Source organism: Marinitoga sp. 1155 (assembly GCF_001021175.1).
In the GTDB taxonomy this organism is placed as follows: Bacteria; Thermotogota; Thermotogae; order Petrotogales; family Petrotogaceae; genus Marinitoga.
Window position 1 is genome coordinate 1 of sequence record NZ_AZAX01000013.1, and the last position, 57,671, is coordinate 57,671.

52 protein-coding genes (1 of these 52 running past the window's edge) are annotated in these 57,671 nt (G+C 28.5%); 40 read left to right on the top strand and 12 right to left on the bottom strand.

Going from position 1 to position 57,671, the window contains the following annotated elements; translation table 11 throughout:
* The 3 genes from X274_RS05450 to X274_RS05460 all read right to left on the bottom strand — a co-directional run.
* The coding region (locus tag X274_RS05450; RefSeq protein ID WP_047265808.1) for a hypothetical protein at positions 1-252 on the bottom strand (252 nt) is incomplete at its 3' end.
* 1 nt (position 253) lies between these two features.
* Positions 254-1,255, bottom strand: coding sequence for a bifunctional 5,10-methylenetetrahydrofolate dehydrogenase/5,10-methenyltetrahydrofolate cyclohydrolase (locus X274_RS05455; RefSeq protein WP_047265809.1), 1,002 nt, complete (start codon positions 1,253-1,255; stop codon positions 254-256).
* Positions 1,256-1,287: 32 nt separating this feature from the next.
* Positions 1,288-1,599, bottom strand: coding sequence for a DUF1292 domain-containing protein (locus tag X274_RS05460; RefSeq protein WP_047265810.1), 312 nt, complete (start codon positions 1,597-1,599; stop codon positions 1,288-1,290).
* Positions 1,600-1,738: 139 nt separating this feature from the next.
* Here X274_RS05460 and smc point away from each other — a divergent pair, with 139 nt between their 5' ends.
* From smc to X274_RS05510, 10 genes are all read left to right on the top strand, one after another.
* A complete protein-coding gene (smc, locus tag X274_RS05465; protein WP_047265811.1) occupies positions 1,739-5,284 on the top strand; it encodes a chromosome segregation protein SMC in 3,546 nt (1,181 codons plus the stop codon).
* A gap of 305 nt (positions 5,285-5,589) precedes the next feature.
* A complete protein-coding gene (locus tag X274_RS05470; protein WP_047265812.1) occupies positions 5,590-6,456 on the top strand; it encodes an FAD binding domain-containing protein in 867 nt (288 codons plus the stop codon).
* Positions 6,456-6,926: a (2Fe-2S)-binding protein gene (locus tag X274_RS05475; RefSeq protein ID WP_047265813.1), complete on the top strand. Its 471-nt coding sequence runs from the start codon at positions 6,456-6,458 to the stop codon at positions 6,924-6,926. Before X274_RS05470 ends, X274_RS05475 begins: the two co-directional genes overlap by 1 nt.
* Positions 6,926-9,277, top strand: a complete 2,352-nt coding sequence (locus X274_RS05480) for a xanthine dehydrogenase family protein molybdopterin-binding subunit (protein ID WP_047265814.1) — start codon at positions 6,926-6,928, stop codon at positions 9,275-9,277. Before X274_RS05475 ends, X274_RS05480 begins: the two co-directional genes overlap by 1 nt.
* A gap of 40 nt (positions 9,278-9,317) precedes the next feature.
* On the top strand, positions 9,318-10,619 hold the full coding sequence (locus X274_RS05485) for a uracil-xanthine permease family protein (protein ID WP_052913189.1): 1,302 nt from the start codon (positions 9,318-9,320) through the stop codon (positions 10,617-10,619).
* Between the two features lie 18 nt (positions 10,620-10,637).
* Positions 10,638-11,309 carry an oxamate carbamoyltransferase subunit AllH family protein gene (locus X274_RS05490; RefSeq protein WP_047265815.1) on the top strand — a complete coding sequence of 224 codons (672 nt, stop codon included), beginning with the start codon at positions 10,638-10,640 and terminating at the stop codon, positions 11,307-11,309.
* Between the two features lie 2 nt (positions 11,310-11,311).
* Positions 11,312-12,853: an acyl-CoA synthetase FdrA gene (fdrA, locus tag X274_RS05495; RefSeq protein WP_197072579.1), complete on the top strand. Its 1,542-nt coding sequence runs from the start codon at positions 11,312-11,314 to the stop codon at positions 12,851-12,853.
* Positions 12,850-14,253, top strand: a complete 1,404-nt coding sequence (locus X274_RS05500) for a DUF1116 domain-containing protein (RefSeq protein ID WP_047265816.1) — start codon at positions 12,850-12,852, stop codon at positions 14,251-14,253. Before fdrA ends, X274_RS05500 begins: the two co-directional genes overlap by 4 nt.
* A 12-nt stretch (positions 14,254-14,265) precedes the next feature.
* A complete protein-coding gene (locus X274_RS05505) occupies positions 14,266-15,057 on the top strand; it encodes a cyclase family protein (RefSeq protein WP_047265817.1) in 792 nt (263 codons plus the stop codon).
* A gap of 38 nt (positions 15,058-15,095) precedes the next feature.
* Positions 15,096-15,818: an N-acetyltransferase gene (locus X274_RS05510; protein ID WP_047265818.1), complete on the top strand. Its 723-nt coding sequence runs from the start codon at positions 15,096-15,098 to the stop codon at positions 15,816-15,818.
* Between the two features lie 108 nt (positions 15,819-15,926).
* Here the strand turns inward: X274_RS05510 and X274_RS05515 are convergent, their stop codons facing one another.
* A complete protein-coding gene (locus X274_RS05515; protein ID WP_047265819.1) occupies positions 15,927-16,646 on the bottom strand; it encodes a hypothetical protein in 720 nt (239 codons plus the stop codon).
* Positions 16,647-16,708: 62 nt separating this feature from the next.
* Here X274_RS05515 and X274_RS05520 point away from each other — a divergent pair, with 62 nt between their 5' ends.
* The gene (locus tag X274_RS05520) at positions 16,709-17,596 is read left to right on the top strand and encodes an RluA family pseudouridine synthase (RefSeq protein WP_047265820.1); all 888 of its coding nucleotides are present in this window, start codon (positions 16,709-16,711) and stop codon (positions 17,594-17,596) included.
* Positions 17,597-17,618: 22 nt separating this feature from the next.
* Positions 17,619-18,902: a DUF5693 family protein gene (locus X274_RS05525; RefSeq protein ID WP_047265821.1), complete on the top strand. Its 1,284-nt coding sequence runs from the start codon at positions 17,619-17,621 to the stop codon at positions 18,900-18,902.
* Positions 18,903-18,990: 88 nt separating this feature from the next.
* On the opposite strand, the gene X274_RS05530 is transcribed toward X274_RS05525, so the two are convergent.
* Positions 18,991-20,439, bottom strand: coding sequence for an aminoacyl-histidine dipeptidase (locus tag X274_RS05530; protein WP_047265822.1), 1,449 nt, complete (start codon positions 20,437-20,439; stop codon positions 18,991-18,993).
* 294 nt (positions 20,440-20,733) lie between these two features.
* Here X274_RS05530 and xth point away from each other — a divergent pair, with 294 nt between their 5' ends.
* Positions 20,734-21,498 carry an exodeoxyribonuclease III gene (xth, locus tag X274_RS05535; protein WP_047265823.1) on the top strand — a complete coding sequence of 255 codons (765 nt, stop codon included), beginning with the start codon at positions 20,734-20,736 and terminating at the stop codon, positions 21,496-21,498.
* A gap of 35 nt (positions 21,499-21,533) precedes the next feature.
* Here xth and X274_RS05540 read toward each other — a convergent pair whose 3' ends face one another.
* Together X274_RS05540 and X274_RS05545 are read right to left on the bottom strand one after the other, a co-directional pair.
* Complete coding sequence (locus X274_RS05540) at positions 21,534-23,405, bottom strand: DUF1858 domain-containing protein (protein WP_047265824.1); 1,872 nt, start codon at positions 23,403-23,405, stop codon at positions 21,534-21,536.
* A 285-nt stretch (positions 23,406-23,690) separates the two neighbouring features.
* Positions 23,691-25,064, bottom strand: coding sequence for a glycoside hydrolase family 13 protein (locus X274_RS05545; RefSeq protein ID WP_052913190.1), 1,374 nt, complete (start codon positions 25,062-25,064; stop codon positions 23,691-23,693).
* A gap of 117 nt (positions 25,065-25,181) precedes the next feature.
* On the opposite strand from X274_RS05545, the gene X274_RS11540 reads away from it, so the two are divergent.
* The 6 genes from X274_RS11540 (at position 25,182) to X274_RS05575 (ending at position 34,013) form a co-directional block, all read left to right on the top strand.
* Entirely contained in the window at positions 25,182-26,027 is an 846-nt protein-coding gene (locus X274_RS11540) for a GNAT family N-acetyltransferase (RefSeq protein WP_052913191.1), read from the top strand.
* 140 nt (positions 26,028-26,167) lie between these two features.
* Positions 26,168-28,441: a xanthine dehydrogenase family protein molybdopterin-binding subunit gene (locus X274_RS05555; protein WP_047265825.1), complete on the top strand. Its 2,274-nt coding sequence runs from the start codon at positions 26,168-26,170 to the stop codon at positions 28,439-28,441.
* A gap of 33 nt (positions 28,442-28,474) precedes the next feature.
* Positions 28,475-29,890 carry a PLP-dependent cysteine synthase family protein gene (locus X274_RS05560; protein WP_047265826.1) on the top strand — a complete coding sequence of 472 codons (1,416 nt, stop codon included), beginning with the start codon at positions 28,475-28,477 and terminating at the stop codon, positions 29,888-29,890.
* The gene (locus X274_RS05565; protein ID WP_047265827.1) at positions 29,887-31,242 is read left to right on the top strand and encodes an 8-oxoguanine deaminase; all 1,356 of its coding nucleotides are present in this window, start codon (positions 29,887-29,889) and stop codon (positions 31,240-31,242) included. Before X274_RS05560 ends, X274_RS05565 begins: the two co-directional genes overlap by 4 nt.
* Positions 31,243-31,296: 54 nt before the next feature.
* The gene (locus X274_RS05570; RefSeq protein WP_047265828.1) at positions 31,297-32,499 is read left to right on the top strand and encodes an amidohydrolase family protein; all 1,203 of its coding nucleotides are present in this window, start codon (positions 31,297-31,299) and stop codon (positions 32,497-32,499) included.
* A 110-nt stretch (positions 32,500-32,609) separates the two neighbouring features.
* Positions 32,610-34,013, top strand: coding sequence for a GGDEF domain-containing protein (locus tag X274_RS05575; RefSeq protein ID WP_047265829.1), 1,404 nt, complete (start codon positions 32,610-32,612; stop codon positions 34,011-34,013).
* A 16-nt stretch (positions 34,014-34,029) separates the two neighbouring features.
* Here X274_RS05575 and X274_RS05580 read toward each other — a convergent pair whose 3' ends face one another.
* Together X274_RS05580 and X274_RS05585 are read right to left on the bottom strand one after the other, a co-directional pair.
* A complete protein-coding gene (locus tag X274_RS05580; protein WP_047265830.1) occupies positions 34,030-36,171 on the bottom strand; it encodes a Tex family protein in 2,142 nt (713 codons plus the stop codon).
* A gap of 71 nt (positions 36,172-36,242) precedes the next feature.
* Complete coding sequence (locus X274_RS05585) at positions 36,243-37,529, bottom strand: trigger factor (protein ID WP_047265831.1); 1,287 nt, start codon at positions 37,527-37,529, stop codon at positions 36,243-36,245.
* A gap of 198 nt (positions 37,530-37,727) precedes the next feature.
* Between X274_RS05585 and X274_RS05590 the strand changes: the two genes are divergently transcribed.
* The 3 genes from X274_RS05590 to purB are packed head-to-tail and all read left to right on the top strand — an operon-like array spanning position 37,728 to position 41,358.
* Positions 37,728-39,380, top strand: a complete 1,653-nt coding sequence (locus tag X274_RS05590) for a GGDEF domain-containing protein (RefSeq protein WP_047265832.1) — start codon at positions 37,728-37,730, stop codon at positions 39,378-39,380.
* 11 nt (positions 39,381-39,391) lie between these two features.
* Positions 39,392-40,045, top strand: a complete 654-nt coding sequence (locus tag X274_RS05595) for an MBL fold metallo-hydrolase (protein ID WP_052913192.1) — start codon at positions 39,392-39,394, stop codon at positions 40,043-40,045.
* A 17-nt stretch (positions 40,046-40,062) separates the two neighbouring features.
* Complete coding sequence (gene purB, locus X274_RS05600) at positions 40,063-41,358, top strand: adenylosuccinate lyase (RefSeq protein ID WP_047265833.1); 1,296 nt, start codon at positions 40,063-40,065, stop codon at positions 41,356-41,358.
* Between the two features lie 164 nt (positions 41,359-41,522).
* On the opposite strand, the gene ispE is transcribed toward purB, so the two are convergent.
* From ispE to hslV, 3 genes are read right to left on the bottom strand one after another with little or no spacing between them, the layout of a single operon-like run.
* On the bottom strand, positions 41,523-42,284 hold the full coding sequence (gene ispE / locus X274_RS05605) for a 4-(cytidine 5'-diphospho)-2-C-methyl-D-erythritol kinase (protein WP_047265834.1): 762 nt from the start codon (positions 42,282-42,284) through the stop codon (positions 41,523-41,525).
* A complete protein-coding gene (locus tag X274_RS05610; protein WP_047265835.1) occupies positions 42,284-42,868 on the bottom strand; it encodes an NUDIX domain-containing protein in 585 nt (194 codons plus the stop codon). Before X274_RS05610 ends, ispE begins: the two co-directional genes overlap by 1 nt.
* Positions 42,865-43,398, bottom strand: a complete 534-nt coding sequence (gene hslV / locus X274_RS05615; RefSeq protein ID WP_047265836.1) for an ATP-dependent protease subunit HslV — start codon at positions 43,396-43,398, stop codon at positions 42,865-42,867. The genes X274_RS05610 and hslV overlap by 4 nt, the downstream gene beginning before the upstream one ends.
* A gap of 159 nt (positions 43,399-43,557) precedes the next feature.
* Here hslV and X274_RS05620 point away from each other — a divergent pair, with 159 nt between their 5' ends.
* The 18 genes from X274_RS05620 to X274_RS05705 form a co-directional block, all read left to right on the top strand.
* Positions 43,558-44,007: a hypothetical protein gene (locus tag X274_RS05620; RefSeq protein ID WP_047265837.1), complete on the top strand. Its 450-nt coding sequence runs from the start codon at positions 43,558-43,560 to the stop codon at positions 44,005-44,007.
* Between the two features lie 12 nt (positions 44,008-44,019).
* The gene (locus X274_RS05625) at positions 44,020-44,682 is read left to right on the top strand and encodes a response regulator transcription factor (protein ID WP_047265838.1); all 663 of its coding nucleotides are present in this window, start codon (positions 44,020-44,022) and stop codon (positions 44,680-44,682) included.
* Positions 44,657-45,988 carry a sensor histidine kinase gene (locus tag X274_RS05630; RefSeq protein ID WP_047265839.1) on the top strand — a complete coding sequence of 444 codons (1,332 nt, stop codon included), beginning with the start codon at positions 44,657-44,659 and terminating at the stop codon, positions 45,986-45,988. Before X274_RS05625 ends, X274_RS05630 begins: the two co-directional genes overlap by 26 nt.
* Positions 45,989-46,046: 58 nt before the next feature.
* Positions 46,047-46,922, top strand: a complete 876-nt coding sequence (locus X274_RS05635; RefSeq protein WP_047265840.1) for a YicC/YloC family endoribonuclease — start codon at positions 46,047-46,049, stop codon at positions 46,920-46,922.
* Between the two features lie 59 nt (positions 46,923-46,981).
* The gene (locus X274_RS05640) at positions 46,982-47,275 is read left to right on the top strand and encodes a DUF370 domain-containing protein (RefSeq protein WP_014297016.1); all 294 of its coding nucleotides are present in this window, start codon (positions 46,982-46,984) and stop codon (positions 47,273-47,275) included.
* Positions 47,272-47,895, top strand: a complete 624-nt coding sequence (gmk, locus tag X274_RS05645; protein ID WP_047265841.1) for a guanylate kinase — start codon at positions 47,272-47,274, stop codon at positions 47,893-47,895. The genes X274_RS05640 and gmk overlap by 4 nt, the downstream gene beginning before the upstream one ends.
* Before the next feature lie 2 nt (positions 47,896-47,897).
* Positions 47,898-48,140, top strand: a complete 243-nt coding sequence (locus X274_RS05650; protein WP_047265842.1) for a DNA-directed RNA polymerase subunit omega — start codon at positions 47,898-47,900, stop codon at positions 48,138-48,140.
* A 1-nt stretch (position 48,141) separates the two neighbouring features.
* Positions 48,142-48,690: a hypothetical protein gene (locus tag X274_RS05655; RefSeq protein ID WP_047265843.1), complete on the top strand. Its 549-nt coding sequence runs from the start codon at positions 48,142-48,144 to the stop codon at positions 48,688-48,690.
* On the top strand, positions 48,687-49,124 hold the full coding sequence (locus X274_RS05660) for a hypothetical protein (protein ID WP_047265844.1): 438 nt from the start codon (positions 48,687-48,689) through the stop codon (positions 49,122-49,124). The genes X274_RS05655 and X274_RS05660 overlap by 4 nt, the downstream gene beginning before the upstream one ends.
* Position 49,125: 1 nt before the next feature.
* Positions 49,126-50,400, top strand: a complete 1,275-nt coding sequence (locus X274_RS05665; protein WP_047265845.1) for a HEAT repeat domain-containing protein — start codon at positions 49,126-49,128, stop codon at positions 50,398-50,400.
* Entirely contained in the window at positions 50,387-51,001 is a 615-nt protein-coding gene (locus tag X274_RS05670; RefSeq protein ID WP_047265846.1) for a ComF family protein, read from the top strand. Before X274_RS05665 ends, X274_RS05670 begins: the two co-directional genes overlap by 14 nt.
* A 151-nt stretch (positions 51,002-51,152) precedes the next feature.
* Positions 51,153-51,950, top strand: coding sequence for a DUF4912 domain-containing protein (locus X274_RS05675; RefSeq protein ID WP_047265847.1), 798 nt, complete (start codon positions 51,153-51,155; stop codon positions 51,948-51,950).
* Positions 51,947-53,536 carry a glycoside hydrolase family 57 protein gene (locus X274_RS05680; RefSeq protein ID WP_047265848.1) on the top strand — a complete coding sequence of 530 codons (1,590 nt, stop codon included), beginning with the start codon at positions 51,947-51,949 and terminating at the stop codon, positions 53,534-53,536. Before X274_RS05675 ends, X274_RS05680 begins: the two co-directional genes overlap by 4 nt.
* A gap of 26 nt (positions 53,537-53,562) precedes the next feature.
* Positions 53,563-54,138 (top strand): 2-oxoacid:acceptor oxidoreductase family protein, encoded by a 576-nt coding sequence (locus X274_RS05685; RefSeq protein ID WP_047265849.1) that lies wholly within the window; start codon positions 53,563-53,565, stop codon positions 54,136-54,138.
* Positions 54,131-54,439 carry a 4Fe-4S binding protein gene (locus X274_RS05690; protein ID WP_047265850.1) on the top strand — a complete coding sequence of 103 codons (309 nt, stop codon included), beginning with the start codon at positions 54,131-54,133 and terminating at the stop codon, positions 54,437-54,439. The genes X274_RS05685 and X274_RS05690 overlap by 8 nt, the downstream gene beginning before the upstream one ends.
* A 15-nt stretch (positions 54,440-54,454) precedes the next feature.
* Positions 54,455-55,624, top strand: a complete 1,170-nt coding sequence (gene porA, locus X274_RS05695; RefSeq protein WP_047265851.1) for a pyruvate ferredoxin oxidoreductase — start codon at positions 54,455-54,457, stop codon at positions 55,622-55,624.
* Between the two features lie 16 nt (positions 55,625-55,640).
* Positions 55,641-56,615 carry a thiamine pyrophosphate-dependent enzyme gene (locus tag X274_RS05700; RefSeq protein ID WP_047265852.1) on the top strand — a complete coding sequence of 325 codons (975 nt, stop codon included), beginning with the start codon at positions 55,641-55,643 and terminating at the stop codon, positions 56,613-56,615.
* A 75-nt stretch (positions 56,616-56,690) separates the two neighbouring features.
* Positions 56,691-57,671, top strand: partial view of a peptidylprolyl isomerase gene (locus tag X274_RS05705; protein WP_047265853.1) — the 5' portion only. Its footprint extends 978 nt past the window's final position; 981 of the gene's 1,959 nt are visible here — the first part of the coding sequence; its start codon is at positions 56,691-56,693; its stop codon lies beyond the right edge, outside the window.

Below are 57,671 nucleotides of genomic sequence, written 5' to 3' on the forward strand. Positions count from 1 at the left end.
ACCATTTTTCATATAGAAATAATATCCTTCATAAAAAGCATTTTCTAACCCGCTTAAATTATATTTATTATCATTATAAGCATTTAATTCTCCTAAAAAATTAAAACCTTTAAAATCATGTGTAACTTTAAAAGCAAAACCTTGAAATGATTTTATATTGTTCATATTATTGTCCATTCGTAGCGAAAAATTAAAACCATAAGTTATTAAAGAAATTGCAGTAATTAATATAATAAGAATACTTTTCTTCAACTTAAATCCCCGCCTTTTGAATATTTTTTTCAAAATTCTTTAACTCTCTTAAATCATTTTCTGGCAATTTTCTGTTCACAAGATAAAAAAGGTTAGAAATTAGTCTGTGCAATGTCATATCATTTATTCTATTTCCTTTTTTTACTAAATTCCATTTTGGAGAAATTTTAAAAACTTTATCGAACACATCAGGATATTCAAAATTTCCTTCGAAAGCTATATCAAAAACAATAGAATTTTCTGGTATATATTTTGTTGGTATTATAAATTTTTCTGAAGGAACAGCAGAAATAATTATATCAGAAATAGAAACAAATTTCATAATATCCTCATAATCTGTATATTTTTGACAAACTCTAACACTTGCGTTTTCATTTAACATCATCAAAGCAAGAGACCTTCCAACAGCAAGAGAATCATTAATAACTACAATTTTTTTACCTTCTAATTTGAACGGATTTTCAAATAAATTATCTGGGTATATTCCGTTAATTTTAAAATAATTTTCATAAACCAAATAATTTCTTTTTAATACATATAATATTCCTTTCGCAGTAGGAGGTATAACCAATTTTCTTAAATTCTCATTGTCACTATAAAATTCATGTTGAACCAGATACCCCATATATTCGTGATTTAATCCCTCAACATCTTTTTCGATGGACACTAAATTCATAAAATAGGTATCTTTTATATTAAAGGGAGTGGGATACATGACAATAATACCGTGAGTATTATTGTCATTATTATAATACATAATTTTTTTCTCCAATTCTAATTTGCTCGAAACATTATCAAGAACAAAATTTATATTGTATTTTTTACAGATATTCTTAATTCCTTTTGCGTAAGAAATACTTCCAGCATCATCAGAAGTCAATATGCAGGTTAACTGAGGTATAATATTATTTTTTTTGTATAATTCGATATTTTTTTTAAAAATTGGCTCATCAAAAGTACGAATTAAATATGCGATATCGAATAATTTATTTTTGAAATCCATCACCCCCAAAACTTTTTTGAAAATTTTAATAATTACTCATCATCAAGCATAATAAAGTCTTCATTTTCATCAATATCAACGCTGTCCATGATTTTTTTCCATTCTTCTTCAACCTTTTCCAGTTCATCATCATCTTCAACAGCATCTAAAAACAACTCGCCATTATTTTCATTAACCTTAAAAGCTACAGTATCTCCCAGGATAATGTCTTCACTATCTTCTTCTCTAAAAGCTTCATAGCAGATCCAGTATTTTTTGCCTTCAATATTTAATTCTTCCACAAACATAAAATTATATTCATTGCCATCTTCTCCTGTAATTGTGAAAAATTCCAATCTATCCATATATATCCCTCCAAAGTTTAATATTTTCTATTATTTATAGATATACTTTCTGAACATTCTATTATTATTTTAAAATAAAAATATGAAATTCCAGTGTCTAAAATATGATATAATATAAAAGAATAAGGGGGTTTTAGTTTTGAATTTATTAGAAATGCGTATTAAGGGTTTTAAAAGTTTTGCAAAAAATACAATATTAAATCTAAATGCAAATATTGTTAGCGTAGTTGGACCAAATGGCTCTGGCAAATCCAACATAGTTGATGCTTTAAGATGGCTTCTTGGAGAACATTCTTCTAAACAGATAAGGATTTCGGAAAAATACGATGTTATATTTGGAGGATCAGAAAAATATCCACCATCAAAAAAAGCAGAGGTTTTTATAAAAATAAAAGATATAAAGGGAAAAATCAGAACAATAGGTAAAATACTAACAATAGACGGGAAAACTCAATATAAAATAGATAATAGAAATGCCAGATTAAAAGATATTTTTGATGTTATTGGTGGATCAGGTGTGGGAAAATCTTTTTATTCGATTATATCTCAAGATCAGGTTAGAGAATTAGTTTCAGCTTCTTCAGATCAATTAAGAACTATAATAGAGGATGCAGCTGGAATAAAAATATATCTGGATAAGAAAGAAATTGCATTGAAAATGTTAAATCAAACAAAAGAAAATTTAGAAAGACTAAATGATGTTTTATATGAAGTTGAAAAAAGAGTTAGATCGTTGTCCAACAGAGCTTCAAGAGCAAAAAAGCATGTAGAATATAATAATGAATTAAAGGTTATAGGAACAAAATACTATGGAGCGAAAAGTCTATCTATAGACAAAAAAATGAAAGATATAGAAGATAAAATAAAAAATAACAGGTTGAAAATAAAAGAGTATCTTTCTGAAAGCTTTGAAGTGGAGAGATTATATAAAGAGTTGAGAAAAGAAATTGAGGAAAAGGAAGAGCAATTATCAATATATGGAGAAAAGATCGAAAATTTCAGACAGAGATTAAAATCATATGAAGAAATGAAATTACATCTTGAGAAAGAGATTAATGATTTAAATTCTAAAATTGTTGAAAAGGATTGGGAAAGAAAAAGATTTGAAGAAGATTTGCAAAAAAACAAAAAAAGATATGGAGAAATAAATGATTTGCTTGGGAAATATGAAAGTGAGATTGAAACGTATATAAAAGAGATTAAAACAATAGAAGAAGAAAAAAGAAAAATAGAGAGTTCTATTTCAGAAGAAATGAATAAATTGACAGAGTTAAAAGAAAATATAAAAAAGACAAATAATGAATTAAAAAATCTTGAAAGTAAAAAAAATAAATTAATTAATGAACTGGCTGATAAAGAAGAGAGATTAAATTTTTTAAATGTAGAAAAAGATAATCTTGAAAAAACTATAGAAAAGCTCGAAAAAAATTTAAAAAGGATTGAAACAGAATTAAAAACAATAACAAAAAAAGAGGAAAAATTAAATGAAGAAATATATGAAAAAAACATAGTAGTGGAAGAATTACATACTAAATTAACTAATATATATAATTATTTGAAAAAGCTAAAACATGATAAAGATATAACAGAGAGAAAAATACAAAATCTGTCATTTCAAATTACAGAATATGAAGGATTTTCTTTTGCGATAAAAAAATTATTTGAAGCATTTCATAAAGAGGAAAATTTAATAGATGTTGTTTTAAATTTAATTGAAGTTCCTGAAGAACTTGAAACAGCAGTGATGATGGTTGCAGGGTATAGATTGCAAAATGTAGTTGTAAAAAATTCAAGATATGTATCAACATATATAAATTATTTAAAAGCGGAACAAGCTGGGAGGATCACATTTATTCCTCTTGATTTAATCAATCCAAGGATAAAAAAATATAAAGAATTAAGCAATGAGCCAGGATTTTATGGATATATTATAGATTTAATAAATTATAAAAAAGATTATGAAAAAGCAATACAATATATATTTGGTAATGCCGTTGTAGTCGATGTACTAAATACCGCTTTAAACATTAAAAACAATTATAAAAATATTTCTTTGACTATAGCCACTGTTGATGGAGAAATAATAAATACATCAGGAGCGATAACAGGTGGTAAATCAAAAGGAAACAATTCAACGTTATTATTGTCAAGAAAAAGAGAATTACAGGATTTAAAAGAAAATTTAAAAGAAATTGAAGAAGAGATAAAGGCAAAAGAAGAAGAATTAAAAAAAGTAGAATATGAATATAAAAAAGATTCCTTAGAATTAAAAAAGCTGGAGGATAAACTGAATGAAATAAAATATAATAGATTAAATGGAGCGAATTCATATAAAGAATTTAAAAACAATTACGAATCTGCTAGAAAAAGATATAATGAGATTATAAATAGAATAGATTCTTATGAAATACGACAAGAAGAAATAAAGGAAGAATTAGTTGATATTGATAATATGATTTTAGAAAACACAGAAAAAATAAGTTATTTAGAAACAAAAATATCTGAAATAGAGAAAACAAATCACACAACACATGAGGAACTGCGGTTAAAAATAGCTAAATTAGATGAATTGAATCTATATAAAAACTCAATAGAAACAAAAATATCCGAATATTCCTCTGAAAAAACAAAAATAAAAAATGAGATAAATACAATAAATAATACAATAGAAGAGATAAATAATCTATTAAACGAATTAAAAATACAGATAAACAGGAAAAAAAGCGATTTGGTGGAGTATGAAAAGGAAATAAAATCCATGAATAACGAAATAGAAAATGCATTTAAAATGTTGAAAATGAGTAGAGAGGGAAAAACTGAAAAATTTAGCGAACTTGAAAAATATGAACACAAAAAAAATGAATTAAAGGATAAGATTGATGAATTAAAAAATATATCCCATGATCTGGATTTGGAAATACAAAATTTAAAACATGAAAAAGACTTTTTAATAGAAAAGGCTAAAAATGTTGGTATAGAATTGTCTGATTTTATATATGAAGAATTATCTGAAATGGAAATATTAGCTCTTGAAAGAAGAATAGAAGACATAAAAAAAGCATTAAAACATATAGGTAGTGTTGATTTGGGAGTTTTAGATGAATATGAAATGGTAAAAAGTGAATTAGACGATAGACGAAAACAAAAAGAAGATATCTTACAATCAATAAAATCTCTAAAAGAAGGCATAGAAAAGATAGATAATGAAGCTGAAGAAAAATATTTAAATACATTCAATCTTGTTAATGAAAAATTTGGGCAATTTATAAAAGAATTGTTTGTTGGCGGAGATGGAGTGTTAAAAATGGTTGGAGAAGGTAAAGCATTTGAAAAAGGAGTTGAAATATCTGTAAAGAAACCCGGTAGAAATTTTCAAAAATTACAATTATTCTCTGGGGGAGAGAAAGCTTTAATAACTTCTGCATTTTTATTTGCTCTAATGAATGTTAATCCGAGTCCTTTTTATTTATTGGATGAAATAGATGCGCCTCTTGATGATATAAATGCAGGGAAACTTGCAAAGCTGATAAAAAATCATGCTCAAAAAACGCAATTTATAATAATAACGCACAATAAATTGATGATGGAAATAGGTGAGATTTTTCATGGAATAACAATGAGACATGGTGTTTCTCAAGTTGTTCCTGTTGATTTTAAATTTATAGAAAAGTTAGAAACCACATAAAAATTAATATAAAATTTATTTATCAGCCCTTGATTCAAATAAATCAAGGGCTTTTTATTTTGTGTGATAGATATAAAATAAAGATTATTTCACTATTTTAGAAATGGGTAATAGAAATTTTTTTAATATGTTATTACAACTGATTAACTCACATTATAAGTAGATATGTAAAATTATTTAAGCATATCTTTCTAATATATTACTTGTAATATTTTGATAATAAGTATATAATACTAAATATAAATACAACAAAAACAAAAAACTGAAAAAGTTTTTTATTTTATTTTTCTAAAGGGGGGAAAGAAATGATAACGTTTAGTTATGACTATGTGAAACCCAAAACACTAGACGAAGCCCTGGAAATACTAAATAAAGAAGATGCTTATCCTATCCTGGGTGGAACTGACTTAATTGTGAAAATGAGAGCAGGAAGAATTAAACCAAAATTAGTAGTTGATTTAAAGGGAATTGATGAACTATTTCATGTAGATTTTTCAAAAGATGCAGGATTAACTTTTGGTGCTGGACTAAAACTCAATGTATTAATTGAAGAATTCAGTTATATTAAAGAGTATTATCCAACATTGTATCAGGGAATCAGAGTTGTCGGAGGATATCAAACCCGCAATAGAGGAACTGTAGTTGGAAATATTTGTAATGCTTCTCCAGCCTCAGATACAGCCCCGGCTTTACTTACATATGATGCCGAATTGACATTAGTTTCATTAAACGGAGAAAGAAAAGTTAAGATAAAAGATTTCTTTACTGGACCTGGAAAGACAGTGTTAGAAAAGGGTGAAATAGTTAAATCTATACATATACCATATGAAGGTGAAAGTGTTGGAAGGTATTATAAAGTCTCAAGGATTAAAGCTGTTGATCTTTCTACAATAGGAATGGCGCTAACAATTATTGATCCAAAAGGGAAAAGAGATATTAGAGTTGCTTTAGCTTCAGTAGCTCCAACACCTGTAAGAATTTTTGAAGCTGAAGAATTTATAAAAGATAAAGAATTAACAATGAAAAACGTGGAAGAATTTGCTCAGATTGTTCAGGATAGTGTGAATCCTATTACAGACGCAAGAGGTACTGCAGAATATAGAAAAAGAATGGCTAAAATATTACCAATTAAATTATTAAGAGAATTGAATATGATAAAGGAGGGATTATAATGAAAATTGCTTTTACTGTAAATAATGAAAATATTGAAGTGGAAGTAAAACCAAATGAAACCCTCCTCGATGTTCTAAGAGAGAAATTGTATTTAACAGGTGCAAAAGAAGGCTGTGGAAATGGAGAATGTGGAGCATGTACTGTTATATATAATGGAAGACCTGTGAATTCATGTTTGGTTTTGGCTCCTGAGGCTGATGGTGCTGTTATCGAAACAGTTGAAGGATTGACAAAGGATAATAAACTACATCCAATTCAGGAAGCATTTATAGAAGCAAATGCATTTCAATGCGGTTATTGTACTCCAGGCTTTATAATGTCCACAAAAGCTATGCTGGAAAAAATACCAAATCCTACAAAAGAAGTTATTGTAGAAAGATTGGCAGGAAATTTATGTAGATGTACAGGGTATACTGTTATTTTAGATGCTGTTAAATTAGCTGCCCAGAAAATGGGAGGTGCAGAATAATGAAATATGAATATAAACCACCAATTAAATTTGAACATGTTGGAAAACCTATGAACAGAGTTGACGGATTCGAAAAAGTTACCGGAAATGCAAAATATGTAACTGATATGTTTTTTCCAAATATGCTTTATGCTGCAGTTAAAAGAAGCCCTATACCCCATGGAATTATTAAAAACATAGATACTTCAAAGGCTGAGTCCCTTCCTGGTGTAAGAGCTATAGTAACAGGAAAAGATGTTCCATATAGACAGGGTATATATTTAGTAGATAGACCTATTATAACGCCAGATAGGGTAAGGTATGTTGGAGAACCTGTTGCAGCCGTTGCTGCAGATTCATTGGAAATTGCAAGAAGAGCTGTTGAACTAATAGAAGTAGAATACGAAGAAATGCCAACTGTTCAAGATCCTAGAGAATCAATGAAAGGTGAGGTTTTAATTCATCCAGACCTTGCAAAGTATGAAAGATTACCGATTTATAATATTGAACCTGAAAAAAATGTTTTTCATCATCATAAAACAAGAAAAGGAGACGTTGAAAAAGGATTTAAAGAAGCAGATGTTATTGTTGAAGGTGATTATTATCTACCTCAAATGTATCATGCGCCACTTGAACCACATGCAGCAATTTCTTTCTGGGATTATAACGAAAAATTGACTGTATGGTCAAGTGCACAATCTCCATTTACATTAAGAAACTTAATTGCTGTTGCATTTAAAATCCCAAGACATAAAGTTAGAGTTATTGCTCCATATGTGGGTGGAGGATTTGGTGGAAAAGCTGGTATAAATATGGAAGGTATTGTAATTGCATTATCAGAAAAAGTAAAAGGAAGACATATAAAATTAGTATATACAAGAGAAGAAGATATCTCAGCTGTTGTTAGACAGGCTATGTATGCCCATGTAAAAACAGGAGTTACTAAAGAAGGAAAAATAGTTGCAATGGAAGCAACGTTAATTTTCGATGGTGGAGCATATGCGGAATATGGAACTAATGTTGTTAGAGCTGCAGGATATACATTGCCTGGTGGATACTATGTGCCAAATCTAAAAACGGACTCATATGGCGTATACACCAACCATTTCCTTGGTGGTGCTTTTAGAGGTTTTGGGCATGGTGAGCTGCACTGGGCAACAGAAAGAAATTTAGATGAAGTCGCTCAAAAGTTAGGAATGGATCCACTTGAATTAAGATTGAAGAACGTTCTAAAACCAGGGTTAACCAATTCTATGGGTCAAACTATACATCATGATACAGGTGATATTGAAGCTTGTTTTAAAAAAGCTGCAGAATTGATAGAATATGATAAAAAATCAAAACAACCTGAGAATCCAAGAAAGGTTAGAGGAAAAGGAATCGCTGGACTAGTTAAAGCACCAGCTATGCCAACAAATGCCGGTTCTGCTGTAATAATAAAATTCCATGAGGATGCTACAGTCACGTTACAAGCAAGTATTCAGGAAATTGGTCAAGGCTTCAATACTGCTGTTACTCAAATGGCTGCAGATGCTCTACACATCTCGCCAGACAAAATACATTTCGTAATGCCTGTTGATACAGATGTAAACCCATATGAATGGCAGACTGTTGCTTCAAGAGCATTATGGACAGTTGGAAATGCATTATATAGAGCTGCAGAAGATGCTTTAAATCAAATTAAAGATACAGCATCCAAAGTATTGGGTGTTGCTCCACATAATCTTGAAGTTGAAGACGATAGAGTTTATGTTAAATATAGACCTGAGAAATATATTTTATTAAAAGATATCGTTATGGGGTACACTTATCCAGATGGTCATGCAATTGGAGGTCCTGTAATAGGAAGAGGAAGTTTTGTCCCTGAAATGTTAACAAACCTTGATCTTGAAACAGGCCAGGGAAATGCAGCTGCTGAATGGACATTTGGTGCTCAAGCTGCTGAAGTAGAAATTGATTTAGATACTGGAGAACTTAAGATGCTCAAATTAGTTGGTGTTTTTGATGCTGGAACAATTATTAATCCTATTACTGCAGGAGGACAGGTTGTTGGTGGGATGATTCAAGGCATGGGTCCCGCATTATTTGAAGGGGTTAAATACAATGATAAAGGATATCCTTTAACTATATCATTTACCGATTATAAAATACCTACTATAGCAGATATACCAGAGGAAATAAAATATGACTTTGTTCAAACATTTGAAGAATCTTCTCCATTTGGGGCAAAAGGTGTTGGAGAACATCCTATGATTTCTGTTCCGCCAGCAATTGCTTCAGCAATATATGATGCACTTGGAGTAAATGTTAATGAATTACCATTAACAGCAGATAAAATCTTAAATGCTTTAGATAAAAAAAATAATAATTAATTTATATGTCTATCCAAATCTTTTTTAGGAGGGGAGAAACATGAGCGAAAGCGAATATTTGAATATCGTTCCACAGGAAGATAGAAGTAAAGGTATGGGAACTGGGGGATTAATATTACTTGGATTACAACATACCTTTACAATGTTTGGTGCAACAGTTTTGGTTCCTTATTTGACAGGAATTCCTGTTAACGTTGCTTTATTTACCGCTGGTCTTGGGACGTTATTATTTCATTGGATTACTAAATGGAAAGTACCAGTCTTTTTAGGTTCGAGTTTTGCATATATTGCACCAATAATAGCGGTTACAATGCACTATATGAAAGAAGCAGGTTTGCAATATGGAAATATTCAGGATGCAGTAAATGCAGGGGTAGATCTGAAACCATATCTAGCATATGCAACAGGAGGTATCTTTTTAGCTGGTTTGGTTAAATTTGGTTTTGGATGGCTTATAAAGCTCATAGGAATTAGACGATTTGAAAAGTTATTCCCGCCTGTAATATCTGGAACAATGATTATATTAATTGGTTTAATCTTGAGCCCTGTTGCAGTGAATATGGCAAGCGGTAATTGGTGGATAGCATTAGTATCGTTATTTACAGCTATTATAGTTAGATTATATACAAGAGGATTTAGTAGGTTAATTCCTGTTATTTGGGGGATTATCGTGGGCTATATTGTTGCAGCTATTACTGGAAATGTTCATTTTGCAGAAGTCGGAACAGCTGGATGGGTAGGATTCCCGAAAATTTATTTACCAAAATTTTCATGGTATGCTGCTGCTGCAATAGTTCCAGTAGCTATTGCTCCATCAGTAGAACACTTTGGTGATGTTTTTGCAATATCTGCAGTTGTAGGGAAAAAATTCTATGAAGATCCAGGAATGCATAGAACATTAATGGGCGATGGATTGGCAACATCATTGGGTGGATTCTTAGGTGGCCCTGCAAATACAACATATAGTGAAAACACTGGAGTTTTAGCATTCACAAAAGCTTTTAACCCATGGATTATGAGAATCGCTGCATTTTTTGCGATATTAATGGCTATGATACCAAAAGTTGGAGCAATTGTCAGATCAATCCCTGTTCCTGTAATGGGTGGAATAGAAATATTATTATTTGGTATGATTGCAAGTATTGGTGCAAAAACTTTAATTAATAATCAAGTAAAAGTTGAAGGAAAGAATTTAGTAACAATGTCATTAATGTTAGTTACTGGTTTAGGTGGAGCTGTATTTCAAGCTGGGAACTTTGCATTACAAGGGTTAGGACTTGCTGCTGTAGTTGGTATAGTTGTTAATGGTATATTATCTTTAACCGGTGCATCTGACGAATAATTCTTAGTGAGGTTTAAAATGGTCGAAATATCAAATACGACTTTTGCTAAAAAAGGATATGCTAAAAGTTTTTTCAAAACCAAACATTCAAATTATTTTTTGTTTGATGATGATGACATTTTTACCATTTCCACTTATGATAATAGGGTTGGGGCTTTGGGGATGGTCGCCCCTCCCCATTTTTTGAAATTTTCAACATTAAAAATTGAAAATAATTATTTGATATTTGATGATAAATTTATTTTGAAGGATTTTTCTATTTATAATCCTAAAATTAATAAAATTATTTTCTACGAAACATACAATAAAGTAAAAAATATACTGAAAAACAGATTAGATTATAGAATTTACAATAAGATTATTAATTCTTTAGAAAATAGTTCCTTTATTGATTTAATAGGTTTTGGACCAGGATTAACTCCGTTATTTGACGATATTCTATCTGGAATATTATTATTAAATTATTTTTACAACAAAAAGTTAGATTATAAAACTATATTAAAAATAGCAAAAACAAGAACAAATAATCTTTCTTATTTTCAAATGAAATACGCCACAAATGGTTATGCACCAAAACCTGTTAAATTATATTTAGAAAATATTAATAAGGCTGCATTGTTAAACATGGGGGATACTTCAGGATTAGGTTGGATGTTAGGTATATCATTTTTCATTGATTTGGAGGGATAAACGTGGTTTATAAAATGATTAAACCAAATGCATATTATGATTCCGTTACATTAATGCTTATAACAGAAGATATAAAGAAAAAAGATAACGTTGAAGAAGCTCTTGTTGGAATGGGTACAGAAACAAATAAGGAGTTTTTAAAAGAATTGGGAATGCTCGATTCAGAGTTAGAAAGTACCACTCCAAATGATTTATTGATTGTGGTCAAGGGTGAAAATATAAATATGGAAGAAATTGAAGCAGAGGTTGAAAAATTACTTAAAGCAGAAACTCAGGAAGATGAAGGTGAAAAGTTTTACCCATCACTTGAGAGTGCGGTAAAAAGATTAGATGGAGCAAATATGGCAGTTATTTCCATAGCTGGGGAATATGCTGGTCTAGAAACGAAAAAGGCTCTAGATATGGGATTAAATGTAATGTTGTTTAGTGATAATGTACCAATAGAAACAGAAATAGACCTGAAGAAATATGCACTTGAAAAAGGATTGCTGGTAATGGGGCCAGATTGTGGAACAGCAATAATAAATGGAGTACCCATGGCATTTTCAAATGTAGTAAAACGAGGAAAGATTGGTATTGTGGCAGCATCTGGAACTGGGGCTCAGGAAGTTTCATCCATAATATCAAATCTTGGTTGTGGAATATCTCAATTGATTGGTACAGGTGGAAGAGATGTAAAAAAAGATGTTGGTGGATTAATGTTTTTAGAAGGTATTAAAAGATTAATTGAAGATGATGAAACTGAAATAATTGTTCTTGTATCAAAACCACCTTATCCAGAAGTTGTCTCAAAAGCAGTGGAATTATTGAAAAAAACAAACAAAAAACATGTAGTTCATTTTGTCAATGGTATTGTAGAAGATTCTGAAATAACAGTAGGTCATACGCTTGAAGATGCTGCAATAAAAGCTGCTTTATTATGTCAGGGAAAGGAAATAGATAAAGACGAATATACATATTTTGACTTTTTAGAATCATTTGATTTTGATGTAAAGGTTAAAGAGGAAGTAGCTAAAATAAAAGAAGGTAAATATATAAGAGGATTATACTCTGGTGGAACTCTTGCCGATGAAACAATGGTATTATTAAGCAAAGAAATAGGCGGTATATATTCGCCTAAACCATTAAATCCTGAATATTTACTGGAAAATATTAATGAAAGTAAAGAGCATACAGTTGTGGACATGGGAGAAGATGAGTTTACAGTAGGAAGGCCGCATCCTATGATTGACTTTACAATGAGAAAATCAAGATTGATAAAAGAATATATTGATAAAGATACAGCTATTATTATGGTGGATGTTGTATTGGGTTGGGGATCACATATGGATCCAGCAGGTGAAATTGCAGAAGCTGTAAAAACTGCAAGGGAAACTTCAGATAAATATAGATGTGTAATTGCAAATATTTGTGGTACATATGAAGATCCACAAAAGTATTATGAACAAAAAAAGAAACTGGAAGATGCTGGGGTTATAGTCTTCCCAAGCAATGCAAGTGCAGTAAAATTTGCAGTTAATGTTTGGAAGGAGTTGGGAAGATGAGTTTATTTAAAGAAGAATTAAAAATAGTAAATATAGGATTAAAATCATTCTATGAAGATTTGAAAAAACAGGGAGCAAATGTTGTTCATGTTGATTGGAAACCACCTCTTGGTGGAGCGAAAGCAGTTGAAATATTAAATGAATTTTCAAAGTTAAACATTGATATTGAAAAAGCAAATGCAGAAGCAGTAGAAAGAATTATGAATTCTCAGCCTACATTGGTTGGAATGGGGATAGCAAAAGATGTTGTTCCAGGTATGAAAGATAATTTAATTTTACATGCAGGTCCTCCAATTACATGGGATCGAATGTGTGGCCCTTTAAAGGGAGCTATTATTGGTGGATTGATTTATGAAGGAAAAGCTAAAGATGAAAAAGAAGCTATTGAGTTGATTGAATCTGGTGAAATAGAATTTGATCCATGGCATCATCATGATGGTGTTGGACCTATGGCTGGAGTTGCGACAGCTTCTATGCCTGTATTTATCATAGAAAATAAAACATATGGTACGAAAGCTTATTGTACAATGAATGAAGGGTTGGGAAAGGTTTTAAGATATGGAGCCAATGGCCCTGATGTAATTGAAAAATTAAAATGGATGGAAGAAATATTATATCCTGTTTTGAAAGAAGCAATTGAGATAAAAGGTGAAATTAATCTAAAGAATCTAATCGCTCAGGCCGTTCAAATGGGAGATGAATGTCATAACAGAAATAGAGCAGCAACCTCATTATTTATAAGAGAAATAGCTCCTGCGATATTAGATACTCATTTTTCAAATAAAGAGAAAAAAGCAGTTATAGAATTTATCAATGCCAATGATCATTTCTTCTTAAATCTTTCAATGCCAGCAGCAAAATCAGCAACACTGGCAGCAGAAGGAATAAAGGGGAGTACTGTAGTTACAGTAATGGCAAGAAATGGAACGGATTTTGGTATTAGAGTAGCAGGATTACCAGGCAAATGGTTTGTTGGTACTGCTCAGGAAGTTGAAGGTTTATACTTCCCAGGATTTACAAAGGAAGATGCAAATCCTGATATTGGAGATAGTACAATTACAGAAACTGGTGGATTTGGCGGCTTTGCAATGGCTGGAGCCCCAGCAATAGTAAAATTTGTTGGTGGGACGGTTCAGGAAGCTATTGATACAACCTTAAAGATGTATGAAATAACAGATGCAGAAAATAATACATATAAAATACCATTCTTAAACTTCAGAGGAACTCCTACAGGGTTAGATATAAAGAAAGTTGTTGAGAAAGGTATATTACCAAGAATAAATACTGGTATAGCTCATAAAGATCCAGGCATAGGTCAAGTTGGGGCAGGATTGACCTATCCGCCTATGAACATATTTATAGATGCATTAGAAGCATTTGTAAAAGAATACTCAGACTAAGGGGGGATTATTGTGGCAGGTATTAAAGTGTATGATTTAACTCAAAAGATAGGCATTACAACACCACCATGGCCAGGTTACGAGCCAATGAAATTATGGTATTTCAAAAGGATGATGCTTCAAAAAGTTAATGGTCAAATAGTACAAACAAGTATGCATAATGGAACTCATCTTGATGGACAAAGACATTTTATGACAGGTGGAAGAGATATAGCTTCATTGCCATTAGACGGTTATTTATTCCATGAAGGTGTAATATTAGATATTTCCAAAGAAGTTGGAGATTTTGATATCTATACACCTGAAACATTATTAAAAGTAGCAAAAGAAAATGATCTTGAAATCAAAAAAGGTGATATTATAATTATTAACACAGGATATCACAAATATGCATGGGATCAACCAGAAGCAAATGAAAATAAATATTATTATTTCCATCCAGGACCTGATCAAAGATTTGCGGATTGGTTAAAAGAAATGGAAATTAAATGGGTTGGCGTAGACTGTGGTTCTGCTGACCATCCAATGAATACTATATTAAGAGAATACAGACCTGAATTTGCTGCTATGGCAGATAAGCATTTTAGAGAAAAATATGGAAAACCTCTTGATGAATATTTTGATGATAAAACTTATCAATTAATGCATATTGATTTATTCCCACATTTGATTTTACATGCAGAAAATCTTGGTGGAGAAATAGATAAAGTATTAAACAGAAGAATGTACATTGGTATATTCCCGTGGAGATTAGTTGATGGGGAATCAAGTATCGCTCGTGTAGCTGCATTTGAAATAGAATAATATAAAACGAATAAAAAAAGTAATGGAGGGGAAAGATTATGTGGAAAGAAATACCGGAAAAAGTATCACAGGAAAAAATAACATTTGACGTTAGGGAATTAGAACCATTATTATCAGGTCCATCATTAAAATTAGAACCATACAAACCAGAAATGGCTAAATTAAAAGACGGTAGTTATTTATATATCAGACCATTAGAAAAAGAAGAAGTTCCTAAATTATTGCCATTCATAAAGAAATTATTGGATGTTGATCATGATTTTTATGATATTGTTGGTGTAAGAGTTTATGGAGAATTATTAGGTTGGTATAGAAATAGATTAAAAGATCCATATTTTATGATAGGAACAATTAATGGGAAATTAGCAGGCTTTGCAAATGCAAGAGTTATGAATAATGGAATTCATATTAGTCTTCATTCAATGGCTTTTGTTAGAGGATTAAGAGTTGGAGCTATTATGTATTATGCCAAAGCAAAATATGCATTTGAAAAATTAGGTGCAAAAGAATGGTGGGCAACATATGAAAGTTATAATGGATTTAAGAGATGGGGACTCGGAATGGCACAACCATCATATCCATGGCCAGATGTACAACATGAACTTGGCGGAGCTAAAGTATATTATGTAACAAAGGAATATTGGGATCTTTCAATAAAAGAATACTTAGAACAATTGGTAAAAACAGAATTAGTAGAACCTACACCAGAAGTTGTTGAAGCAAATAAAGAATTGATAATTCCAGACAGTCCCGTCGTTTAAATAAAATGGCAGGCCATTGGCCTGCCTATTTTTTTATATTTATAAAATAAATTGCTCCAATTGTGTATTATAGGGCTTAATTTCATTATGGGATTAAGTTTTTTTAACTCATAACAATAATCTTTTTAATATTTCCCTATATTCTTCATTAATATAAATCTTACCTTTTTCTCCAAATAATATTCTTTCTTTTTTAGAAGGTGAATTACGTGATATGGCACTTGTAAAGGCAGAAACAGAACGTGTATCTTTTAACTGTAAATCTTTCATTATTTCATCTTTAGAACTTTTCCCTTTTTTTACCATATATTTCAAAAATTCTCTTGTAGAGTCAGTTAATGAATTTATCAACCCCTTTAACTCTTCTTCAGACCATTTTTCGTCTGTTATTTTAGATGTTCCTATTAACTCTTTAAAAACCCTAATTCTTTTAGCAATATCATTTGATAATATTCCAAAAAGATATTCTGTTGGTAAATTTCCATAATCCAATAATTCAATTAACTCTATTAAAAGAGGTTCAGTTTTTAATATACCTTTATTTAATTCCAGTATATCAAAATTTATTTTTTCATTACCGTAAATCAAAATTTTCTTTTCAAAATCAACTGAGATACGTAAACGGTTAAATAATGATATAATAAATAAGGAAAGGAATTTATTATCAATTTCTTCGGGAAATGTTTCGGATTTTAAGAAATCCAGTATTTCATAAAAATCACTTTTTGAATTCAATTTGTCAAAAATTTCTACTTTTAACTTTTCTTCTTCGTTCATTATATTATTTCCAAGAAAAGAATATAATGTTTTGAGTATTTCTTTGTACAAATTTATCACCTCGTTATAAATGTATGTTATTATATATATTATATCAAAAAAGGAGCGATTTTATGCAAAAAAAAGTAACTGTAAACGATAAAAATTATTATAAAAGATTGGATAAGTTTTTAAGAAATAATTTTAGTAATTTGAAATTAGGATTTATATATAAACTCATTAGAAAAGGTTTTGTATATGTAAATAGTAAAAGGGTAAAAAAGCAGGATTATGAGTTGAATATAGGAGATATCATTGAGATAAAGTACAAAGGGCCACTTGAAGAAAGAAAAAAAGAAGAGAAAATATTACCAAGGCCACTTGATTTTGAAATTATTTTTGAAGATAAAAATATTATTGCAATTAATAAACCAGCAGGTGTTTCTGTTCATCCGGGGAAAAATGAAGAAAAGGTTACTATTATAGAGGGGGTATTATATTATTCGAAAGGTGAATTCGAACCACATCTTGTTCATAGATTGGACAAACATACTTCCGGGGTTTTAGTGATTGCTAAAAATAAACGGGTTGCAAGGGAATTAACAGATATTATAAAAGGTAGAGATATAACAAAAAAGTATTATGCACTGGTTTTAGGGAAATTAAAGGGGAAAAATAATAAATTAGAAAGTGTATTTGAAGATAAAAAAGCCTTGTTGTTTTATGATGTTGTTGATAATTACAAAATAGAAAATACAGATTTATCCTTTGTGGATGTTGAAATAAAAACAGGAAGGAAACATCAAATAAGAAAACAATTTGCAGAAATAAAAAGTCCTGTTGCAGGAGATAATAAATATGGTAATTTTGAAATAAATAAAAAGTTGAAAAGATTAATTGGATTGAAACGATATTTTTTACATTCATACTTTCTTGAATTTATATATAAAAATAAGCGTTATACATTAATTTCTAATTTAACACCTGATTTAAAAAAGGTTTTAGATAGATTAGATTTTTAAATATATTGAGGAAGTGATTTTTTTGAAAAAACATAAAAGATTATTTTATATTTTGATTATAGTATATGCAGTGTTCTTATTTGTTTATATAACTTTTAATGATATAAAATTTTTAAAAAATGGTTATCATATTATTGATAATAAAAAACTTGAAAAACATTCTATTATTGTAGAAAATAAAAAAATTGATTATTATAAATATCAAAACTTTGTAATTATAAGTGAAAATTCGACTAATTTAAGTTTGAATGATTTTAAAGAATTTATAATGAATTTTGATAATATAATAATTGCCGAATTTTCCGATTTTGGTTTTTTATTTGATAAATACAAGATTTATCTAAATAATTCAGAATTGCGAAAAATCAGATATGCACATTATATAAAGCCAAAAGAGATGGATAAATACAATATTAGTCAAATCACCCAGCGTTTCTGGCGTGCATTTAATGAAAGAAGAATAAATGTATTTTATATACCATCGCATAAAAAAAGGAATGAAATAATAAAATCTATAAACAATAAGCTGAAAAATATAGATAAAAATATTCCTCCTTTATTTAATACCAATAGATGGCTCAATTATCTTACACTGTCAATAATTTCTATATACTTATTGTTTTTAAGCCCAATATTATCTATAAGTTATATAGTTGCATATATATTTTTTACTTCGTGGTCCTATGTTTTTTTAGCTATAGTGTTTTCATTTATTATATGGATAAAGTGGAAAAATAAATATTTTAGTATTAAAAATGTATTCAATTTATTATTATTAACTATAATATTTGGAATATTGATATATGGAACAGGATATACCTACTTACTTGTTTACAAAATTTCTGTAATAAGAGGGGTAAAATTATTGCTCATAACTCTACCAATAACTTTATTCATAGTTCAATTACAAAATTTTAAATTGAATAAAAAAGATATAATTTTTTCATCAATAGTATTGATATCAATATATTTTTATTATATATTGAGAAGTGGAAATTTTGGATTTGCAACAATGTTTGAAAGAAATTTAAGAGATATGCTTGAGAAACTATTAATTGCCAGACCACGATTTAAAGAATTATTTTCATATATCTTTATTTTTTCAAATCCACCTACCAGATTTTTTAAAATATTCTGGAATATTGGGCAATCAATATTATTTATATCTGTCTTAGATACTTTTTTACATTTTCAAACACCATTATATTTAGGAGTTTTAAGAACTTTAAATGCATTTATAATAACTTTATTCTTATATAAAATGTTAAAGAAAATTCTATTTAAAAGAAAAAATAGTAATAATTAATAAAGCTTTATATGAAAAACGTTATTAAGTTAAACTATTTAAGAATAAATAAAAACAGGCCTTTTTGGCCTGTTTTTATTTATTCTTATTAATAATTTTTCATTTCTTTTAATATTTCAATTAAAAATTCCCAGACTCTTTTTACTGAAGATATGCTCATTTTTTCCTGTGGTGTGTGAACATCATAGAGATTAGGTCCAAAAGAAATCATATCAACATCTTTCAATTTTCCTGATAAAATACCACATTCTAATCCTGCGTGAATAGCTGCTATTTCTGGTTCTTTACCATACATATCTTTATATACTTTTTTCATCAATTCTCTTATTTTTGAATCTGGTTTATATTCCCATGCGGGATATGGAGCATTTGTTGTTATAGTTGCTCCAGTTAAATTTGCGATAATCTCTGATTTATTATGGATTAGATCTCTTAATGTTTCTACAGAACTTCTTGTTGCTGAAGTGAATTCTATTTTATTGTTATATGTTTTTACGATACCAAGATTACTGGAACTCTCTACCAGACCTTCGATAGCTTTGCTCATTGTTTGAACTCCATCATGAACTAACATCAAAATATATATTGCTTTTTCAAAAGATTTTTTTGTTAATACACTTTTTGGATTTTCCATTTTCTCAATTGAAACTGTTACACCTGGATCTGAATCGCTTAATTCATTTTTAAAGATTTTGTTCCAATATTCAATAATTTCTTTAGCTTTCTCCATATTATCAATAATCAAATCTGCTGTTGCTTCTCTTGGAATAGCATTACTTTTATCTCCACCATTTATTGAAGCACATTCAACTTTTATTTTTTTATTTAAATCATACAACACCCTTCCTAATAATTTGTTAGCATTACCTCTTTGTTTTATAATTTCCATACCTGAATGGCCACCCTGTAATCCTGAAATTACTAATCTTAAACTATGTTTGTTCTTTGGTTCTATAAATTCAACGGGTAATGTTATAATATCTCTTAAACCGCCAGCACAACTTACATAAAATATTCCTTCTTCTTCTGAATCAATATTTAATAACACTTTTCCTTTTAATAATGAAGGATCCAATTCATTTGCTCCAGTCATTCCTGTTTCTTCTTCTGTCGTGAATAATGCTTCTATTTCTGGATGTTCAATATCTTTTGAATCTAATATGGCTAAAGCATAAGCTACTGCAATACCATTATCTGCACCTAATGTTGTATTAGTTGCTTTTATATAATCTCCGTCTATCTGTAATTTTATAGGATCCTTTGAAAAATCATGTTTTGAATCAGATGTTTTTTCACAAACCATATCAATATGCCCCTGAAGAATAACCCCTGGAGCATTTTCATAACCTTTAGTTGCTGGTTTTCTTATAATTACATTTAATGCTTTGTCTTGAATGTATTCTAAATTTTTTTCTTTAGCAAAATTTACAAGATAATCGCTAATAGCTCTTTCATTTCCTGAACATCTTGGTATTTTACTTATTTCTTCAAAATAATAAAACACCTTTTCAGGCTTTAGCCCTTTTAATATTCTCATTTAATTTCCTCCTTAACTTAGTTTGTTTTGCGAATATTATTTAATAATATTATATCATATATATCAAAAATTTTATTAAAATTCTATACCGATATTTATCCATATAAAAGCTAAACCCCATTCTGGGTATGTAATTGTTAAAGTATCATTTTTTTCTGATGCATTTCTATTTTTATATAAAAATAGAAAAATATCAATAACAGGGTATTCAATAAATATGTTTTTAAAAGTATTTCTTAATCTGAAAAATTATATCATATTTATGATATAATTTCGTTAAGGAGCGTGATATTAATGAAAATCATATCTTGGAATGTAAATGGTATAAGAGCAGCTATAAAGAAAGGTTTTATAGATTTTCTGGATTCTGAAGATCCTGATATTTTATGTGTTCAAGAAACAAAAGCAAGGGAAGAACAATTAACAAAAAAATTTTTAAATTATGGTTCATGGAAAAAGTATTTTGTTTCAGCGGAAAAAAAAGGGTATAGTGGTGTTGCTACTTTTACAAAAATAGAGCCAAAAAATATTTTAAAAGGTTTTGGGATTGAAAAATTTGATTCTGAAGGAAGAACATTAATTACTGAATATGAAAACTTTTCGCTTTTTAATATATATTTTCCCAACGGTAAAGCAAGACATGAAAGATTGGAATATAAAATGGATTTTTACTATTATTTATTGGAATTTTTAGAAGATTATAAAAAGAAACAACCTAATATTATTATTTGTGGTGATGTAAATACTGCACATAAAGAAATAGATCTTGCAAGACCAAAGGAAAATGAAAATGTATCTGGATTTTTGCTTATAGAAAGAGAATGGATTGATAAACTTTTAAATAGTGGTTTTATAGATACATTTAGAATGTTTAATCAAGAGCCAAATAATTATACATGGTGGGATTATAAAACTAGAGCAAGAGAAAGGAATGTTGGATGGAGAATAGATTATTTCTTTATAAGTACTCCTTTGGAAAATAAAATTAAAGATGCTTTTATTCTTTCAGATGTAATGGGATCAGACCACTGCCCTATTGGAATTAAAATTGATATTTGATTTAAAACAAAAGCCCTCCATTCGGAAGGCTTTTATTATATTTTAAATATTTCCATTAATTTCTCATCTAAAGTAGCGCTAATAATATTGTTTTTTATTAATATGTCATAAAATTTATACACTTTATCTTCAAGTTCTTTTCCAAATATATATTTAAATGTTACTCTTTCAATAAATTTCTCCACGTTTTTTATTGGTGCCCTCATCATATCAAATGAAAGTTTTGCTGCTTCTTTCTTATTGCTATTAACCCATTCTATTGCAGCTTTTAATTCTTCTAAGACAATCTTTACAATTTCTGGATATTCTCTAACTAATTCTCCTTTAAATACAACCCCTGCATTTGGTAATAATCCAAATCCTTCGTTTATTTCATTCCATATTTTACCATATGATAGTTCTGAATAAGTTATATTGCTTTCTTCTAATGCTTTTATCACAAATCCTGCTTCTGGTTCTCTTAATAAGACTGTATCTACTTTACCAGATAGAAAATCCATCATTATTTGTTTAGGTCTACCAAATGGATTTCCATAAGTAAATTCAAAATCTTTTATATTGAGACCCTTTGCCTCTATTAAATATCTGGTTATTTTAGCTGGTGGTGCATCTTCAAAAAGTGGTATATGTATTTTTCTTCCTTTTAAATCCTCAAGAGATTTTGCTATATAACCTCTTGTTAATATCGTAAAGTTATCCCAAACAAAAACAACAGGCATTTTCACATCCATATCTTTCAATTTTGAAGCAGTTATTAATGCTGAAAAGCTTATATCTGCTTTTTTATTTATTATCCATCCAAGATGCTTTTCTGTTTCTTCCCATATTTTTAACTCTTTTATATTTACAACTTGTTTTAATTTTTTTGATTGTAATAATCTCATGATTATAGGATATCCTACAGGAGTTGCAGATTGTATTGTTACTGTTGGTTTATCAGAATAGTTATAATTATTAATATCATTTTCAATTCTGCGTGTGAAATATACTTGTACTTCATATGGGTTAATTTCTTTAACTTCAGCATCAAATCCCATTCCATCTAGCATATTTATTAAAGGGGTTGGAACAAAAGTTTGAACTAATATAAAACCTTCACCTGGATCTAATGAATAAGCTTTTTTTATAATTATATCAAATGGATCCTGTTGCATCTTTCTTACATCAAGAATTTCATAATCTTTATTGTTTTTCAATTTTAAAGGTTTATTATAGACAGAAATTCTTGTTTTATATGGATTAATTTTATTTAGATTATATAGGAATTTATGAGATTCTATTACTTTTATTATTGGTTCAGGGTCTATTTCTCCCTCAAAAACTAATGATTTTCCAGGTTTTAAATTTTCTATTTGATTAACGATTAAAGTTAAAGTTTCAACCTCATGTTTTTGAATTTTCATAATCGTTTCAGGTTCTTCCCATGCGATTTCGGTGCTGTTGTATTTAGGTTTTGTGTCTTTTATACATTCGGGAAATAATGTATATAATTCTTTTTCTAATCCTAATTCTTTATTTATAGCATGTAATATCTCGCATAAAGAAACGCCTGCCATTTTAGCAGCATTTTTGAATGTAGCATATTTTGCAATGGTATTCCACATTACAGGATTTTGCATTGTCTTAAATTTTGGTGATATTTTTAATAAAACCTTTTTTAAATGTGGATATTTTTCTAATGTTTCCCTGATTTTTGAATCTCCAGTAATTGGTTCACTTTTTTTTGAAAAGATAGCTTTAGTTGGACAAATATCCATTGCTCTCTGACTATTGCTTAATTCTGTTTTATTTTCAGGTTGTTTAAAAACTATAGCTTTCCCATTTTCTATTTTAAAATTTTCTGGAGCAGTTCTCACACATGCCTTGCAAGCTATACATTTTTCTTTTTCAACATTAAATTTCTCCATATAAATTCCACTCCTTTATATCAATATATCAAATTAATTCGGATAATTTTTATCTAATTATATTATATACTATTTGTATATATTTTTCTGTAACTTAGATTACGATTTTATCTTTTGCCTTTTTAAAGAATTTATTTCAGAGATTAAAAGAAACACAAAGAAGAAATTCATTGCATGAAAAATTATTTGTACAAAATTAAGTATTATAAATTACAAACAAAAAGCGTCTACGAAATTGTAGACGCTTTTTGTTTTGAGTTTTTATTAACCGAAAAATTTTGAAAATTATAATCTTTTATAGGCAGAATATGTCCTGTATTCTTTTAATTCCATATAGTATATGCCATAAGAATTGGGGGGTATTTTTCCTTTTACACTGCCCATAGCAATGTATAATCTATTGCTGCTAAAATGATCTTTCATGTGCATGGCATCCAGTAGCAAGGATTCGTTAAAATATAAATGTATATCTTTTTCTTTATCCGTTGGATTAATTATTATCAATTTGGCATCTTTTATATTTTTATATTTTCTATAATAAGCAAGTATATCATTATCATTGGAAATAACTTCATAATAATTTCCCTTTTTTAAAGCGTCAGAATTTTTAAATAACTTTATAAGTTTTTTATAAAATTTTAGAACTTCATTTTGATTATCAACCTTTTCCCATTCCATAACTCCACGGCAAAATGGATCGTTATCTCCAGTCATTCCAATTTCTTCGCCATAATATATTAAAGGGCTACCAGGTAATGTAAATTGCATAATTACAGCCATTTTCCAATTGTTTCCAAATATATTTTTAATTCTTGCTGAATCATGAGAAGAGAGCATATTCCACGATTTCAGGATTTTCAAACCACTATCCATTATAACTTTATTTAAAATTTCAGATGTGGTTTTTCCGCTTAAATTTCCTGTTAAATAGTTTATAATAATATCTGTATAGTAATAATTCATAATACCATCCATTATCTCTATCCAATCTTTAGGATATGCCCATACTTCGCCAATAATCTCGTGATTACCAGATAATTTTATATGTTTTACTATATCTTTTAAAATATTGAATCCAAGGTCATAAGCACAATCAAGGCGCCAATGATCAACTCCTAATTTCATCCATTTTTTCATCACAGAATTCTCATCCTGCCATAATATTTTTTGTAACTGTGGATTTTCCAGATTTAATTCTACCAGTGATGAATGATCGCGCCAGAAAGTATAATATCCATTTTCTTTTCTAAAATAATCCTTTTCCTTTTTTCCTTCTAGAGCTTTTTTAAACCAGATACTTTTGTCGCTCATATGATTTAAAGCAATGTCAAGATATAACTCTATATTTTCTTTATGAAGAGAATTTATTAAATTTTTAAGATCATTTTCATCACCCAAAACTGGGTCTATTTTAAAATAATCTATTGCATCATATCTGTGGTTACTATTAGCTGCAAAAATAGGCGTGAGATATATAAAATCGATTCCCAAATCTTTAAAATAATCTATTTTTTTCTCAATGCCTTTTAAGTCGCCACCATATAATCTTTTTCCTGCTTTTTCATCATTTATAATAGGAGTTTTCCATGGTGTGTTTCCTCTGTTATAATAAGAGTAAAACCTATCAGGAAATATTTGATAACCAATTTTAGCTTCCATAATTCACCTCAATCTATTTTTATTTCGATGAAAATCAAAAATATTTTATCATAAATAAGAATTTTTTTCAATAATCAAAAATAAATAAAAACAATAACGAATTTTAGGGGGGGTTATATGAATATTAGAAAGGCTAAAGAAAATGATAAAAAGGATTTAGTTGAAGTAACAAGGTATTCCTGGGATGATGATTATATACCAGAAGTTTTCGATGACTGGGTAAAAGAAAAAAATGGGAATTTTTATGTGATTGAGGAAAAAAATAAAGTAATCGGGTGTGGAAGGATGAAAGAAATAAAGCCGGGTATCTTCTGGCTTGAAGGGTTACGTGTTCATAAAAATTTTAGAAACAAAGGTTATGCTAGAAAATTGACAGAATTTTTTCTTAAATTAGCAGGTGAAAAAGGGTATAAAAAAGTAATGTTTTCAACTTATTTTGAAAATGTCGAAAGCAGACATATAATGGAAAATTATGGATTTGTTGTTTTTTCGAAATATAAATGGCTGTATTTCAATGAGAAAAAATATAATGAATTATCAGATGAAAATTTTAAAATTGCTGAAGATTTTGAAAAAATAAAAAATTATATATTTAATTCTATTGAATACAAATATTTTAATTATATTTCATTTGCCTGGACATTTATAGAATTTGATGTAGAACTATTAAAATATATTTTTGATAGGAAAGAAATATTTATAAAAGAAAGCGAAGGGGAAATTGAAACCTTAGTTATTTTAAGCGAATATCTGCAAAAAAATAACACATTATCAATATCTTTTATTTCGGGAGATATTGAAACAGCATTGGATTTTTCAATATATCAATATTTAAAAAAAGAAAAATCATATCTTAATATTATGATTCCAGAAGAGCTGCATATTAAAAATAAATTCTTAAATAAGGGGTTTTTAGAAGAAGATAATGAAAAAACAAATGTTCTGTTGTATGTTCTTGAATAAAGACGGTTTGACGCATTTAAATGGATTTATAAACAAAAAAGGTTATAAATCTTTTTAAAACGAGTTATTAAAAAAAGGATAAAATAAGGTAAAATTTAAAGTAGAATTTATATTACGTAAATCTTTTTTGGAGGGATACAATGAAAATTGTAGGAAAAATTGCACAAAGAATAGAAGCGAAAGAAAAGGCGTATGGTGAATCATTGTATACACCGGATTTATATTTTGATAGAATGCTGTATGCTGGTGTGGTTTATTCAAATATTCCACATGGAATATTAAAAAGCATAGATATTACTGAAGCTGAAAAGGTTCCAGGAGTTGTTAAAATAGCGACATATAAAGATGTACCTGGAACAAATAAATTTGGTGTTATTACAAAAGATATGAGATTTTTAATACCAATTGGTGAAAAAATCAGATTTGAGCATGATTCAATAGCATTAATAGCAGGAGAAACAAAAGAAGCTGTTGAAGAAGCTATTGAAAAAATACATTTTGAAGTTGAAGAACTTCCTGGAGTGTTTACAATTGAAGATGCCATTAAAGATGAAATAAAAGTAAATAATGAAAAAACAAATATAGCATTTCATAAAAAAATCAGAAGAGGAAATGTTGATGAAGTTTTTAGAAATGCTGACTTAGTAATAGAAAAAGAATTTGAAACAGATTACCAGGAGCAGGCGTATCTGGAAACACAGGGAGTTGTAGCATATTATAATGGAGATGTAATGAAGATTTATGCATCAATGCAATGTCCGTTTTATGTTCAGGAAGATGTTTCTGAAATATTAAATATTTCGTTTAATAAAGTGGATGTTATTCAAATGGAAACAGGTGGGGGATTTGGTGGAAAGGAAGATGTTCCTTCATATATTGCATCAAAAGCTGCTTTACTCTCTTATTTAACAAGAAGACCAGTAAAACTGATATATGAAAGAGAACACGATATAAAAGAAACAAGTAAAAGACATCCATCAAAATCATACTATAAAGCAGCTTTTAAAAAAGATGGAACATTAATAGGGCTAAAAAGCAAAACATACCTTGATATGGGAGCTTATTCTACATTATCTCCTATCGTTATGTATAGGACATTAACTCATTCAGCGGGGGCATATAAAGTTCCAAATGTATATGTGGATGTTTATGGAGTATATACAAATAAGGTTCCATGTGGAGCTTTTAGAGGATTTGGTTCTCCTCAGGTGTTATTTGCTATTGAATCTATAATGGATGAGGCTGCAGAAAAATTAAATATAGATCCATGGGATATACGATATAAAAATGCTCTTGAAGTTGGTGATGAAACATCTACCGGTCACAAATTGGAATATTCTGTAGGAGCGAAAAAAACCCTTGAGAATATTAAAAGATTGTCTAATTATGATAATTTAAAAAAAGAAATAAAAGAATTTAATAAAAGTAATAAATTGAAAAAGCGTGGGTTAGGTTGGTCTCATATTATATATGGCGTAAGTTTAGGAGCTGGAGGACAGCATCTTGATGCTTCAAATTCAGAAGTTCATGTTTTTCCTGATGGAACTATAAACATAATGTTTGGTGGTACAGAAATTGGTCAAGGAGCTAAAACAGCAATTTCAATGATTGTTTCGGAGGTTTTAGGGCAAAAACTTGAAAAAATAAATGTATTGCAAACAGACACGTTTATAGTACAGGATAGTGGCCCTACAGTGGCTTCAAGAACAACGGTATTTAGCGGAAATGCAGCAAAAGATGCAGCCGAAAAAATAAAAAGGAATATAATAGAATTTTTATGTAAAAAATTTGATGTTGAAGAAAAAGATATAAAAATAAATTTAGGAATATATAAAATAAAAGATAAAGAATATTCATTTGAAGAGATAGCAAAAATGGCGAATGACGCGAATGTAAAATTAAATGAATCGGGTTGGTTTAAATCTCCGAAATTAAATTTTGATATGGAAAATGGTATAGGGGAAGCATATGTAACTTATACATATTCCACACAACTTTCATTGGTAGAAGTGGATATGTTAACTGGAAAAGTCGAAGTTATAAAAATGTGGATATCTCATGATATTGGTAAGGCAATAAATTACGATGGAGTAATAGGGCAGATTCAAGGTGGTGCCGTTCAGGGTATGGGACATGCAATAATGGAAGAAATAAAACAGGTTAACGGAAAAATTATTACATCAAATTTTAATAATTACGTTATTCCTACTATAAAAGATATTCCAGAGATTATACCTGATATAGTGGAAGAAGAGTTTCCATATGGACCATTTGGTGCAAAAGGGATTGGAGAACCTTCATTGATGAGTGCTCCACCATCAATAGCAAATGCGGTTTCAAATGCCATAAAAAGAAGAATTTCAAGAATACCAATAACTATGGAAAATGTAATATCTTTGATAAATGAAAAATAATACTAAAAGACAGAACAAGGGGGTAGTTATAGAATGAAAAGAGTGCCGATCGTGGGTCCAACATACGAAGAAATGTTACATCCAGAAAAAATTGATCCAGAAATCAGAAAAAGAGCTATAGAAATGAAAAAAAAGGATCCACTTCATCCAATTAATTTATTTAATATATCTTGGAAGGATGAAAATAATGAGATAAGGTATTTTGTTATGCCAAAAGAATTAACAGGTGTTGATGCAAATATTATAGTTTTATATGCCAAGGATTTTCCATCAGGAAGTCATAAAGTTGGAGCAACATATTCGGTATTAATGGAAAAAACAATAACTCATGAAGTAGATGCCTCAATTCATAAATTGGTATGGCCTTCAACGGGAAATTACGGTATAGGCGGAGCTTTTGTCAGTTCAAGAATGAATTATGATTCCTTGGTAATTTTACCGGAAGAAATGAGTCAAGAAAGATTTGACATAATTCGAAAATATGGTTCTGATGTTATAGCAACTCCCGGATGCGAATCAAATGTTAAAGAAATTTATGATAAAACAAAAGAACTGAAACAAAATGATCCTGAACATATAAGAGTATTAAACCAATTTGAAGAATTTGCGAATTATAGATTCCACTATTATGTTACTGGAAATACTATGATTGAAACAGTGAAAAGGTATCATATAGGAAATGAAAGAATTGCGGCGATTGTTTTAGGGGTTGGTTCTGCAGGAACAATTGCCAGTGGAGATAGAGTAAAACAGGAATTTCCAGAAGTTAAAATAGTGGCTATGGAACCGGTCCAATGTCCAACAATTGCTTTAAATGGATATGGAGGACATGATATTCAGGGAATTGGAGATAAACACGTTACATGGATACACAATGTTATGAATAACGATGCAGTTGTTTTAGTAGATGATGTTGATAGCAAAAAGATGTTACAGGTATTAACAGATGAAGAAGGAAAAAAATTCTTAAAAGAATTTGTGGATCCGGAAATGGTGGAATATATTTCAGATAAGTTTGGTATTTCAGGAGTTGCAAATGTTATTGGTGCTATAAAAATGGCTAAATTTTATAATCTAAAATCCGATGACAATATATTTGTTGTTGCTACTGATAATATTGCCAGATACCATTCTGTAATGGAACAAATGACAGAAACGTATGGTAAATTAGAAAGAGCAGAAGCAAAATCAAGGGTTGAAAGAATATTCTTATATCAGGAAACATCCGGGATATTCGAAGGTGATAAATATAATAGAGAAAGATGGCATAATTTGAAATATTATACATGGATTGAACAGCAGGGAAAAACAATAGAAGAATTAGATGCACAGAAAGAACAAAAATACTGGGAAGAACATCAAAAAAAGGTTCATGAAATTAACAAATTACTGGAACAATATAGAGAGGAACATAAAGCAACTTTAAGGAAGGTGTGGCTTGAAAAATGAAGAAATTATTTAAAAATATATCATATCTTGCAACCTTCGATAATGAAAATACAGAATTGAAAAATGCATACATTTATATTGAAGATAACGTTATAAAGGATATAGGAACTGGTAATCCTGATATGACAGCAGATGAAATTATAAATTGTAAAGATATGCTTATAATGCCAGGATTTGTAAATACTCATCACCATTTATATCAGTCTTTAACAAGAAATGTTAAAGGAGCTCAAAATGCAAAATTATTTGATTGGCTTGTATTCTTATATGAACGATGGAAAAATATTGATAGAGAAGGGTTTTATATAAGTTCAATTATAGCAAATTATGAAATGATGAAGACGGGAGTTACAACTACTACGGACCATTTATACTTATATCCATATGGTTTAAATGAGGCAATAGATGCAGAAATAGAAGGAGCCATAAGAACAGGAATTCGTTTTCACCCAACTCGTGGAAGTATGTCAATGAGCAAAAAAGATGGAGGTTTACCACCTGATAGTGTTGTGCAAACAGAAAAGGAAATAATAAAAGAGAGTATAAGAGTAATTGAAAAATATCATAATCCAGAAAAATATTCTATGTTGAGAATAGCATTGGCACCGTGTTCTCCTTTTTCTGTTACAGCAGATTTGATGAAAGAAACTGTTAAACTTGCAGAAGAATATGATGTATTAATGCATACGCATGTTGCAGAAACACTTGATGAAGAAGAGTATTGTATGGAAAAGTTTGGAAAGAGACCGGTAGATTATATGGAAGAATTAGGTTGGTTAAACCCTCGTGCATGGTTTGCTCATCTTGTATGGTTAAATGAATCAGATATAGAAAAGTTATCACAAAATGATGTTGGTATGGCACATTGTCCATCTTCAAATATGAGGCTTGGTTCTGGAATTGCTCCAGTTATAAATATGAAAGATAAAATGCGAATAGGAATAGCAGTAGATGGAAGTGCAAGTAATGATACAAATAATATGATTGCAGAAATTAGGAATGCTCTGTTATTACAAAGGGTAAAATATGGTGCAGATGCATTAACAGTGAGAGAAGCATTGAGATTAGGAACTGTTGGTGGAGCAAGAGTATTAAGAATGGATGATTATATAGGAAGTCTAGAAATCGGTAAAGCGGCGGATTTTATAGGATTCAATTTAAATAGATTGGAATTTGCAGGTGGCCTTGATGATCCGTTGGGAGCTGTTTTAATGTGTGATGGAAAACAGGTTGATTTAAATGTTATAAATGGAGAAATAAGAATAAAAGATGGAAAAATTTTAGATGAAGAATTGCCGAAATTAATAGAAAGACATAATGAAATATCAAAAAAAGTTATAAATAGTTTATAGAAAAGATGCGGCATATGCCGCATCTTTTCTAAGATTTCTGTTAGGGGGGATAAAATGTTTGATATTTTAATCAAAAATGCAAAATTAAGGAATTATAAAAAGTTAAAGGACATTGGCATAAAAGATGGTTGTATTATTAAAATTTCAGATAAACTAACTACAAAATCAAGAAGAATCATAGATGCTCAAGGGAATTTAGTAACGGAGTCTTTTGTTAACCCACATTTGCATTTGTGTAAAGTATATACATTAATGCAAATGAATGAAAAAGCATTGAAAGATTATCATGGTGAAAATATGGGTAAAGCAATGTCTGCTATAGAATTAGCTGCAAAAATAAAAGAAAATTATAATGAAAAATGGATAATACCAAATGTAAGAAGAGCTATTAAGTTAGCAATAGAAAATGGAGTAATGCACATCAGAGCATTTGCAGATGTTGATAGTAAAGCAAAATTAGAAGGAGTTAAAGCTCTTTTAAAAGTAAAAGATGAATTTAAGGACGAAATTCATCTTGAAATAGTTGCATTTCCTCAGGATGGAATTGTAAAAGAACCTGAAGCATATAAATTAGTAGAAGAAGCAATAAAATTAGGTGCTGATATTGTTGGTGGAATACCTTGGATTGAATTGACTGAAAAAGATGAAAAAATACATATAGATAAAATGTTTGAAATTGCTAAAAAATATAATAAACAAGTGTCAATGCTGGTAGATGATGCAGGAGATCCGGGATTAAGAACACTTGAAATGCTTGCTATTAAAACAATAGAAGAATCATGGGAAGGAAAGGTATTAGCTCATCACGCAAGAGCAATGTCAATGTATCCAACACCATACCTAATTAAACTAATAAATTTACTAAAAAAGGCAAAAATAGGTTTAATAACTGATCCCCATACTGGGCCATTGCACGCAAGGGTAAAGGAAATGATTGAAGAAAAAGCTTTAATTGCACTTGGACAGGATGATATTTCAGATGCATATTATCCGTATGGAAGAAATAATATGCTTGAAGTAGGTTTTTTAGCTTCACATATATTATGGATGACAACAGAAAAAGAAATTAAAAAATTATATGATATGATAACTATAGATGCGGCAGAATGTATGGGAATACAAAAATTTAAATTAGATGTTGGGAATGAAGCAAATTTAGTTGTATTAAATGTAAATAACGAACTTGAAGCATTTAGAAATCATGAAAAACCTGAATATGTAATATTTAAAGGAAAAATTATAAATGTACTAAAGTAATGATTGTAGTAAAATTCACAAAAAATTAATCTTTTCGTTTTTTATTTTTACATAAAAGTGATTTAATATTGGTGAATTTGCACGTGTTTATAATATTCAGGGGGATGTTAATGATGAATGAAAAGATGAAAAATTTCCTGTTTGAAAAATACTTTGAAGATAATAATATGGGGATATTAATAGTAAAAGATAGAAAAGTAAAATATATTAATAAATCATATAAAATACTTGCCAGATTATTTGATACGGATATGGAAAAAACATCTCCTGTAGATATATATTTCAATTACGAGAAATATCTGGAAAAAAATACCCATTTGAGAAAATTAAAAGATTTATTTGATTCTATAACTATATTTCGTTTCTCGAAAACAGACATGACATTTACGCATGTTGAAGAATTTAATAGTAAATTTCTTGAATTTAAATTTAAGGGAGTAATTATAGATAATGAAAAATATTATATAATTACAGTTTTAGATGTAACCAATGAAATAAAACTACTTGATTATAAATATCTTGAAATATCAAAAAAAATAGGTGAATTGAGTTTTAGAGAACTATCAAAAGAAAATTTCAACAGTAAAATAATATATGAAAATATTCACCTTATTTTAAAAGAATATAATATAGTCAATGAGTTAGCGATTTCAATATTGAAGGGAGATAAAATATATATTGAATTTGGGATAATAGATGGAATTAATCTAACTGGGAAAAAATATTCAATAGCCGATAAATCTTTAACATCATATATTATTAATTACAATAAAAGGATATATATACCTAATTCTTTGAATTTTAAACTGCCATATGGGTATAAAATTTTTCATATAGGTTCAAAGCCAAAACCTTATAGCGTTTATGGTGTTCCTTTAAGAAATGAAAATGGAAAAGCATATGGAGCAATTTTGTATGAAAGACCTGAAGAATGTAAATTTAATAGTTTTGATTTTAAGTTTTTAGATGAGGTTACATATACGATTCAATCTGTAATAAGATTTAATAAATTATATAAAGAATTACATAATGAAAAAACAAAATATTATGAAATATCGATTCGAGATCATTTAACAAGAGCATATAATAGATCCTTTTTAGAAGAATATTTGAAGAAAATATATAATAGAAGTAAACGATACAAAGAGAGAGTGATTTTGAGTTTTATAGATATAGATAATTTTAAAAAAATAAATGATAAATATGGACATGATTATGGGGATATGTGCTTAACTGTATTTTCTGAGACGGTATTTTCTAATATTAGAGAATCAGATGTTTTTGCGAGATATGGTGGGGACGAATTTGTTATAGTTTTTCCGAATACAACATTTGAAAATTCAGAAAAAGTTATGAAAAGGATTAAACGAAAGTTAAAGAGAACGGAATTTCCAATAGATATATCCTTTGGTTTAACTGAAATTGATATAAATCTCTCATTAAAGGAAAATATGAAAAAAGTAGATGACCTAATGTATCAAATGAAAAAGATAAAAAACACCGGGACAAAATAAAATCCCGGTGTTTTTTTTACGACCTCAATTTTAAATTAATCCTCTTTAAATCTTTATCTATATCTAAGATTTCCACAGTTACTATTTGATTTATACCTAAAACTTCAGAAGGATGCCTTATAAACTTTTCTGAAATATTAGATTTATGTATTAATCCATTTTCTTTAATACCAAGATCAACAAAAGCTCCAAAATCTGTTATATTTGTAACTCTTCCTTGTAAAATCATTCCGATTTTTAAATCTTCCAATGTTAAAACATCTTCATACAATATTGGTTGAGGCAATTCATCTCTTAAATCTCTACCAGGTTTTTGTAATTCAGAAATTATATCCTTTAATGTATATTCACCTATTCCTAATTTTTCAGATAATTCTTGAATATTTATATTATTCAACTTTTCTCTTATTAAATTTAATTTTTCATTATCTAAAATATCTTCTTTTTTAAAACCTAAAAAATCTAATAATTCTTCAGTTTTCTTATAACTTTCTGGATGAATTCCGGTGATTTCTAAAGGGTTATTTCCATCAAATATTCTTAAAAAACCTGCAGCCTGTTCAAAGGATTTTGGGCCAAAGCCCTTTACTTTTAATAAATCTTTTCTTTCTTTAAATGGTCCATTTTCCTCACGAAATTTTACAATATTTTCTGCCAGTTTTGGAGTAATACCAGAAATATATTGTAATAGAGCAGAAGATGCAGTGTTTAAATTAATTCCAACGAGATTTACAACATGTTCAACAGTATTTTCAAGCTTTTCTTTTAATAATTTTTGATTCATATCATGTTGATATTGTCCTACTCCTAAAGATTTTGGGTCTATTTTTACAAATTCTGCTAAAGGATCTTGTATTCTTCTGCCAATACTAATAGCACCTCTTACAGTAACATCTAAATCTGGGAATTCTTTTACTGCTAATTTTGAAGCTGAGTATACTGAAGCACCTGATTCATCTGCAAATATGTATTTTAAATTTAAATTATGTTTTTTAACAGTATCAACTATAAACTTTTGTGTTTCTCTTGAAGCTGTGCCATTGCCAATAACAATAAGATTTAAATTGTACTTTTTAATTAATTCTAAAACAATTTTTTCGGCATTTTCAAAATCATTCTTTGGAGGAACTGGATATATAGTGTTATTTTCTAAAAATTTTCCAGATTCATCAAGAGCTACAACCTTACACCCTGTTCTATATCCAGGATCAATTGCTAATACTCGTTTATTCTTCAATGGAGGAGTAAGCAATAATTCCTTTAAATTTTTAGAAAATAATTCAATAGATTTTTCTTCTGCACGCTGAGTTAGAATATTTCTAACTTCATTTGAAATAGATGGAAACAACATATTTTTAAATCCATAATCTAACCCTTCTTTTATTATTTTGTTATTTTCTTCAAATTTTGTTAAATACTCTTTATATAATTTATTTATATACTTTTCATCAAGAGATAATTTTACAGTTAAAACTCCTTCTTTTTCTCCTCTGTTAATTGATAACACTCTATAATTTGGTATTTTATGTATTTCCTGCGAAAACTCATGATACATATCATATTTTGTTTTTTCTTCTAAGAATTTCTTTTTTTTATAACTTTCTATTTTTCCAAATTTCAGTAAATCATTTCTTAGGATTTTTCTTATTTTTTCATTATGTGCAAAGTATTGTCCTATTATATACATTACCCCTTCTAAAACTTCATCAAGTGTTTTAACCTTATCATTAATAAATGCATTGGCCTCTTTTTCTATATTTGTTATTTTTTGTAAAAAAATTTTTTGAACCAAAGGTTCCAAGCCATTTTCAATAGCTATATCTGCTTTTGTTTTTTTTCTTTTTTTATAAGGTAAATAAAGATCTTCTACCTCACTTAATTTTGTAGCATTCAGAATTTTGTTTTTTAACTCTTCAGTTAATTTCCCTTGTTCTTCTATTGACTTGATAATACTTTCTTTTCGTTTTTCTAATTCTGTTTGATATTGATATAACTCAGAAATTTTTCTAACTTCTTCTTCAGTAAGATTTCCAGTAGCCTCTTTTCTATATCTGCTTATGAAAGGTATAGTATTACCATTACTCAATAGTTCGATTGTATTTTTTACCTGCCAATCTTTAACGTTTAAGTCTTTTGAAATTATATTTATAATATTCATATTAAATCACCTCTAATATTTCTTCTAATGATAATAAAACAGGGATTATATCCCTGTTTTATTAATTGAAATTAATTTTCTTCTTTTTCCTCTTCTTCATTTTTTTGCTTTTCTTCAAAATTTTCAACTTCAACTATTTCAACTTTTTCTGCGATATGTTCGGCAACTTTTTTACTTAAAATATCCCACATTAAGTTTCCTAAGATTTCTGCATTTGAATATATAATTTCTTTAGCTTTATCATGTGGAAGCCTATACATGTGTGCGAATGAGTGTATTGCTTCATTTAATTCCTTCTCTTCAACTTTTATATTATTTTCTTCTGCAATTTTATTTATTATTGTCATTTCTTTTATGGATTTTAAAGCTTGTTCTTTTAATTCGTTTATGTATGCCTCTTCTCCGCCGTGTTTTTCTAATTCTTCTTCGTATTTTCCATTTTGTTTAATTCTTTCTAATGTTTTTTCAACAAAATCATCAATTGTTTCGTCTGATACATCAACTTCAACGTATTTGTGTAATTCAGCCAAGATGTAATTCTTTATATAATCATCTTTCCATACTTTAAATGAATCTGCTCCTTCTTTAGATAATTTTTCTTTTAATTCAAGTACAGAATTTATTTCAGCATCTAATGTTTTAGCAATATCATCAGTTAACTCAGGAACAATTCTTTTATATACTCCTTCAACGTTTATTTGATATAAATATTTTTTATCTTCAAATTCTCTGTTGATTTCAACATAATCTCCCTTTTTCTTTCCAATTAAATCTGTAACCATAGGTCTTTTATCTTCTTCGTATAACACATATTCACTTTCTTTATCTTTAAATAATTCTTTACCTTCTGCATTTAAAACTGTATATTTTACTTTAACAAGATCCCCGATCTCTGCTGGTTCAACTTTTTCTTCTAAAATAGGATTTTCTTCAAGTAAATCTTTTATTCTATCTTCTACAAATTTTTCAACAACTTCTTTTTCCGTTGGAACTTCAACTTTTATTTCTTCGAATTTTGTAGAAACAACTTCCGGGTGTTCGTGCATTAATACTTCAACTTCTGCTGAATCATTATCCAATGCAAATGATTCAATGTATGGACCAAACAAAACCTTTTCATCTTTAAACTCATCTTCAACCTTTTCTATTAATATTTCTCTAACCATTTCCACAAAATCTTCACCAAATTTTATTTTCATAACCTTTTTTGGGACTTTACCTTTTCTAAATCCATGAAATGTGTATCTTTGATTTAATTCTCTAACTATCTGGTTTTCAGCGTTGTCAATATCCTTTTTATCAAATTTTACCAAATATCTTTTTACATTTTTTTCTTCCGATATAATTTCCTTTTGCATTCTTAACACTCCTTTTTTAAAATTATTTCAATTAAAATTATTTCTATTTCATATTATACAAGGAATATATCTTAATACTGTTAAAATTAGGTCAAAATAGGATTTCGGGGACGTAATAACTTTTATAACTTTTCTTTCTATTAATCTTTTTTTTTTGAAAAAAATGTTGTATAATAAAAAGGGGATGGAGGTGGAATTTTGAACAAAAAAAGTATAAGGACTTTATTGTTTAACCGTTCATTTATTATTGTATTATTACTATCTTTAATAACGATTATAATTATTATATTTTCAGTAAACATTTTTTTTAAAAAAATATACAACTCGACAATAAAACAATCTGTAATATCTGTAAATGGATACTTTAATAGTAATTTGAAGTATCTGGATTATTATAGTGTTGAATATGAAAATATTGTTAAAAATTTTCTTGATGAAGTATATGTGATGTACTTTAATAAAAATTTTTCAGAAAAATATAACAAGTTAAAGAGTTCGTATATTAAAGATAAACAGTTTATTAAAGATATAAATTATTATATAATAAATAAGAATGGTGTGATTACAGAGACGGATTATCAAAAAGATTTAGGATTAGATATATCCAAAAGGGTACCAACTTTTTGGAAAAAATTAAATACAAAATTAAAGGAAAATGGAGAATATATAGAAAAGATATCATTTGAATTGAAAACAAATTTACCACGTATATATGGGTATAAAATTTTAAACGATGGAGAAATTTTTGAAGTGGGTATATTATTAAATGATAGAGCTGTTCCTAATTTCTTTAAAGAAATATCTTCTGTTAAATTTAATTTTATTGAGGGAATATATGTTTATAACATTTCATATATTCCGTTTTCATTTGAATCTCCTTTTTTAGATGATGAGGAAAAATTAATATTTGATGATATTGATTATTTTAATAATAGTTCAAATTATATTATAAGAGAAAAGTTTAATGGTGAAAAAGCGTTCGTTTATTTAAAGTGGGGACCTGATAAAGATTATACGTTAACTGCTTTGACAAAAATAGAGATTGATTTTTCTGAATTGATAAAAACAAAAAATTATATTATTTTTATATCTTTATTGGTAACGGCGATATTTTTATTTGTTTTTACGACATATCTGTATTATAATGCTAGAAAGGTAGAAAAACCCTTACAACAATTGATTCGTAATATTGAAAATGGAAAAATTGATGAAATAGAAACAGCTATTTTTGAAATAGATACATTGATAAAGTATTATTCCCATTTACTTTCAGGGCTGGTGAAAAAAGCTAATGAAGAGGAAGAAGAAATACTTAATTTAAAGAAAAAACTTGAAAACATTGAAAAGGAAAAGAATATGTTATATGATATAGCATTAAAAGATGAATTAACAAAATTATTTAATAAAAAAGGTGCGGAAAAAATTTTTCAAAGAGTAATAAGCAATAATGAGAGTTTTTGTGTAATTTATATAAATTTAGATAATTTTAAAAATGTGCAAAAAGCATTTGGTGAAAATATATCAAATGATTTGATAAAAGATTTTGTAGAAATAGTAAAGAAGACTATCAGAGACAGGGATTTTATATTTAGGCTCAGTGATGATGAATTTTTAATTCTGCTGAGATTTGTTAATATAGAAATATCTCAGAAAATATTAAAAAGATTAGTGGAATATGTAAAGAAATTTAATATAACTACAGATAAGGATTATAAGATATCAATGAGTTATGGATTATTGGAACATAATGGTCAGGATATTGAAGATATTATAACGGATGCAAGAAAAAAAATGGAAGATATGAAAGAAAAAAAGAAAGAGATTTTAAAAAGATTAAGAAGTAACTCATAAGGAGAAAAAATATGGAAATAGTGCCTTTTTATAGAAAAAAAAATATAGAAGTTTATTTATTTATAATGCCACCTTTTGGAGTAAATACATATGTGATTAAATCAAATAAAACTATAATTATAGTGGATCCTGGTTGTGGGAATCAACATATTTTTAATTATTTTGAAGTAGAAAATTTCAAATATAAAGGAGTTTTAGTTACTCATACGCATTACGATCATATAGCTGGGCTAAATGAATTTGATAAATTTCATATAATGATTCCTCATAAGGAAATAATAGGGTTAAAAGATAAATCCAGAAATTTGAGTTATATGTTTGGTGAAGAGTTTGAAACCAATATAAATTACACAGAAATTTACGAAGGTTATTATGATTTTGGTGATTTAAAATTTATGGTATCTTATTATTCAGGCCATACACCGGGTTCCATGATTTATGATTTTGGTGATTTTATTTTTACAGGTGATTTTATATTTTGTGACTCTATTGGCAGAACAGATTTGCCTTATGGAGATGAAAAGGTTATGTTTGAATCATTAAAGAAATTTGATGAATATATAAAATCGAAAGAGGAGACAGTGTTAATCATGCCAGGACATATGGAAATATGTTATTTGAAAGATTTAAAAAAGAATAATATATTTTTAAATTTAAAAAAATAAATTTCTGGAGGTAAAAAATGATTGATCGATATGCGCTTTCACCTGTAAAAGAAATATGGTCAGAAGAAGAAAAATATAAAAGATGGTTGGAGATTGAGTTATCAGTAATAGATGCATTTGAAGAAAAAAATATAGCTCCAAAAGGTACGGCTAAAAAGATCAGGAATCAAGCAAAAATTGACGTAGAAAAAATTTTAAAAATTGAAAGTGTAGTAGATCATGATGTAATTGCGTTTATTAAATCCATTACAGATAATATGGGAGATGAGGCAAGATATTTCCACAAGGGATTAACATCTTCTGATATAGTAGATACAGCATGGTCTTTAGGTTTAAAAAGAGCAGGAGAAATAATATTAGAAGAGATGAAAAAATTATCCCAAATTCTAAAAGAAAAAGCAATAAAATATAAATATTTATACACAGTTGGAAGATCTCATGGAATTCATGCTGAACCGACATCATTTGGTTTAAAAATGTTGTCATATCTTGCTGAATTGGAGAGAAATATAAAACGATTTGAAATATCTATTGAAAATATATCTTATGGAAAATTAAGTGGGGCAGTAGGAAATTATGCAAATATAGATCCAGAAATAGAAAAAATAGCATTAAATAAATTAGGATTAAAACCAGAAACAGTAGCGACACAAGTTGTTCCAAGGGATAGACATGCAGAATTTTTATCTTCATTAGCGTTAATTGGTGCTGGAATTGAAAGAATAGCTGTTGAAATTAGACATTTACAAAAAACAGAAGTATTAGAAGCTCAGGAACCATTTAAAAAAGGTCAAAGAGGATCTTCCGCAATGCCACATAAAAAGAATCCGATATTATGTGAAAGGTTAACTGGAATGGCGAGAATGTTGCGAAGCTACACAGTTTCCGGTTATGAAAATATAGCTCTATGGCATGAAAGAGATATATCTCATTCTTCTGTGGAAAGGGTATTTTTACCAGATGCAACTCTAATAACCTTTTATATGGTGAAAAAAACCCAATATTTAATGGAAAATCTTATAGTGAATGAAGATAGAATAAAAGAAACATTTGAAAAGTCATATAATCTTGTATATTCCCAGAGAGTATTGCTATCATTAATAGATAAAGGGCTAAGCCGTGAAGAAAGCTATAAATTTGTTCAAAAATATGCATTAAAAGCTTGGGAAGAAAGAAAAGACTTTAAAAAAATATTATGGGAAAATAGTAGAATAAAAGAGTTATTTAAGCCCGAAGAATTTGATGAAATATTTACTCCTGATTATTATTTAAGAAATATTGATGCAATATATGAAAGATTCAATTTAAAATAAAAAATGAGAATTTGGAATTGAACAAAATAAAAAGTAAAATCCCCATAAACGGGGATTTTGTTAATTTAAGATTGTGTGCAGTTATATCTTTTCGATCATATAATACTCAATATGGTAATTTATTTTTTTCTTAATTACCCACACTTTTCGTGGAAAAACTATTTTTATATATATTGTATTGAAAATATAGTGCTACCAGACCCACTCATTAAAGAAATAATAGAATTTTTATCCATATTTTCTTTAATTCTTTTTAATTTTGGATATTTTGGAAAAACCACCTGCTCAAAGATATTAAATGTATTTTCTTTTACTTTTATATAATCTCTTTCTTTTAATCCTTCATATAACTTCATTGGATCGCCGAATCTTGTTAATTTACTCCAACTTTTATCTATTTCATTATACATTTCTGGTGTGGATATATGAATACCAGGAAAATTAAATTCAAAATTTAATTTTAGAGGTTCTAAGAAAGTTAATTTATCACCAATCCCTTCAGCAATAGCAGTACCACCAAAAATTAAAAATGGAACGTCTCCTCCAACCTTTGCACCAATTTCAATAATATCATTATCAGAGATATTATATTCATCTTTTAAAAATCTTAAAACAGCGGCAGCATCAGCGCTTCCGCCGCCAATACCTCCGCCTTCTGGCAATTTTTTGTTTAAGTGTATTTTCAAATTAAAACTATATTCTGTTAAACTTTTAAAGGTGTCTATTGCTTTTTTTATCAAGTTATTATTCCAAGGGAAATTAAATTTAGGTGTTGAAGTAAAAATTTCTTTCTCAGAAAATTCAATATCTATTTCATCATATAAAGGAATACTTTGGAAAAGCGTTAGAATATTATGATAGTTATCGACTCGTTTTTCTATAACATCCAAAAAAAGATTAACCTTCGCATAAGCTTTTAGAAGCATTAAATCACCTCTAAGGCTCTTAATGCTATTTTAGACCAACCCTCAAATTCTCCATTGAAATCTTTAAACTCTGTTTCGTTTAGCCAAAGTTCTTTAAAATTTTCTTTTTCTTTAATATCAGCATTAGAAACATATGCAATAAATAAAACACCAAGATGAACCCTTGAAACTTCTGTAGAATCATCTAAAATAAGGCCGACGTATTCTAATGATTTTAATTCATCAATATATAATTCTTCATTTAATTCTCTGTTTAATCCGTTATAAAATGTTAATTCTGAATTTTTATTTTTATCTATTGGATTAATGTGGCCGCCAATTCCAACACTATATAAATTATGTAATCTTTTTTCTGTTTGCTTTTTAGTCCTTTGAACTACTAATATTTTATTTTTTTTGTTCTTGATAACGACATAAGGAATTATTTGTTTTGTTGATTCATCTTTTTCGGCAATTTCTCTATCAATAAAATATGCATTATTAAATATTTTTTCTAAAATATTTTGCTCAACAATTGTAAATCCATTATAAAAGTTTATATCATTTAATATTTCATTGTCAATTACCCAAACTTTTTCTTTCATTCAATAACCTCCACGGTAATATTTTGATTTGTATAAATACAAATTTCTCCAGCAATTTTCAAAGATTTTTCAGCGATTTCTCTTGCATCTAAGTCAGTGTTTTTTAACAAAGCTTTTGCTGCTGCAAGAGCATATGGTCCACCAGAACCAATAGCCATCACATTTTCTTCTGGTTCAATTACCTCGCCATTACCGGAAATGAGCAGCAAGTAATCTTTATCACCAACTAATAACATAGCTTCTAATTTTCTTAAAACTTTATCTGTTCTCCAATCTTTTGATAGTTCTACAGCAGCTTTTAATAAGTTTCCAGCATTTGCTCTATACTTTATTTCAAATCGTTCGAAAAGGGCCAGTGCATCAGCAACAGAACCTGCAAACCCCGCTATAACTTTTCCTTCGCCAAGGCGTCTGACTTTTCGTGCTGTACCTTTAAAAACAGTATTTCCAAGAGTTATCTGCCCATCACCTGCTATTACAGTTTTCCCGTTTTTCTTTATTCCGATTATTGTAGTTCCTCTAAATTCCATTGTATCACCTCAGTTCCTAAGAAATTTTTAAGTATAATAATATATAATATAATTATATCCATAATATCTTTAAAAGCGAACATTAATTGTTTTGTAAAGTAAATAAATTATAATTTTGTTGTATAACAAATAATATTATAGCATAAAGGGGGTAAAAAGATGAAAAAGGTATTTTTAATTTTTGCAATTGTAATTTTAATGTTAAATGTAGTAAATGCAGCAAAGTCTGTTTTTTCTTTGGATATAGTAATTCCAACATTAAATGATATAACAGGACGATTTGATGCGATATTATCCTTTGAAGATTTTTCAAGTTTAAAATATGGGTTTGATTCCGGATTTTATTTTCCATTTATAAAGTATTACTTATATGATTTAAAGGGAACTTTTGATTTTAGCACTATTGTTGATACTCTTGATTATAAGACAAAATTTTCTGTAATGGCTACATTTGGAAAAAGAGAGGCCTCAATAATTATAGAACAACCAATTTCATCAGACCTGGATTTTTCCACTAAATATGGAATAAAATTCTTTGTAGAGGGACTTGGGGGATATATGATATTAGAAACAACGTTAAAAGAAATATATATAGGTTTTACGTATTAAGAAGGGGTAAGTATGTTTAAAATATTAATAATAGAAGATGATAAAAGTATTTCGAGACTTTTGGAATTAGAACTCAAACATGAGGGGTTCAAGGTTGATGTTGCTAATGATGGTAATGAAGGATTGGAAAAATATGAGCAATTTAAACCTGATATAATCATTCTGGATTTGATGTTACCAGGGATGGATGGTATGGAAATTGCAGATTCTATAAGAAATTATGACCACAATGTTGGAATAATAATGCTTACAGCAAAAGGAGATTTAAAATCAAGAATAGAGGGTTTAAAAACTGGAGCAGATGATTATGTTGTGAAGCCTTTTGAAATAGAAGAGTTATTGGCAAGAATAGAAGCTCTACTAAGAAGGCTTGGAAAACATGAAGTGTTAAGTGTATCAAATATAGAGCTGGATTCAGAAAAAATGGAAGTTAAAGTAAAAGGAAAAGAGATTAATCTTACATTAACAGAATTTAATTTGTTAAGATATTTGCTTGTAAACAGAAATAGTGTAATATCAAAAGAAAAATTACTTGAAGAAATCTGGGGATATGACGATCCAGAAAATATAAATCTGGTAGAAGTATATATTAATTATTTAAGAAAAAAACTCGGCAATGAAGGGAAAAAAATAAAAACTGTGAGAGGTGTTGGATACGTTTTCAAAGAAGAGTAAAAAAAGTGTTGTTGTAAATTTAACTGTAATATATACAACGGTTATAATAATAATTTTATTAACAGTCATATTTTCAATGAGATATTTTGTTGAAAAAATGTCTATAAAGTCTTATGCAATAATCTTGAAACAGCAGGTTGAAAAAATTTCGGAACCTACCCATATTATGGGGAGGGCTATAGGAAATATGATGGGGAATATGCTAAAAGATACTGAAAGGTTAAAGAGAAGCATTATTTCAAATAAAGTTGTTATACTTGATGGAATAATATTAAATGATCCGTATAATATTGTGGATGAAAAAATCTATAATTTAAAGAAAAATTATGCAACATACGAAAAAGACGGAATATATTATATATTTATTAGAACTAAGATATTTAACGATTCTGAATTGATTATGGGTGGTCCGTCTTTAGAATATACTGCGGTTATAAACACGTTTAATTCATTAGCTCTTGGTTTGAGTCTTATTAGTATATTAATTTCTTTCATCATATCATATTATTTTGCAAAAAAATCGTTAAAACCTTTGTTGAAAATATCTGAGGAAATAGCAGAAATTAATGTTGAAACACTTGATAAGAGAATTCCAGAACAAAAATTCATAGAATTTCATAAATTAACAGAAAATATAAATGAGATGTTAGAAAAGATAAATAAAGGGTATGAACTTCAGAAACAATTTGTTTCTGATGTGTCGCATGAATTAAGAACACCTCTTACTTCCATAATAGGATATATAAAGTTAATTGAAAGATGGGGAAAACAGGATGAAAAAGTATTATTGGAATCTATAGAAAATATAAAAGAATCATCCAACTATCTTAAAGAGATGATTGAAAACTTATTATTACTGACAAAAGTTGAAGAAGAAATAAAATTCGAATATGTAAATTTAAAAGAAATAGTTGAAAAAGTGATAAGTATGTATAAAAATGAAGATGTTGATATAAAAGCTGAACTAAAAGATATCAATATTGAGACTAACAAAGAATACTTAGGTATTCTATTAAAGATTATTCTCGAAAACGCAATAAAATATACAAAATTAAATAACGAAAATGAGGTTATTGTCAAAATATCAGAAGATTCAATAGAAGTGATTGATAAAGGACCTGGGATAGAAAAGGATGAAATACCAAAAATTTTTGAAAGATTTTATAAAGCAGATAAATCCAGAGCTGTAAAAGGGTTTGGATTAGGGTTATCTATTGCAAGGAGAATAAGTGAAAAAATTAATGTAAAAATAGAAGTTATGAGCGATATGGGTAAAGGAAGTACATTTAAGATTAAATTTTCTTAAATATTTTGATTTTTTAAGAAATTTGGTGTATAATAATATAATAAGAAGAGGTGAAAATATGAGAAGTATGACAGGTTATGGGAGAATAGAGGAAAATATAGGTAATTATAGTTATACTGTTGAAATTAAATCTTTAAATGGAAAACATTTAAATATAAAGGTTAATTTACCATGGATATACTCTTCACTGGAGTTAAAAATAAATGATTTGCTAAAAAAATATTTTAAAAGAGGGTCATTAAATATTTATATAGATATCAGACTTTTACAACCAAAAGATATAATAAAAATAGATAAGGCCCTTGCTAAATCTTATTTTGATGCATTAAATGATCTTGCCAGTTATCTTCATTTAAATGATTTGCCAAATTTAGAACTTCTAATAAGATTCAAGGAAATAATGAGATATTCTATCGAAGAAAATGATCTGGAAATAATATGGAGTGGTCTTGAGAAAGCTGTTTTAAAGAGTATAGAAAAAACTCTTGAAGTTCAAAAGTCTGAAGGGGAAAAAATAAAGAAAGTTTTAATAACATATATAGATAAAATAGAAGAAATAACTTCTGAAATAAAAAGATATTCTTCAAAGATGAAAGATTATTATAAAGAAAAATTAAATGAATCCTTAAAAGATCTAGATCTGGAAATAGAATATAATAAGGAAAGGCTTGAATATGAAATAGCTCTTATTTTAGAAAGAGGAGATATAACAGAAGAAATAGATAGGTTAAATATGCATGTGAAAAAATTCAGAGAATTAATATCTTCAGATCTTGAAGTAGTAGGACAAAATCTAGACTTTTTAGCTCAGGAAATGCATAGAGAATTCAATACAATTGCATCTAAATCAAAATTAAAAGAAATAACGGCTTTATCCATTGATGGGAGATTACATGTAAATAAAATAAAAGAGCAGGTTCAAAATATCCATTAAAAATACATTTATAAAAAAATATTTACTAATTAATATAAATTATATCGGAGGTGTAAGTTGTGTACGGTTTAATAAATATTGGGTTTGGTAATGTTGTAATTGGAGATAGAGTAATAGCAATTGTCAATCCAGAATCTTCACCATTGAAAAGATTAAAGGATATAGCAAAAGAAGAGGGGAAATTAATAGACGCAACATATGGAAGAAAAACAAGAGCTATAGTTATAACTGATAGCAATCATATAATCTTAAGTGCTATTCAACCTGAAACTATAAGTGGAAGATTTATGCAGAATTTTTATGATGTAGAAAGTGCCCTTGAAAAAATAAGGAGAGAGGTATATTCTAAATGACAAAAGGAATTCTTTACGTTGTCAGTGGGCCAAGTGGTGTGGGTAAATCTTCGATTATTAAAAGAGCTATGGCAAAATTAGAGGGCTTTTCCTTTTCGGTTTCATATACCACAAGACCAGCGAGGCCAGGAGAAACAGATGGAAAGGATTATTTTTTTGTAGATGAAAATACATTTAATGAAATGGTTGAAAAAGATGAATTTTTAGAGTATGCCAATGTACATGGACATAAATATGGTACTTCAAAAAAATATATAGAAAAAAAAATAAACGAAGGATTTAATATAGTTCTGGATATAGACGTTCAGGGAGCTTTAAATGTAGTGAAAAAAATGCCTAAGGAAACTGTATTAATTTTTATAGCCCCTCCTTCATATTCAGAGTTGAAAAAAAGATTAATGAATAGAGGAACAGAAAAAGAAAAAGATTTAAAAATAAGATTGGCCGATGCTAAATGGGAGTTATCTAAAATAAATGAATTCGATTATTTAATAGTAAACGAGGATTTAAATGAAGCTATAAATCAGTTAATAGCGATATTTATAGCAGAACAGATAAAAACAGAAAGGGTTACAGAACATTTAGGAAAGTATTCATTTTTTAAGATTGAGGAGGAATAGGAATGTCGATGGATTTTAATTATGATAAAATCATGAATAAAGTAGGATTTAAATATGTTGTTCCAATAATGGTAGCAAAAAGAGTCCAGATATTAAAAGAAGAAGGGTTTGATTCAACTTCAAAGCCTCTTGTAAAAACAGCTGATAACAATTTTGTTACTATAGCTTTTAAAGAAATTGAAAAAGGTCATGTGAGATTAAAAAACAAAGATAAACTGGAAGAGTATAAACCTGAGGTGAAATAGTTTGAAAAAAAACTATATAATTATATTATTATTTATATTGATAAATGCTGTGTTTTTTTCTGTTAATTTCGATATAGGAATGTCCTTTTTAACTGGTGAGAATAATTGGAACATGGCTTTAAGATTGGGGCTTGAAGAAGAGAATTTTGCGTTTTCAAGTGATATAACATATGTTTCTACACCGAATTTTAGTTTTATAACAATAATGGATGTAAGTACTTCAATATTAAAGATAAATGATAATAGCTATGTAAATTTTGGTATAGCATGGTTTAATGATAGAATAACAGATGAAGCAACGCAGAATAGAAGTATATTTTTGATGTATTCTGGTTTGAATTTGAGTATTAAAAATTTAGCTTTAAAATTTGGGTTTGGATATCCATTATCTCAAAAAGAATATTCTAATAATTTGAGTGATTATATGTTTTTTAAAATAACCTACATAGTACCTCCACCAGAAGATTTTATAGATGATTTGAAAATAGAGTTTCGATTTTTAAATGGTAGAAAAGATTTTTCATTATATTTTTCGGAGCCAATAAAATGAAAAAAGGCTTTTTAATGATTGAAACGTTATTTTCAATGATAGCGATATCTATAATATCAATAATTGTCCTTGCCCTGTTTGCAAGGACAATTATTATGTTTAATAACGTGTTAGAGATGGAATTTAACAAAATAAATGTAGAAAATTCCATTATAAATCTTTTTCGATTTTTTCGTGATGATATAAAAGTAGATACAGTTACCTTTAAAGATGCTGGATACAAAAAATACTTTGAATTTGAACGAAAAAATGGAGAGAAAGCTCAGCTTGAGAAAATATCTAATTATTTAAAATTAGTGTATATAGACGTTTATAATAAGAAGACATATGAATATCTATATACAGGTAAAGAAATTGATATAAATAAAATAGGAAGTTTTTTAGAATTTAATTTTGAAGAATATAATTTAAATATATATTCCAGGGAGTGGTAAAATGGCAAACCCAATAATAGAAGCTTATAAAATACTTCAGGAAAAAATAAGGCAGGATAATATGAGGTTATATCTTGAACTTCTGGACTCCAGAGTGTCGACTGTAAAAGCAAAATCTATTCAGGAATTATTAAAACAAAAAGTTGAAGTTACACATATTCACGAAATGCTTGAAGACAATAGTCCTGATGTAAGAATTTCTGCACTGAAATATCTTGAAAAAATGGGAAGATTGGATTGCGAAATATTAAAAGAATTATTCAAGGATGTTTCATCAACAATCAGAAAAGAAGCCGTTAAATTATATCTTTCTCTTGGTTGTGAGAATTTTGAATATATATATCCACTTGCAAAAGATCCGGATTTTAAAGTGCGTTTTCAATTAATAAGCTCTTTTATAGAATTTTATCCCGAAGATTTGGATAAAATGAAGGAAAAATTTATAGGTGAAACAAATCCTCAGATAAAAATATTATTGAATATAACAGAAAATATTAGCGAAGTTGTTTTGTCAAATGATGTACCTTTAAACTTAAAAAAATTAATATTAAAGCGTTATTTTGAATCAAATGATTCGGTAACTGTATATAATACATTTAGCAATATTTATAAAGAGGCAGATAAAACAATAAAAATAATTTTAATAAAATATATATCTGGCTTACCCTGTGAAATATCGAAGACGTTTTTTACTAAAAATATTGAAGACGAAACAAATATAGAATTGTTATTTGAATTGGTGAACAGAGGTAAAAAAATCTGTGGAAATGATATAATTCCCGATTTTGCTATAGAGAAATTTATCGACAGTGAAATAACAAAAATTAAAAATTTTGGATTTAAATTAGCTGCAGAAAAAGATGATATGGGATATGTTGATTATGCGAGAGAATTGTTAGAGGTAGTCGAAGATGAGTTGTTAAATGGTCCGGTGAATTATCTTTTGCATTTTTTGGATTATACATTACTTGAAAAAGTTCCAGAATTTTTAGAATCAGTATCAGTAAAAAGAAAGAATTATGCATTACAGATAATAAAGAAATTAAAGGCTGAACAATTTTTAATGGAAGTATCTAAAATTGCTGAAAATAAAAAATTTCCAGTAAATTTAAGAAAGAATGCCTTAAGTATATTAAAAGTTTTAAAAGCTAATAATTTTTGGGAAACGCCTTTTAATATTTTAAAAGATGAAGCTGAAAATGGAACATTGAAATTAACAGCTCTTACAACTTTGCTGAAATTAAACCCAGAGGTAATGCCAAATGTTCTTGAATGAAATTTTTGGAAATAAATGTAAAATTTGCAAAAAAGATATTTTACCAAATAAAATAATATGCGAGTCTTGTGAAGACTCGCTTTTTCACCCTTCTTTTATAGAAAATGATAATATTATTTATTTTGCAGGCGTTTATGAGAAACCGTTATCTTCTTTGATAAAAGAATTTAAATTTAAACAAAATATACATTTAGCGAAAATTTTCTCAAAATTATTATATAAAACATATAAATATTATAATATTGATTTTTATGAATTTCCTGAAATTGTCTATATACCTTCCATAAAAAAACATTTAAAAATAAGAGGATACAACCCTGTATATTTAATATCAAAAGAATTCTCTAAATTAACGGGATTTAAATTGAATCATAATTTAAAAATACAAAAAGGATATACAAAAACTCAAATAGAAGCATTAAATTATTATCAAAGAATAAAACAGGTAAAAAATAAATTCATATTTGAAAAAAAAGATGAAAAAAATTATCTATTAATAGATGATGTATATACCACAGGAGCTACTGTTAATGAGGCTATTAAAAATTTAGATGGCAATGTTATTACCATAGTTCTTTGCAGGAATGTAAAAAAGCAATAATCTTTAATAAATTTAGTATCTCGTTATTATTTATGAATAAAATGGGTTACATAGAGAATGCTTTATATTATTCCTGTTTGCTAAAAAAAAATATATGATACAATTTAAAGGGTTGGAAATTTAAATTATGTATAAAAATGGGGGTTAAATAATGATAATAGACAAAAAACTATCCAGATTATTGGAGAGTGAAGAACCAAGCATTCAAGAATTAAGAAATATAGCTAAAAATATGGGGATTAAATTAAAGAGATCAATGAGAAAAAAAGATATTATAAAAGTAATAAAAAATAAGTTGTTGCAGTTAAAGGAAGAGGGGTTGATAACAGATACTTCAAACCAATTATCGTATCAAATACCCCATATTAATGGTATTGATCTGATAAAAAACAATCAAGAAATGTTAAATGAAAACATTTTTATAATAAATAGTGTTAATGCAAATTGGATATATGCAGTTTGGAATTTTTCCAAGGAAATGATACAAAAAATAGATAAAATACCTGAAAGTTCAAAAATCGTAATGAGATTTTATGATGTAACAAATAAAGATTTCGCGATAGATGAAGCAAATAGAATTTATGAATCTTTAGATAATTTGAGAGAATATAAAAGTTATTACTTTTTTATTCCAGGATCAAATGCTGAATATATCGCGGAAATTGGATATTTAGATGAAATAAAAAATTTTAATGCTTTGATTAGAAGTAATAGGTTGATAATGCCATCAGAAAATATAAATATTGCGGAAAATGTGGTCATATATAATCCTAAAACGAACAAAAAAAGAAAATTGAAAAAAAAGATAAATATAAATATAGTTGAAAAAATCCCTGGATTGTCGAGTAATAATATGGTATTGCCTCAATTAGGAAATAGACCTCCTATATCCGGTGGCGGTTCATTTGTATGGAATCTTTATTCTTTAAATAGGGGGATAAAAAAATGAATAATGGGAATATAATATTTGTACTTCATTCGCATTTGCCATATGTTAGACATCCTGATTATGAAGAATTTATGGAAGAAAGATGGTTATTTGAAGCAATAACAGAAACGTATATTCCACTGATTAGAGTTTTTCAAAATCTTGAAAAAAAAGGTATAAAATTTAAATTAGTAATGAGTTTTTCTCCTACTTTAATTGAAATGTTAAATAGTATGGATTTGCAGGAAAAATATGTTAGATATCTAAAAAAAATTATAGAATTATCAGAAAAAGAATATGAAAGAACCAAAGATGAAGAATTAATAAAACACAAAATGGCAGATTATTATAAAAATAACTTTAAAGAAATATTAGAAATATTCGAAAAGATGTATAATAAAAATATATTAGATGCATTTAAAGAGTATTATGAAAAAGGTTATCTGGAATTAATAACAACATCTGCGACGCATGCGGTTTTACCGATATATTCTGAATATCCTGAAATAGTAAAGCTTCAAATAAAATATGGTTTAGAAACATTCAAAAAAGCTTTTGGTTTTTATCCAAAAGGTTTTTGGCTCCCGGAACTTGGATATTATGAAGGTTTAGATATATATTTAAATCAATACGAAATTGAATACACCTTTGTTGAAAAAAATGGGTTAATATATGGTAATCCATATCCAATATATAATGTATATAATCCAGTCATAACGAATTCAAGTATTTTTGTATTTTCAAGAGATAAAGACAATAATATAGAAATTTTTGACACAGAGTTTGGATATTTAAATGATCCCAGATACAGAGAATTTTATCGGGACATAGGTTTTGATAGAGAATATGAATATATAAAAGATTATATAGATAAAAGTGGTGTTAGATGTAATACAGGAATAAAATATCATAAAATAACAGGTAAGGACAAAGAACTATTTGATAAAATGTTATATGATATAGATGAAGCCTATACAGCAGTAAAAAGTAATGCAGAAGATTTTGTTCAAAAAAGATTAAAGCAATTAAAGGAGTTAAATGTGGAATATCCAGATTTAGAACCGACAATGGTATATGCTTTTGATACAGAATTTTTTGGTCATTGGTGGTATGAAGGAATTATGTTTTTAGAAAAAGTAATAGAAAAGGTATATAATACAGAAGAATTGAAACTGGAAAATCCAAAAAATATTTTAAAGAGGGTTGAAGAAGTACAGATTGTAAATCCTTCAAGATCAACGTGGGGAATAAATGGTTTTTTTGAAGAATGGATAAATGGAAATAACGATTGGATATATCCTGCAATTTATGAAATGATTGAAATATTAAAGGTGAAAATGAATAAAAAATATAGCGATGTAGAAAAAAATATAATATCTTTAATGATAAAAGAGCTAATGTTGGCACAATCAAGTGATTGGGTATTTATTATTAGTTCTGGTACAACCGTAGAGTATGCCGTTAACAGAATAAAAACACATGTGAAACGTTTTTTTGAACTTAATGCAATGCTTGAGAGTGGAAAAATTGAAAAAAATAAGTTAAAATATTATATGTGGGTGGATAAAATTTTTGAGAACATTGATTATAATGATGTTACTATGTAATCAATATCTGAAAGGAGGGCATAAGAGTGCCAGAAAAATATTTTGAAATCAGATGGCATGGAAGAGCTGGACAGGGTGCAAAAAGTGCTTCACAATTTTTGACTGAAGCAGCTGTTGAGGCAGGAAAATATTCAACAGCATTCCCCGAATACGGAGCAGAAAGGTCAGGAGCTCCAATGAAAGCTTTCAACAGAATAGCAGATGTTCCTATTAGAATAAGAAGTGGAATTGAAAATCCTGATGTTGTTGTTATTTTTGACGATACTATGTTGGGATTGCCAGAATTAACAGCTGGATTGTCAGAGGATAAAATAATGTTAGTAAACACAGTTTTATCACCTGAAGAAGTTAAAGAAAGAACAGGATTTAGTGGTAAAATATATACAATACCAGCAACAGATATAGCTTTAGAAGAGATAAAAAGAGGAATTCCTAACACAGTTATGATAGGTGCTTTAGTAAAATTAACAAATATAGTTCCTTTAGATGTAGTAAAAGCAAAGGTTAAGAAAACATTTGAGAAAAAATTTGCACCAGAAGTAGTTGAAGCAAACATCAGAGCAGTTGAAAGGGGTTATCAGGAGGTGAAAGGTAATGCCTAAATACGATAGCTGGAAAGAAATGCCAATTGCAGGAGTTATTGATAAACCAGCTACAGCAAGAGAATATAATACAGGTACATGGAGAATAATGAGACCAATTGTGAATAAAGATGCATGTATTAATTGTATGCAATGCTGGTTATATTGTCCAGATATGGCAATTGAAGGAAAAGTAAAAGAAGATGGAAAAACAGAAATGATAGGGTTTGATTATAATTATTGTAAAGGTTGTGGAACATGTGCAAAGGTATGTCCTGTAAATGCAATTGAAATGAAACCTGAAACGGAATTTTTAAAATAAGGAGGTTGAATATAAATGCCTACAAAGTTAGCAATAACTGGTGCAGCTGCAGTAGCTCATGCAATGAGACAGATAAATCCTGATGTTGTGGCTGCATATCCAATAACACCACAGACTCCAATAGTTGAATATTTCGCACAATTTGTAGCTGATGGTGCAGTAGATACCGTAATGGTACCTGTTGAATCAGAACACTCAGCAATGAGTGCGGTTGTTGGTTCAGCTGCTGCTGGAGCAAGAACAATGACAGCAACAGCTGCAAATGGATTAGCTTTAATGTTTGAAATAGTTTATATTGCAGCATCAATGAGATTGCCAATTGTAATGCCAATTGTAAATAGAGCATTATCAGGACCTATAAATATACATGGTGATCACTCAGATGCATATGCTGTAAGAGATGCAGGATGGATACAATTATTTGCAGAAAATTCTCAAGAAGCTTATGATATGACAATTATAGCAACTAAATTAGCTGAAAGAGAAGAAGTATTAACTCCGGCCATGGTAAATTTAGATGGATTTATTACATCACATGGTGTTGAAGGAGTAGAAATTTTAGATGATGAAGCTGTAAAGAATTTTGTTGGATTATGGGAACCTAAATATCCATTATTGGACATTGATAATCCGATTACACACGGTCCATTGGACTTGTTTGACTATTATTTTGAACATCATAGACAACAACAGGAAGGTTTGAAAAATGCTTATAAAGCATTACCAGAAGTATTTGCAGAATATGAAAAAATATCAGGAAGAAAATATGATTTCCTTGATTTATATAGAATGGACGATGCTGAATATGTAATGGTTGTATTAAATTCGGCAGCTTCAACAGCAAAATATGTAGTTGATGAATTAAGAGAAAAAGGCATAAAAGCAGGATTGGTAAAACCATGGGTATTTACACCATTCCCTAAAAAGGAAATTTTATCAGTTCTTGATGGAAGAAAAGCAGTAGTTGTTCTTGATAGAGCTATGTCATTTGGTAAAGAAGCTCCATTATATTCATTAATAAAATCAGCATTATATGAAGCAAAAGAAAAACCAATGATAGGTTCATACGTATATGGATTGGGTGGAAGAGATGTAACACCAGCGATGTTACATATTCCATTCGAAGAAGCAATTAAAGGTGAATTAGATCCAAATGATGAAAGATATCTTGGCTTAAAAGAATAATTGGAGGTGAACAATAGTGCCTGTAAATATGAAACAATTAATTAATTTGGTAGATAAAGAAGATTGGCCATTTACTCAAGGTCATAGATTATGTCCGGGATGTAATGCACCAATGGTAGCAAAATGGGCAACAATGACTGCAAAAGCTTTAGGATACGAACCTGTAGTTGGTGCCGCAACTGGATGTTTGGAAGTTTCAACAACAATATATCCATTTACAGCATGGAATATACCATATATACATAATGCATTTGAAAACGTAGCAGCAACAATTTCCGGTGCTGAAGCAGCATATAGATCATTAAAAAATAGAGGAAGACTAAAGACAGATAAACCTATTAAATTTATCGCATTTGGTGGAGACGGAGGAACATATGATATAGGTCTTCAATCATTATCAGGAGCAATTGAAAGAGGTCACGATTTCTTATACATTTTATATGATAATGAAGGATATATGAACACAGGAAACCAGAGATCAGGTTCAACACCTCCAGGTGCAGATGCAACAACAGAACCAATTGGAAAAGTAAAAACAGGAAAAGTAATGTTTAAAAAGAACATAGTAGAAATAATTGGAGCTCATGAAAATGTTTATGCTGCAACTGCATCCACATCAGATCCTTTTGATTTTATGGCAAAGGTTGAAAAAGGATTAAAACATGAAGGTCCAGCATTTATAGCAGTATTGGCTCCATGTGTAAGATTCTGGAGAATTCCTGAAAGTGATGGTCCAGCTATAACCAAATTAGCTGTTGAAACAAAGTACTGGCCATTATATGAAATTGACAGAGGAGTTTATAAAATAACAAGAAAACCGAGAAACTTTAAGCCAATCGAAGAATATATCAGGTCAATAGGAAGATTTAGAAAAGCTCTTCAACATCCAGAATATATGGAAATGATAGAAGAAATGCAAAAATATGTTGATACAAGATGGGAAAGATTGTTAAAATTTGAAGAAGCAACAAAAGATATGTACCTAAGATAATAAAAATAAAAACCGGGGCTAGCCCCCGGTTTTTAGGCTATTATAATAACATGCAGGAATAGAGGGGGTTTATAGATGAGAGATTGGTTTGTTAAATGGGAAAAGGCTATAGTTATAGTGATTGTAGTATTATTTACTGCAGGAATAGTCTGGTGGTCAATTGCAGCATATTTGGGAGCATCAAAAGCAAAAGCGAGTTCCAATACACCATCAAAAGACAATGCAACAGCAGTTTTAACAAAAGACGGTACAGAATTAGATTATCCATATTGGATAATGAGTTATGAAATTAATGATGAAGTAAATCAAATGAGACAACAGTATACAGCTTATGGACAAAAATTGGATCCGGTATTTGATGAATTAACCTTATCATATAGTGCGGTAAAAAAATTATTTGATATAAAAGTCATAGAATATTATGCAGATAAAAACAATTTAGCACCGACGGATAAAGAAGTTGAAACTGAATTTAATAAATTTATAGATGACCAGATAGCAAAGTTAAAAGAGAATCAGGATACATGGAAAAAATATTTAGATTATTATAAATCTGAAGATAATTTAAGAAATATAATAAAAGCAAATTATAAGAATGCTTACAGGATACAACTAATAATAGACAGAGTGAAAAATGAGGTTTCAAAAGTATCAAAAGAAGAAGGGTTAAAATATTTAAAAGATAATTTTGAGGATTTGAAAAAACAATATGAAGAAATAAAAGCACAACATATATTGGTTTCTGATGAAGCTACAGCCAATAAAATAAAACAAATGATAGAAAATAAAGAAATAACTTTTGAAGATGCAGCATCTAAATACTCGAAAGATACATCAAATGCAACAAGTGGAGGAGAATTAGGATGGTTTAAACATAATACAATGGTGAAAGAGTTTGAAGATGCTTCATTTAATGCAACAGTGGGTGAATTAGTTGGGCCTGTAAAAACCAACTATGGATATCATATAATAAGAGTGCAGGATAAAAAAGTATTTAATAATCCAGAAGATATAATGAATAAATTTCCGGAAATTTATAGTGAAATAGAAAAGAAA

Coding starts and splice junctions, on each gene's coding strand:
- X274_RS05455 (WP_047265809.1), bottom strand. CDS start 1,255: ATGGATTTCAAAAATAAATTATTCGATATCGCATATTTAATTCGTACT.
- X274_RS05460 (WP_047265810.1), bottom strand. CDS start 1,599: ATGGATAGATTGGAATTTTTCACAATTACAGGAGAAGATGGCAATGAA.
- X274_RS05470 (WP_047265812.1), top strand. CDS start 5,590: ATGATAACGTTTAGTTATGACTATGTGAAACCCAAAACACTAGACGAA.
- X274_RS05475 (WP_047265813.1), top strand. CDS start 6,456: ATGAAAATTGCTTTTACTGTAAATAATGAAAATATTGAAGTGGAAGTA.
- X274_RS05480 (WP_047265814.1), top strand. CDS start 6,926: ATGAAATATGAATATAAACCACCAATTAAATTTGAACATGTTGGAAAA.
- X274_RS05485 (WP_052913189.1), top strand. CDS start 9,318: ATGAGCGAAAGCGAATATTTGAATATCGTTCCACAGGAAGATAGAAGT.
- X274_RS05490 (WP_047265815.1), top strand. CDS start 10,638: ATGGTCGAAATATCAAATACGACTTTTGCTAAAAAAGGATATGCTAAA.
- X274_RS05500 (WP_047265816.1), top strand. CDS start 12,850: ATGAGTTTATTTAAAGAAGAATTAAAAATAGTAAATATAGGATTAAAA.
- X274_RS05510 (WP_047265818.1), top strand. CDS start 15,096: ATGTGGAAAGAAATACCGGAAAAAGTATCACAGGAAAAAATAACATTT.
- X274_RS05520 (WP_047265820.1), top strand. CDS start 16,709: ATGCAAAAAAAAGTAACTGTAAACGATAAAAATTATTATAAAAGATTG.
- X274_RS05530 (WP_047265822.1), bottom strand. CDS start 20,439: ATGAGAATATTAAAAGGGCTAAAGCCTGAAAAGGTGTTTTATTATTTT.
- xth (WP_047265823.1), top strand. CDS start 20,734: ATGAAAATCATATCTTGGAATGTAAATGGTATAAGAGCAGCTATAAAG.
- X274_RS05540 (WP_047265824.1), bottom strand. CDS start 23,405: ATGGAGAAATTTAATGTTGAAAAAGAAAAATGTATAGCTTGCAAGGCA.
- X274_RS05545 (WP_052913190.1), bottom strand. CDS start 25,064: ATGGAAGCTAAAATTGGTTATCAAATATTTCCTGATAGGTTTTACTCT.
- X274_RS11540 (WP_052913191.1), top strand. CDS start 25,182: ATGAATATTAGAAAGGCTAAAGAAAATGATAAAAAGGATTTAGTTGAA.
- X274_RS05555 (WP_047265825.1), top strand. CDS start 26,168: ATGAAAATTGTAGGAAAAATTGCACAAAGAATAGAAGCGAAAGAAAAG.
- X274_RS05560 (WP_047265826.1), top strand. CDS start 28,475: ATGAAAAGAGTGCCGATCGTGGGTCCAACATACGAAGAAATGTTACAT.
- X274_RS05565 (WP_047265827.1), top strand. CDS start 29,887: ATGAAGAAATTATTTAAAAATATATCATATCTTGCAACCTTCGATAAT.
- X274_RS05570 (WP_047265828.1), top strand. CDS start 31,297: ATGTTTGATATTTTAATCAAAAATGCAAAATTAAGGAATTATAAAAAG.
- X274_RS05575 (WP_047265829.1), top strand. CDS start 32,610: ATGATGAATGAAAAGATGAAAAATTTCCTGTTTGAAAAATACTTTGAA.
- X274_RS05580 (WP_047265830.1), bottom strand. CDS start 36,171: ATGAATATTATAAATATAATTTCAAAAGACTTAAACGTTAAAGATTGG.
- X274_RS05585 (WP_047265831.1), bottom strand. CDS start 37,529: ATGCAAAAGGAAATTATATCGGAAGAAAAAAATGTAAAAAGATATTTG.
- X274_RS05595 (WP_052913192.1), top strand. CDS start 39,392: ATGGAAATAGTGCCTTTTTATAGAAAAAAAAATATAGAAGTTTATTTA.
- purB (WP_047265833.1), top strand. CDS start 40,063: ATGATTGATCGATATGCGCTTTCACCTGTAAAAGAAATATGGTCAGAA.
- ispE (WP_047265834.1), bottom strand. CDS start 42,284: ATGCTTCTAAAAGCTTATGCGAAGGTTAATCTTTTTTTGGATGTTATA.
- X274_RS05610 (WP_047265835.1), bottom strand. CDS start 42,868: ATGAAAGAAAAAGTTTGGGTAATTGACAATGAAATATTAAATGATATA.
- hslV (WP_047265836.1), bottom strand. CDS start 43,398: ATGGAATTTAGAGGAACTACAATAATCGGAATAAAGAAAAACGGGAAA.
- X274_RS05620 (WP_047265837.1), top strand. CDS start 43,558: ATGAAAAAGGTATTTTTAATTTTTGCAATTGTAATTTTAATGTTAAAT.
- X274_RS05625 (WP_047265838.1), top strand. CDS start 44,020: ATGTTTAAAATATTAATAATAGAAGATGATAAAAGTATTTCGAGACTT.
- X274_RS05635 (WP_047265840.1), top strand. CDS start 46,047: ATGAGAAGTATGACAGGTTATGGGAGAATAGAGGAAAATATAGGTAAT.
- gmk (WP_047265841.1), top strand. CDS start 47,272: ATGACAAAAGGAATTCTTTACGTTGTCAGTGGGCCAAGTGGTGTGGGT.
- X274_RS05650 (WP_047265842.1), top strand. CDS start 47,898: ATGTCGATGGATTTTAATTATGATAAAATCATGAATAAAGTAGGATTT.
- X274_RS05660 (WP_047265844.1), top strand. CDS start 48,687: ATGAAAAAAGGCTTTTTAATGATTGAAACGTTATTTTCAATGATAGCG.
- X274_RS05665 (WP_047265845.1), top strand. CDS start 49,126: ATGGCAAACCCAATAATAGAAGCTTATAAAATACTTCAGGAAAAAATA.
- X274_RS05670 (WP_047265846.1), top strand. CDS start 50,387: ATGTTCTTGAATGAAATTTTTGGAAATAAATGTAAAATTTGCAAAAAA.
- X274_RS05675 (WP_047265847.1), top strand. CDS start 51,153: ATGATAATAGACAAAAAACTATCCAGATTATTGGAGAGTGAAGAACCA.
- X274_RS05680 (WP_047265848.1), top strand. CDS start 51,947: ATGAATAATGGGAATATAATATTTGTACTTCATTCGCATTTGCCATAT.
- X274_RS05690 (WP_047265850.1), top strand. CDS start 54,131: ATGCCTAAATACGATAGCTGGAAAGAAATGCCAATTGCAGGAGTTATT.
- porA (WP_047265851.1), top strand. CDS start 54,455: ATGCCTACAAAGTTAGCAATAACTGGTGCAGCTGCAGTAGCTCATGCA.